Origin of the sequence: Collinsella sp. SGI.180 (assembly GCF_050313455.1) — a bacterium.
Classification (GTDB): domain Bacteria; phylum Actinomycetota; class Coriobacteriia; order Coriobacteriales; family Coriobacteriaceae; genus Collinsella.
Map to the genome: position 1 here is coordinate 56,996 of NZ_JBNPLL010000003.1, position 57,671 is coordinate 114,666.

General features: G+C 60.5%; 53 protein-coding genes (2 of these 53 running past the window's edge). 3 read left to right on the forward strand and 50 right to left on the reverse strand.

The window, feature by feature from the left end; genetic code table 11:
• From ACQRAP_RS02035 to pyrR, 27 genes are all read right to left on the reverse strand, one after another.
• Positions 1-199, reverse strand: the 5' end (the start) of a protein-coding gene (locus ACQRAP_RS02035) for a polyribonucleotide nucleotidyltransferase (protein WP_427794772.1). Its footprint begins 2,048 nt before the window's first position; the window shows 199 of its 2,247 coding nt (coding positions 1-199); its start codon is at positions 197-199; the stop codon falls past the left edge of the window.
• A 150-nt stretch (positions 200-349) separates the two neighbouring features.
• Complete coding sequence (rpsO, locus tag ACQRAP_RS02040) at positions 350-628, reverse strand: 30S ribosomal protein S15 (RefSeq protein ID WP_154516313.1); 279 nt, start codon at positions 626-628, stop codon at positions 350-352.
• A gap of 138 nt (positions 629-766) precedes the next feature.
• Positions 767-1,516, reverse strand: coding sequence for a DNA repair protein RecO (gene recO / locus ACQRAP_RS02045; RefSeq protein ID WP_427794773.1), 750 nt, complete (start codon positions 1,514-1,516; stop codon positions 767-769).
• A 15-nt stretch (positions 1,517-1,531) separates the two neighbouring features.
• Positions 1,532-2,605: a GTPase Era gene (era, locus tag ACQRAP_RS02050; RefSeq protein WP_427794774.1), complete on the reverse strand. Its 1,074-nt coding sequence runs from the start codon at positions 2,603-2,605 to the stop codon at positions 1,532-1,534.
• Positions 2,606-2,617: 12 nt separating this feature from the next.
• Positions 2,618-2,995 (reverse strand): diacylglycerol kinase family protein, encoded by a 378-nt coding sequence (locus tag ACQRAP_RS02055; RefSeq protein ID WP_427726826.1) that lies wholly within the window; start codon positions 2,993-2,995, stop codon positions 2,618-2,620.
• A 9-nt stretch (positions 2,996-3,004) separates the two neighbouring features.
• Positions 3,005-3,514, reverse strand: a complete 510-nt coding sequence (gene ybeY / locus ACQRAP_RS02060) for an rRNA maturation RNase YbeY (protein ID WP_427794775.1) — start codon at positions 3,512-3,514, stop codon at positions 3,005-3,007.
• Positions 3,511-4,497 carry a PhoH family protein gene (locus ACQRAP_RS02065; protein WP_427794776.1) on the reverse strand — a complete coding sequence of 329 codons (987 nt, stop codon included), beginning with the start codon at positions 4,495-4,497 and terminating at the stop codon, positions 3,511-3,513. The genes ybeY and ACQRAP_RS02065 overlap by 4 nt, the downstream gene beginning before the upstream one ends.
• Positions 4,478-5,770 (reverse strand): MiaB/RimO family radical SAM methylthiotransferase, encoded by a 1,293-nt coding sequence (locus ACQRAP_RS02070; RefSeq protein WP_427794777.1) that lies wholly within the window; start codon positions 5,768-5,770, stop codon positions 4,478-4,480. Before ACQRAP_RS02070 ends, ACQRAP_RS02065 begins: the two co-directional genes overlap by 20 nt.
• A gap of 9 nt (positions 5,771-5,779) precedes the next feature.
• Positions 5,780-6,928, reverse strand: a complete 1,149-nt coding sequence (dnaJ, locus tag ACQRAP_RS02075) for a molecular chaperone DnaJ (protein ID WP_427794778.1) — start codon at positions 6,926-6,928, stop codon at positions 5,780-5,782.
• Positions 6,929-7,009: 81 nt separating this feature from the next.
• A complete protein-coding gene (locus tag ACQRAP_RS02080) occupies positions 7,010-8,113 on the reverse strand; it encodes a DnaJ domain-containing protein (RefSeq protein WP_427793467.1) in 1,104 nt (367 codons plus the stop codon).
• Positions 8,114-8,171: 58 nt separating this feature from the next.
• Entirely contained in the window at positions 8,172-9,404 is a 1,233-nt protein-coding gene (gene hemW / locus ACQRAP_RS02085; protein WP_427794779.1) for a radical SAM family heme chaperone HemW, read from the reverse strand.
• A 2-nt stretch (positions 9,405-9,406) separates the two neighbouring features.
• The gene (dusB, locus tag ACQRAP_RS02090) at positions 9,407-10,450 is read right to left on the reverse strand and encodes a tRNA dihydrouridine synthase DusB (RefSeq protein ID WP_427717514.1); all 1,044 of its coding nucleotides are present in this window, start codon (positions 10,448-10,450) and stop codon (positions 9,407-9,409) included.
• Between the two features lie 4 nt (positions 10,451-10,454).
• Positions 10,455-12,266 carry a translation elongation factor 4 gene (gene lepA, locus ACQRAP_RS02095; RefSeq protein ID WP_154516289.1) on the reverse strand — a complete coding sequence of 604 codons (1,812 nt, stop codon included), beginning with the start codon at positions 12,264-12,266 and terminating at the stop codon, positions 10,455-10,457.
• Positions 12,267-12,362: 96 nt separating this feature from the next.
• A complete protein-coding gene (gene rpsT, locus ACQRAP_RS02100; RefSeq protein ID WP_022094714.1) occupies positions 12,363-12,629 on the reverse strand; it encodes a 30S ribosomal protein S20 in 267 nt (88 codons plus the stop codon).
• Between the two features lie 133 nt (positions 12,630-12,762).
• The gene (holA, locus tag ACQRAP_RS02105) at positions 12,763-13,725 is read right to left on the reverse strand and encodes a DNA polymerase III subunit delta (protein WP_427747932.1); all 963 of its coding nucleotides are present in this window, start codon (positions 13,723-13,725) and stop codon (positions 12,763-12,765) included.
• Positions 13,726-13,803: 78 nt separating this feature from the next.
• Entirely contained in the window at positions 13,804-16,107 is a 2,304-nt protein-coding gene (locus ACQRAP_RS02110) for a DNA internalization-related competence protein ComEC/Rec2 (RefSeq protein WP_427794780.1), read from the reverse strand.
• On the reverse strand, positions 16,104-16,814 hold the full coding sequence (locus ACQRAP_RS02115) for a helix-hairpin-helix domain-containing protein (protein ID WP_427794781.1): 711 nt from the start codon (positions 16,812-16,814) through the stop codon (positions 16,104-16,106). The genes ACQRAP_RS02110 and ACQRAP_RS02115 overlap by 4 nt, the downstream gene beginning before the upstream one ends.
• A 214-nt stretch (positions 16,815-17,028) precedes the next feature.
• Positions 17,029-18,273: a tRNA uracil 4-sulfurtransferase ThiI gene (gene thiI / locus ACQRAP_RS02120; protein WP_427794782.1), complete on the reverse strand. Its 1,245-nt coding sequence runs from the start codon at positions 18,271-18,273 to the stop codon at positions 17,029-17,031.
• Positions 18,274-18,555 carry a DNA-directed RNA polymerase subunit omega gene (locus tag ACQRAP_RS02125; RefSeq protein ID WP_370450597.1) on the reverse strand — a complete coding sequence of 94 codons (282 nt, stop codon included), beginning with the start codon at positions 18,553-18,555 and terminating at the stop codon, positions 18,274-18,276. It abuts the gene before it with no gap.
• A 5-nt stretch (positions 18,556-18,560) separates the two neighbouring features.
• Positions 18,561-19,130: a guanylate kinase gene (gmk, locus tag ACQRAP_RS02130; protein WP_427794783.1), complete on the reverse strand. Its 570-nt coding sequence runs from the start codon at positions 19,128-19,130 to the stop codon at positions 18,561-18,563.
• Complete coding sequence (mihF, locus tag ACQRAP_RS02135; RefSeq protein ID WP_006236130.1) at positions 19,131-19,439, reverse strand: integration host factor, actinobacterial type; 309 nt, start codon at positions 19,437-19,439, stop codon at positions 19,131-19,133.
• Positions 19,440-19,679: 240 nt separating this feature from the next.
• Entirely contained in the window at positions 19,680-20,396 is a 717-nt protein-coding gene (gene pyrF, locus ACQRAP_RS02140; RefSeq protein ID WP_427717532.1) for an orotidine-5'-phosphate decarboxylase, read from the reverse strand.
• Positions 20,390-21,298 carry a dihydroorotate dehydrogenase gene (locus tag ACQRAP_RS02145; protein WP_427717595.1) on the reverse strand — a complete coding sequence of 303 codons (909 nt, stop codon included), beginning with the start codon at positions 21,296-21,298 and terminating at the stop codon, positions 20,390-20,392. Before ACQRAP_RS02145 ends, pyrF begins: the two co-directional genes overlap by 7 nt.
• A 14-nt stretch (positions 21,299-21,312) precedes the next feature.
• On the reverse strand, positions 21,313-22,080 hold the full coding sequence (locus ACQRAP_RS02150) for a dihydroorotate dehydrogenase electron transfer subunit (RefSeq protein WP_154516544.1): 768 nt from the start codon (positions 22,078-22,080) through the stop codon (positions 21,313-21,315).
• A gap of 116 nt (positions 22,081-22,196) precedes the next feature.
• Entirely contained in the window at positions 22,197-23,486 is a 1,290-nt protein-coding gene (locus ACQRAP_RS02155) for a dihydroorotase (protein ID WP_154516264.1), read from the reverse strand.
• Positions 23,470-24,414 (reverse strand): aspartate carbamoyltransferase catalytic subunit, encoded by a 945-nt coding sequence (locus ACQRAP_RS02160; protein WP_035138537.1) that lies wholly within the window; start codon positions 24,412-24,414, stop codon positions 23,470-23,472. The genes ACQRAP_RS02155 and ACQRAP_RS02160 overlap by 17 nt, the downstream gene beginning before the upstream one ends.
• A gap of 4 nt (positions 24,415-24,418) precedes the next feature.
• Positions 24,419-25,003, reverse strand: coding sequence for a bifunctional pyr operon transcriptional regulator/uracil phosphoribosyltransferase PyrR (gene pyrR / locus ACQRAP_RS02165; RefSeq protein WP_427794784.1), 585 nt, complete (start codon positions 25,001-25,003; stop codon positions 24,419-24,421).
• 450 nt (positions 25,004-25,453) lie between these two features.
• Between pyrR and rpmB the strand changes: the two genes are divergently transcribed.
• The gene (gene rpmB, locus ACQRAP_RS02170) at positions 25,454-25,642 is read left to right on the forward strand and encodes a 50S ribosomal protein L28 (protein WP_022094725.1); all 189 of its coding nucleotides are present in this window, start codon (positions 25,454-25,456) and stop codon (positions 25,640-25,642) included.
• Between the two features lie 196 nt (positions 25,643-25,838).
• Here the strand turns inward: rpmB and ACQRAP_RS02175 are convergent, their stop codons facing one another.
• Positions 25,839-26,615 carry a transposase gene (locus ACQRAP_RS02175; protein WP_427793454.1) on the reverse strand — a complete coding sequence of 259 codons (777 nt, stop codon included), beginning with the start codon at positions 26,613-26,615 and terminating at the stop codon, positions 25,839-25,841.
• 330 nt (positions 26,616-26,945) lie between these two features.
• Here ACQRAP_RS02175 and adhE point away from each other — a divergent pair, with 330 nt between their 5' ends.
• Both adhE and ACQRAP_RS02185 read left to right on the forward strand, forming a co-directional pair.
• Positions 26,946-29,594 carry a bifunctional acetaldehyde-CoA/alcohol dehydrogenase gene (gene adhE / locus ACQRAP_RS02180; RefSeq protein WP_154516260.1) on the forward strand — a complete coding sequence of 883 codons (2,649 nt, stop codon included), beginning with the start codon at positions 26,946-26,948 and terminating at the stop codon, positions 29,592-29,594.
• Positions 29,595-29,681: 87 nt separating this feature from the next.
• Entirely contained in the window at positions 29,682-30,446 is a 765-nt protein-coding gene (locus ACQRAP_RS02185) for an aminoglycoside phosphotransferase family protein (RefSeq protein ID WP_154516259.1), read from the forward strand.
• A gap of 173 nt (positions 30,447-30,619) precedes the next feature.
• Here the strand turns inward: ACQRAP_RS02185 and ACQRAP_RS02190 are convergent, their stop codons facing one another.
• From ACQRAP_RS02190 to ACQRAP_RS02295, 22 genes are all read right to left on the reverse strand, one after another.
• Positions 30,620-32,329 (reverse strand): proline--tRNA ligase, encoded by a 1,710-nt coding sequence (locus ACQRAP_RS02190; protein ID WP_427794825.1) that lies wholly within the window; start codon positions 32,327-32,329, stop codon positions 30,620-30,622.
• A gap of 12 nt (positions 32,330-32,341) precedes the next feature.
• Complete coding sequence (gene ispG / locus ACQRAP_RS02195; RefSeq protein WP_427747925.1) at positions 32,342-33,424, reverse strand: flavodoxin-dependent (E)-4-hydroxy-3-methylbut-2-enyl-diphosphate synthase; 1,083 nt, start codon at positions 33,422-33,424, stop codon at positions 32,342-32,344.
• A 13-nt stretch (positions 33,425-33,437) separates the two neighbouring features.
• Positions 33,438-34,799 (reverse strand): M50 family metallopeptidase, encoded by a 1,362-nt coding sequence (locus tag ACQRAP_RS02200; protein ID WP_427747924.1) that lies wholly within the window; start codon positions 34,797-34,799, stop codon positions 33,438-33,440.
• 25 nt (positions 34,800-34,824) lie between these two features.
• Positions 34,825-36,012 (reverse strand): 1-deoxy-D-xylulose-5-phosphate reductoisomerase, encoded by a 1,188-nt coding sequence (gene dxr / locus ACQRAP_RS02205; RefSeq protein WP_427747923.1) that lies wholly within the window; start codon positions 36,010-36,012, stop codon positions 34,825-34,827.
• Positions 36,012-36,911, reverse strand: coding sequence for a phosphatidate cytidylyltransferase (locus ACQRAP_RS02210; RefSeq protein ID WP_427794785.1), 900 nt, complete (start codon positions 36,909-36,911; stop codon positions 36,012-36,014). Before ACQRAP_RS02210 ends, dxr begins: the two co-directional genes overlap by 1 nt.
• Positions 36,912-36,913: 2 nt before the next feature.
• Positions 36,914-37,708, reverse strand: a complete 795-nt coding sequence (locus ACQRAP_RS02215; RefSeq protein ID WP_427794786.1) for an isoprenyl transferase — start codon at positions 37,706-37,708, stop codon at positions 36,914-36,916.
• A gap of 1 nt (position 37,709) precedes the next feature.
• The gene (gene frr, locus ACQRAP_RS02220; RefSeq protein ID WP_006236112.1) at positions 37,710-38,246 is read right to left on the reverse strand and encodes a ribosome recycling factor; all 537 of its coding nucleotides are present in this window, start codon (positions 38,244-38,246) and stop codon (positions 37,710-37,712) included.
• A gap of 2 nt (positions 38,247-38,248) precedes the next feature.
• Entirely contained in the window at positions 38,249-38,971 is a 723-nt protein-coding gene (pyrH, locus tag ACQRAP_RS02225; protein ID WP_154516255.1) for a UMP kinase, read from the reverse strand.
• A 117-nt stretch (positions 38,972-39,088) separates the two neighbouring features.
• A complete protein-coding gene (gene tsf, locus ACQRAP_RS02230; RefSeq protein ID WP_022094736.1) occupies positions 39,089-39,958 on the reverse strand; it encodes a translation elongation factor Ts in 870 nt (289 codons plus the stop codon).
• 45 nt (positions 39,959-40,003) lie between these two features.
• The gene (rpsB, locus tag ACQRAP_RS02235; protein ID WP_055285135.1) at positions 40,004-40,732 is read right to left on the reverse strand and encodes a 30S ribosomal protein S2; all 729 of its coding nucleotides are present in this window, start codon (positions 40,730-40,732) and stop codon (positions 40,004-40,006) included.
• A 230-nt stretch (positions 40,733-40,962) separates the two neighbouring features.
• Positions 40,963-41,916, reverse strand: coding sequence for a tyrosine recombinase (locus ACQRAP_RS02240; protein WP_427794826.1), 954 nt, complete (start codon positions 41,914-41,916; stop codon positions 40,963-40,965).
• On the reverse strand, positions 41,880-43,217 hold the full coding sequence (trmFO, locus tag ACQRAP_RS02245; RefSeq protein WP_427717560.1) for a methylenetetrahydrofolate--tRNA-(uracil(54)-C(5))-methyltransferase (FADH(2)-oxidizing) TrmFO: 1,338 nt from the start codon (positions 43,215-43,217) through the stop codon (positions 41,880-41,882). Before trmFO ends, ACQRAP_RS02240 begins: the two co-directional genes overlap by 37 nt.
• A 14-nt stretch (positions 43,218-43,231) precedes the next feature.
• Positions 43,232-44,164, reverse strand: coding sequence for a DNA-processing protein DprA (locus ACQRAP_RS02250; protein ID WP_427747922.1), 933 nt, complete (start codon positions 44,162-44,164; stop codon positions 43,232-43,234).
• Positions 44,164-45,687, reverse strand: a complete 1,524-nt coding sequence (locus ACQRAP_RS02255; protein ID WP_427747921.1) for a YifB family Mg chelatase-like AAA ATPase — start codon at positions 45,685-45,687, stop codon at positions 44,164-44,166. Before ACQRAP_RS02255 ends, ACQRAP_RS02250 begins: the two co-directional genes overlap by 1 nt.
• Positions 45,687-46,172, reverse strand: a complete 486-nt coding sequence (locus ACQRAP_RS02260) for a YraN family protein (RefSeq protein ID WP_154516246.1) — start codon at positions 46,170-46,172, stop codon at positions 45,687-45,689. The genes ACQRAP_RS02255 and ACQRAP_RS02260 overlap by 1 nt, the downstream gene beginning before the upstream one ends.
• A 188-nt stretch (positions 46,173-46,360) precedes the next feature.
• The gene (locus ACQRAP_RS02265) at positions 46,361-47,149 is read right to left on the reverse strand and encodes a ribonuclease HII (protein ID WP_427794787.1); all 789 of its coding nucleotides are present in this window, start codon (positions 47,147-47,149) and stop codon (positions 46,361-46,363) included.
• Between the two features lie 93 nt (positions 47,150-47,242).
• Positions 47,243-47,584 (reverse strand): 50S ribosomal protein L19, encoded by a 342-nt coding sequence (gene rplS, locus ACQRAP_RS02270; protein WP_117583231.1) that lies wholly within the window; start codon positions 47,582-47,584, stop codon positions 47,243-47,245.
• 148 nt (positions 47,585-47,732) lie between these two features.
• Positions 47,733-50,492 (reverse strand): hypothetical protein, encoded by a 2,760-nt coding sequence (locus ACQRAP_RS02275; protein WP_427794788.1) that lies wholly within the window; start codon positions 50,490-50,492, stop codon positions 47,733-47,735.
• A 172-nt stretch (positions 50,493-50,664) separates the two neighbouring features.
• Complete coding sequence (ppdK, locus tag ACQRAP_RS02280; protein ID WP_427794789.1) at positions 50,665-53,415, reverse strand: pyruvate, phosphate dikinase; 2,751 nt, start codon at positions 53,413-53,415, stop codon at positions 50,665-50,667.
• Between the two features lie 341 nt (positions 53,416-53,756).
• Positions 53,757-54,632, reverse strand: coding sequence for a pyruvate, water dikinase regulatory protein (locus ACQRAP_RS02285; protein ID WP_154516238.1), 876 nt, complete (start codon positions 54,630-54,632; stop codon positions 53,757-53,759).
• Between the two features lie 34 nt (positions 54,633-54,666).
• Positions 54,667-56,763, reverse strand: coding sequence for a glycine--tRNA ligase subunit beta (gene glyS, locus ACQRAP_RS02290; protein WP_427747917.1), 2,097 nt, complete (start codon positions 56,761-56,763; stop codon positions 54,667-54,669).
• A gap of 3 nt (positions 56,764-56,766) precedes the next feature.
• Positions 56,767-57,671, reverse strand: the 3' portion of a protein-coding gene (locus ACQRAP_RS02295) for a glycine--tRNA ligase subunit alpha (protein WP_006236091.1). It continues 7 nt past the right edge of the window; 905 of the gene's 912 nt are visible here — the last part of the coding sequence; the start codon falls outside the window, past its right edge; the stop codon is at positions 56,767-56,769.

Below are 57,671 nucleotides of genomic sequence, written 5' to 3' on the forward strand. Positions count from 1 at the left end.
CGTACATCTTCTCGTTGAAGTCGACGGTCAGCGGAAAGAAGTCGTAGTTCTTGCGCTCCTTGGAGACGACCACGGTGTCGAGCATCGTGGTGTCGCCCTGCTTGACCAGACAGGCGCCGGTGGCCTGCTTGGCAAGCTCGCCCGACTCAAAGGTGTAGGTCTTGCCGTACAGCTCAAAGGTCTTGGATACGAGTGTCATTGTTCTCCTTTACCCCGCAGGCCCCTTGCCTGCGGGCTTCTCATGTGACGCGGGCCCCCTGCCCCCGCCACGCTTCAGAGCGTGATTATTCACGCCCTTACACAAAAAGAGCGCCCCGCTGCGCAGGACGCTCTTAGCATGTACAAATCCTTACTGGATGTTGTCGCGGATGCCCAGAGCCTTGATGAGCTCACGATACTCGACGACGTCGTTCTTCTTGATGTAGGAGAGAAGACGACGACGGCGACCGACGAGCATGAGCAGACCACGACGGGTGTGGAAGTCCTTCTGGTGGGACTTCATGTGCTCGGTCAGCTCCTTGATGCGCTCGGTCAGGATGGCGACCTGAACCTTGGGGTTGCCGGTGTCGACCGGGGTGTTACCGAACTGGGCAGTCAGCTCCGCCTTGCGCTCTTTGGAAACAGTCATTGTTTCACCTTTCGTTTCGCGTCGCCCGCGGGCGACTCTATTCGCCTCGGACTGGGAAGCCGCCGGTGGAGCGAGCATCCAAGGTCGAGGTACCAACAGGTCGGTATGTTACCACAAGCGGACCGCGTCTGCCCATCATCACCGACCCAACATGAATTCCATCGCGCGAAGACGCTGATCGGCGTGCGTCGCAGCCCAAACATGCGAAAGCCCCAGCAAAAAGGCGGCAGTATGGGGATCGACCCTCTCGGCCATGAGCGCATCGAAGGTCATGGACATGAGGGCGCGCAGCCATGCGACCTCGCCGGTCGACACCAGCTCGGCACCCGGAACGCTCGACGCGCACGACCCGCACATGAGCCCGCCCGCCTGGGGCGAAAAATACGACAGCATGGGGTCTCCGCACAGTACGCAGGCCGAAAAATCGGGTCGATAGCCAACGTGCGACAACAGCTTAAAGACATATGCCGCCACAAGCAGGTCCATATGTGCCGTGTCGAGCCTGCTGCCCACCAGGGCAAGTGCTCGCTGCGTAATGGCAAAGGTAAACGGGTCCTCGGCGTCCTCGAACGAGCACACGCGCGCGACCTCGGCGATCGCGCTTGCGGCGCAGGTCGTCTCGTAATCGGGCGCGGCGCCGAGCGGCGCCTCCATAAGCTCGGCCTGGGAAACCACGTCGAGTGACCGTCCGTGCGCGAGCAGCATATCGACGGTACAGAACAGCTCGCAGCGCGCCGCCAGGCGCCCGCCGGGTTTGCGCGCGCCCTTTGCCACGGCACGGACCTGCCGACCCCGCTCATCAAGCATCGTCAAGATCAGATCGGTCTCCTTGAGCTTGGTCTTATCGAGGACGAGTACCTTTGTGCGATATGTCCGTGAGCCTGCCATGAGCGCCGCGCGCCCTTAGTCCTCGGCGTTGTAGCCAAAACGGCGAATCTGGGCCTCGTCGTCACGCCAGCCGGCCTTTACCTTCACATCCAGCTCCAAAAAGACCTGCGTGCCAAAGATGCGCTCAAGATCGCGACGGGCGTCGATGCCGATATGCTTGATCATCTCGCCGCCCTTACCGATGATGATGCCCTTTTGGCCCTCGCGCTCGACGTAAATGGTGGCATGCACGCGCAGCACCTTCTTGGTCTGCTCGAGCGCATCGCAGATTACGCCAACGGAGTGCGGAATCTCATCACGGGTGCGGCGCAAGACCTTCTCGCGCACAAACTCGGCAACGAGCGTCTCGTCGGAAGCGTCGGTACCCATGTCCTCGGGGAACCAACGCGGGCCCTCGGGCAAAAAGTGCGCAACGGTCTCGATGAAGGCATCGACGTTAAAGTTCTTGACCGACGACGTCACGATCTCATCGTCATATTCCATAAGCTCGTGGGCGGCCTTAAGCTGCTCCATGACCTGTGCGGGATCGGCCTCATCGGCCTTGGTGAGCACCAGAACCTTCTTGGAACGGGCGCATCTGACGCGCTCGGCAACCCAGGCGTCTCCCCTGCCGATCGGTTTGGTGGCATCAATTAAAAACGCGACGACATCGACATCGTTTAGCTCGAACAACGCGCTCTTGTTGAGCTCGGACCCCAGACCGTCCTTGGGTTTGTGAATACCCGGGGTATCGACAAAAACCAGCTGGTAGCCAGGGCGATTGACGACGGCGCGCATGCGACGGCGGGTCGTCTGGGCCACCGGCGAGGTGATGGCGACCTTTTTGCCATAGCAGGCGTTGAGCAGCGTGGACTTACCGGCGTTGGGGCGGCCGACCAGGGCCACGAAGCCGCTGCGGAAACCGGGCTCAACGTCGCAAAAGCCCGCGAGGCTGTCGTCCTCGTCGCACAGGGCGTCGAGCTCCTCGTCACTCATGCCCTCAAACGGGTCGAACTCCTCGACCTCGCAAGCCTCAGTCGCTTCGGCATCCACAGCATCCAGGGACTCGTCGTCCAGCGTTTCATCGATAGGCTGCATATTGTCGGACATGAAGATCCCTTTCTAAATAAAGCCGAGCGCGTGGGCAAATACCAACAAGCCCACAATCGCGGCGGTGATGGAAAGAACGTATACGGAGGCGGCGGCGATATCCTTTGCACGCTTTGCCAGCGGATGGAACTCCTGGGTCGCCAAATCGACAATCGCCTCCATGGCGGTGTTGCACAGCTCGCCGTGAATCACCAGGCCGCAGCAAATGATAATCGTAGCCCACTCGGCAATGTCGAGCCCCACGATGCAGCCGGCAATGACAGTGCACACACCCGCCACGAGCATGACCTTAATGTTACGCTCGGTCTTGACGGCGGTAACGAAACCCTCCATGGCGTAGGAGAACGACTTTAAAAAGGACGGATGGTCCTTGTTCGATCCGGGAATCATAGACGGCTCCTAGTCGTGGGCATGGTTGGTGATGGGGCCGACGTGAACCAGCTTGGGGTCCTCGCCGCGCTCGAGCGCCAGATCGCGCAGGATGGCGTCCTCGCGGGCCTCCATGACCTCGGCCTCGTCGTCCACGATATGATCGTAGCCCAGTAAATGCAACATGCCATGCACGAGCATCAGGCGGCACTCATCGGCAGGGCTATTGCCAAAGCCGGGGGCCTGACGGGCAATGACCTGCGGGGCCAAGATGATATCGCCGAGCTCGAGCGTCTCGTCGGCTGGGATATCCTCGTCAAAGGCCGAGTCGCATTCAAACGAGAGGACATCGGTGGTACGGTCGATACCGCGCCACTCGTGGTTGAGCTCGCGCATCTCATCCTCATCGACATACGAAAGGGAAATCTCGACTTTTCGCTCAACGCCCTCGGCAGCAAGCACGACCTCGCAGATATGCCCTACCTCCTGCGCGTCAAGCAGCGTATCGAGCTCGGCATCGTTGCTGATCAATACACTCAACGGGACTCCTTTCGGTCGCGCACGCGTTTCTCGCGCACGTCATCATAAGCATCATATGCCTCGACGATTCGCCCCACCAAGGCTTGACGCACCACGTCGGCACGCTCGAGGTGCGAAAACGCGACATCGTCGACACGACCCAAAATCTGCTCAACGTCGGCAAGACCGCCGCGACGACCTACCAAGTCACGCTGGCTCAGGTCACCGGTAATCACAAACCTGGAGTTAAAGCCCAAGCGCGTCAGGAACATCTTCATCTGCTCGGGCGTGGTATTTTGAGCCTCGTCGAGCACCACGAAGGCATCGCTCAGCGTACGACCGCGCATGTAGGCAAGCGGGGCGATCTCGATCACGCCACGCTCCATAAGCTCATCGGTGCGCTCGCGATCCATCATGTCAAAAAGGGCGTCGTAGAGCGGACGCATGTAGGGATCGATCTTTTCCTCGAGGGTACCGGGCAAAAAGCCCAAGTTCTCCCCCGCCTCGACAACCGGACGCGTCAAGATCAGACGGCCCACCTCGTGACGCTTGAGCGCGGCAACGGCAAGCGCCATGGCCAGATAGGTCTTACCGGTACCGGCAGGACCCAAGCCAAACGTGATGGTATGCGAGCGAATGGCATCCACATAGCGCTTTTGACCGAGCGTCTTGGGGCGAATGGCACGACCGCGATACGAAAGCAGTACATCATCGCGAAGCGACGTAGCCCCGTACTCACCGTCGCGCAAGACGGCCAGGCAGCGAGAGACATCGTCGACAGACAGCGTCCGTCCGGCGGCAACCTCGCGAAAAGCATGCTCGAAAAAGCGCGCCACAAGCTCGACCTCGTCCGGGTCACCGCACACGGCGATACTGTCGCCACGGGCGACCACGTGGGCGCGAACCAAGCTCTCGAGCGCACGAAGGACGCCGTCGCCGGCACCCAAAACGCGCGAGGGATCAATTCCATCGGGAACGGTAAGTCTAATCTTCGAGGCTTCCATGAACCTCCCTGCGTGCATGGACCAAGCCGGAATCATCGACTCCGATGATAGCAACATCGAGCAGGCACGGGGCTGTGAGTCCGCAGGTATCGTCAAGACGGGCATGATGGAACGAACCGAGCGTCAGGTTGTCGCCATACTCGAGCACGGCACGCTCGACGGTGCCCACGCGACGGCGGGCGTCGGCAATGGCGAGTTCCTGCGCCGCGGCTCGCATACGACGGCTGCGCTCAGCCATAACCTCGGGCGGCACCTGGTCGGGCATGTCGGCAGCAAGGGTACCGGGACGCTTGCTATAGCGGAAGACATGCATGCGCGAAAAGCCCACGCGACGGCACAACGCCAGCGACTCCTCAAATTCCTCGTCCGTCTCGCCGGGAAAACCGACAATGACGTCGCACGAAAGGGACGCCTGAGGCAAGTTGGCGCGGATCATACGCACCGTCTCCTCAAATGCCTCGGCGCTATAGGGACGGCCCATGCGATGCAGGGTCGCCGTACAGCCAGACTGCACGGGCAGGTGCAAAAACGGGGCGATGCGCTGCGGATAGCGCGCCATGACCTTAAGCAGGGGCTCGGAGATATCCATGGGCTCGACCGAGGAAATGCGCACATGCGGAATAGACGTACGCTCCATGATGGCCTCGAGCAGCTCGTCGATCTCGACGTGTTCGTCGGTCGCACTCTTGCCATCGTAGGCGCCCAGGTTCACGCCCGTCAGCACCACCTCGGGCACGCCGGCCTCCTGAGCCTCACGAACTTGTTCGAGCACAGACTCGACAGGCACGGAGCGCTCGGGGCCGCGGGCCTTCCACACAATGCAATAGGTGCAACGATGGTTGCAGCCGTCCTGGATCTTCACACCCAGACGCGAGCGACCGAGCGCGTCGACCACGTCGCCGTCGCTACAGGCAGCCACGCTATCGGACTCAACGCCCAGCACCTCGCAGACGCGTTCGGCGACATCGATCTTAGACGGCTCCGCGATCACGCGGTCCGAAAGCTCCAGAAGCTCCTCGGGGTGCAAATTGACAACGCACCCGGTCACGACCACATAGGGCTCTTTTGGATGAGCCAGCGCATGGCGGACGGCCTTACGGGTCTTGGCCTCGGCCTCGCCCGTAACGGCACAGGTGTTAATGACGATCAGCTCCGCATCCTGAGGCTCCACCATTGCAAAACCCAGGCGCATAAGATCGGCAGTGATACGGTCGGACTCAACCCGGTTGACACGGCAGCCGAGGTTAATAACAGAGATATGAGGTGCGAGCACGCGGGCTCCTTAATCGAGGATGTCGTCGAGAGCGCTCTTAATGCGATCGGTCACCGATTTCTTGCCGGAAGCGACATCGTCGCCCGACTCGGCGGCGAAAGCCTCGAGCAGCTCGCGCTGCTTGGCGGAAAGGTTCGTGGGGACGAGCACGCGCAGCTGAACGATCAAGCGTCCACGCGAGCCGCCACCGCCGATACGGGGCATACCGTAGTTGTTGACACTCACGGTGTCGCCGTACTGCGTACCGGCGGGGACGCACACCTTGACGACCTCGTCGGGCAAAATGCCCTCAACCTTAATCTCGCAGCCGAGCGCAGCCTGCGCAATCGAGATATCGCTCACGAGGTACAGGTCGTCGCCGTTGCGTTTAAAACGCTCGTGATCGGCGACGCGCACGTTGACGATCAGGTCGCCCGAGGGCTCACCACGAAGGCCTGCCTCGCCAAAGCCGCTCACGCGCAGCTGGCGACCGGTCGAGACGCCGGCAGGGATATCGATGTCGATCTTTTCGTGCGAAGGCGTGCGGCCCTGACCGTCGCAGGTCTCGCAGGGATGGTCGATGACCGTGCCTTCGCCATGGCAGTCGGGGCAGGGCGAAGAGGACTGAACCTGACCCAGGAACGAGCGCTGGACCGTCGTGACATAGCCCGTGCCGTGGCAACGGCTGCACTGCTTTTCGGCCGCACCCTCGGCCCTACCGGTGCCATTGCAATCATCACAGGGGGCAAGGCGGTCATAGCTGATCGTCTTTTTGCAACCGAGCGCCGCCTCCTCAAGGGTCACCGAAAGGGAGATGGCCATATCGCGGCCGCGACGACGCTCGCGGCGATTTCGGGCGCCACCGCCGGCGCCGCCGCCAAAGAACGACGAAAAGAGGTCGTCCATGCCCATGCCGCCAAAGATATCGTTAATGTCGACATAGCCGGAGCCACCGGGGCCGTCGGGCGAACCGTAGCGATCGTAGTTTGCACGCTTCTGATCGTCGGAAAGAACGGAATATGCCTCGTTGAGCTCTTTGAACTTGGCCTCGGCATCGGGGTCGTCCGAAACGTCCGGGTGTACGATACGGGCCTTCTTTAGAAACGCGCGCTTAATCGTCCGCGCGTCGGCATCCTTGTCGACGCCAAGTACCTCGTAGTAATCCCTATTTTCCGACACGACCGAATCCTTCCGACTTTCATTATTGTCACAGTGCGTCCTATACCCAAGCTGGGCCGACCGCAAACAAAGGGTTTGATGTTATTGCATTGCGTAGGGCGAAAGCATGGCACGTTGCGAGCAGCTCGCAAACCAAACCGACACGAGAGCAAACATAAATCCGTTGGCAAAACCGTTGGCAAACTGCATCGCGCCGCGCTTCCACCACAGCAGGCTGCGGTGAAGCACGCCGTCCGAGAGCACCATGAACAAGCCCATGGCAAACGGAACAAAGCACATCATGGCAAAGGCCGAGAACACGCCCGAGATGGCCGACAGCACCAAAAAAGGCGCCACGATGCCCATCAGGTAAAAACCGGTACGAGCCTTGCCCTCCAGGCGTTCGGCCTCGACATGGGCGCGCCCGACCAAATCGCCGCCCGAGGCACCGTTGGTGCCGGCGTGACCCATGCCGTCAATATGGACCTCGTCGCCATCATGCGTGCCGGCAGGAAACTCAATCGTCTGCTCGGAGGTCACACGGGTCCGCCCGCTGCCACCGCAATAGGGGCAGGGGTCGGCGACGACCTTACCGGAACCGCCGCACTCGGGGCAGACCGACTGGAACGTGCCGGCACCAAACAGGAAGGACAGGTCGACGTCGATGTGGCCGCGACCGCCGCAGCTCGGACAGGTATGTGCATGCTCGGACGAGACAGAGCCCGAGCCTCCGCAATGACCACAGGTATCGAAGCGCGTATAGCGGACGGTCTTGCGGGCACCGCCCTTGGCCTCCTTGGCGTCGAGCTTAATATCGACGACCACGTTGGCGCCGTTCTCGGGATTATAGGCAGCCTGGCTGCGACGCTGCTGGCCCCAGGCGCCACCAAAGGGAAAGCCGCCCTCAAAGGGATTGCCATAGCCTGCGCTGCCGGCGTAGCCGCCGCCATAGGGCGAAGCAGAAGGAGCGCCGGCGAAGGGATTGCCCGAGCGCATGGCATCATAGCGCGCACGCTTCTGCTCGTCCGAAAGCACGGCATAGGCCTCGGAAACCTCTTTAAACTTTTCCTCGGCATCCGGCTCTTTGTTGACGTCCGGATGGAGCTTGCGGGCCTTTTGCTGAAAGGCCTTCTGTATATCACGCGAGGTGGCGTCCTTGGAGACACCCAAGATCTCGTAGTAATCTTTTTCGTTCATCGTCGCCATGCGCGGCAACCTCCTGCTCACAGCAGCGTATATATTGCGGTAATTCTACCCGAGCGGCCTAAGCTAGACCCCAAAACAGCTCGAACAGCATATTTCCATCGAGCCAGCCCAAGTGGGTGGGCACTAAACGGGCGCGGGCGCGACCTGCTACAACATCTTTTGAGGTGATGCGCCCCGCATGCCCCTCGACATCATCGGGTACCCAGGTGGCAAGGCCCAACTCGAGCGCACGGTCGCAGGACGCCGCCAGCTCGCCTGCAGGAATCACGCTTGCCGAGCGAACCAACAGGTCGGGCCCAATGCCACGCGTCATGCGGCAGGCAAGCATCAAATCCTCCGCCGCCGCCTCACGCTGCGACAGATACTCGGCATCAAACGTCATCGCGGCATCGTCGCGTTGCACCAGACGCACGCGATACGCATCGCCGCGAGCGGGCACGTCGGGATAAAGCCCGGCCAAGCGATCGAAATCCTCGGCGTCGAGCATACCGGCGGCAGAGCGACCCAGGCCCAGGTAACCCCGTCCGGTCCAGTAGGCAATGTTGTGGGCGCACTCATGTCCGTCGAGTGCATAGCTTGCCACCTCATACGGGTGATAGCCGGCCGCGCCCAGACGCTCGCGCGCCGCTTCCATGCACGCAGCCTGAAAATCCTCGTCGGGCTCGAGCGACTCGTCGCAGAACGCCATGCGGTAGAGCGGCGTGCCTTGCTCGAGCGTGAGCGGGTACACCGACACATGTTGCGGCGCCGCTGCCAACACGCCATCGAGCGTGCGCTTCCAACTCGCTGCGGTCTGCCCGGGAAGGCCGCACATAAGGTCGCACGACACATCGAGCCCAGCGTCATTAACCGTCGTGATGGCAGCGAGCGCCCGATCGGCATCGTGAATACGGCCGATGGCGGTAAGTTCGGCATTATCGAGCGTTTGCACGCCCAGAGAGACGCGTGTGACACCAACCTTGGCAAGCGCAGCGGCAAGCTCGGCGGTCAGCGACTCAGGATTAGCCTCGCAGGTAAACTCAACGGGCTTGCACCACATGCAAATACGCCGGGCAAGCTCCACCAGACGCTCTCCCGCCAGCGACGGTGTTCCGCCGCCAACATAGACGGTGCGGACCTGTGCAAGCGCCCCGGTGTCTCCAAAGGCATCAAGGCGCGCATACAGCTGCTCAAAATAGGCATCGAGCGCAGCGCTCAGGTCGCACGGAGCAAAACTGCGTGAGTCAAAGTCGCAGTACCGACACTTTTGAGCGCAAAACGGCACATGCACGTACAGCGCGGTAACGGCCACCGTTAGGCCTCCAGCGGATGAGCGGGCACCGACTCGCCAGCGGCAAGTGCGGCCTCGCAGGCCACCACATCGCGCTCGATATCATCGACCAATGCCATGAACTCCTCATATGTGGAGCAACGCACCACCTGGGCACGCCAGGCGGCAGCATGGGGCATGCCCTTTAGATACCAGCTTGCATACGTACGGGCACGAGACATGAGCGGCAGAAGCTCATGCGTCAGCGTGAGATGCTCGCGCAGGGCGTCCAGGCGCTCGACAGAGCTGCGCACCGGCACCGGTACGCCATTGAGCGCAAGGGCGCGAGCATCACCAAAGACCCAGGGATTACCGTAGATGCCGCGTGCGATAAACACCGCGCTGGCACCCGAGTTGCGCAGATGCTCCGCGGCATCCTCGGCCGAGAACACGTCGCCCGAACCGATGACGGGAATCTCGACGGCATCGGCCACCTCATCGACGACCGACCAATCGGCCTGACCCGTATAGAGCTGCGTGGCACAGCGACCATGCACCGCCACAGCAGCGGCGCCCGCCCCCTCGAGCATCTGGGCAAACGTCGCGGCATTGCGATCTTCGGCGTAAAAGCCTTTGCGGATCTTAACGGTCACGGGCACGTGCGCTGCGCCCACCGCCGCCTCGACGATCTTCTCGGCCAGCTCGGGCGTGCGCATGAGCGCCGAGCCCTCCCCTTTGGTGACGACCTTGCGAGCCGGGCAGGCCATGTTGATATCGATCAGCGACAGGCGATCGCCCACACGCTCCTCGACGGCAGCGACGGCGCTCGCAAATTGATCGGGCTTGGAGCCAAAGAGCTGCACGCAGATCTGCCGCTCCTCGTCGGCCGGCAGCACCAGGCGCCACGTCTTATTGCTGGCATAGGCAAGGCCCGCCACGCTCACCATCTCGCTATAGGCAAGATTGGCGCCGCGGCGGCGGCACATGATGCGATAGGCGGGATCGGTCACGCCGGCCATGGGAGCCATAAGGAACGGCTGCTCGGCATAGGCACCCAGCAGCCGCGTACTGTATTCAGAAAGCGCCATGGAACTACTCGTCCACCTTGAGGATCGCCATAAAGGCCTCTTGCGGGACCTCGACCGAACCGATGGCCTTCATGCGCTTCTTGCCCTCTTTCTGCTTCTCGAGCAGCTTGCGCTTACGCGAGATATCGCCGCCATAGCACTTGGCCAAAACGTCCTTGCGGCGCGCCTTGACGGTCGAGCGGGCAATGATCTTGTTGCCGATGGCACCCTGAATGGGCACCTCGAACAGCTGGCGCGGAATAATTTCCTTAAGCTTGTCGCACAACCCGCGGGCCAGCCCATAGGCCTTGTCCTTGTGCACGATAAACGAAAGCGCGTCCACCTCGTCGCCCGAAAGCAGGATATCGAGCTTGACGAGCTCGGAGGGACGATACTCGTTGAACTCATAGTCGAGCGACGCATAGCCCTTGGTGCGGCTCTTGAGCTGGTCAAAGAAGTCCAGGATGAGTTCGGCGAGCGGCATGTCGAAGCGCATCTCGACCGATTTGCTCGTGAGGTGGATCATGTCGGTCGTAATGCCGCGGTGCTCGATAGCGAGCTGCATGACGGCTCCCGTATACTCGGGCGGGCAGATAATCTTGGCCTTGAGGTAGGGCTCCTCAATGCGCTCGATGCGCGTAGCCTCGGGCAGATCCTGCGGGCTGCGGACATCAATCATCTCGCCGTCGGTCTTGTAGACGTGGTAGTCCACCGAAGGGCTCGTGGCGATGAGGTCCAGGTTGAACTCGCGCTCCAGACGCTCCTTGACGACCTCCATATGCAGCAGGCCCAAGAAGCCAACGCGGAAGCCAAAGCCGAGCGCCACCGAGGTCTCGGGCTCCCACACCAACGACGGGTCGTTGACATGCAGCTTATCGAGAGCGTCACGCAGGTTCTCATAATCCTTGTTGTCGATCGGGAACAAGCCCGTATAGACCATGGGCTTGGCCTCACGGTAACCGGGAAGCGGCTCAGGGCAGGGATTCGACGCCCACGTGAGGGTATCGCCCACGCGAACGGCCTCAGGGTCCTTCAGGCCCGTGACCACGTAGCCCACCTCGCCGACCGTCAGCGCGTCGACCGGAGTCTCGGCGGGACGCTTGACGCCCACGCCATCGACCAAAAAGTCGCCCTCGGCCTGCATCATGCGCAGGGTATCGCCCTTCTTGATGGAGCCGTCAAAGACGCGGACCGTGGCGACGACGCCGCGGTACTCGTCAAAGTACGAATCCAGGATGAGCGCCTTGAGCGGAGCCGTCGCATCGCCCTTGGGCGGTGAGATCAAAAAGACGATGGACTCCAGCAGATCATGGATGCCCTCGCCGGTCTTGCCCGATACGCATACGGCATCGTCGGCAGGAATCGCCAGGTCATCCTCGATCTCGGTCTTAACCTCGTCGGGGTGTGCCGACGGCAGGTCGATCTTGTTGATAGCGGGCACGATATCCAGGTTGGCGTTCATGGCGAGCGTCGCGTTGGAGACGGTCTGCGCCTCGACGCCCTGCGTGGCGTCGACGACGAGCACCGCACCCTCGCAGGCGGCAAGCGAACGCGAGACCTCATAGGTAAAGTCCACGTGGCCCGGCGTATCGATCAGGTTGAACTGATACGTCTCGCCATCGTCGGCGTCATAGGAAACGCGAACGGCATTGGACTTGATCGTGATGCCGCGCTCGCGCTCGATATCCATGGTGTCGAGCAGCTGCGATTCCATGTCGCGCTCGTCGACGGTATGGGTGAGCTCGAGGATGCGATCACTGATCGTGGACTTGCCATGGTCGATGTGCGCAACGATCGAGAAGTTGCGGATGTGGGAAATGTCAATTGAAGTATTCATGCGGACTATCTTACCCGAGCGGTACAAAAAATGGAGCCTGTTCCATAAAACAGGCTCCATTTATGCGCGTAATCTGTGTGGTGTGAAATTTACAACTTAGGCGTTGATGCTGTTCACGAGCTTGGCAAGACCGGACTTGCGGTTGGAAGCCTGGTTCTTGTGGATAACATGCTTGGCGGCAGCCATGTCGAGACGCTTGGTGACGGTCTTGAGGGCAGCCTGGGCCTTCTCGGCGTCGCCCTCGGCGACGGCGGACTGGACGTGCTTGGTCAGCGTCTTGAGCTCGGACTTGACAGCCTTGTTACGCATGCGAGCTGCCTCATTGGTGCGGATACGCTTCTTCTGAGACTTGATGTTTGCCACTTCTGGAGTTCCTTTCGAGTTCCTTGCAAAAAATGTATGACACCTCTGAGACACGGTGAGGTCATGCAAGCGCCTACTATAGCACGCTCCCCCTCAAAGGGATAGAACGAATTTGTCAAATAGACAGGTATCATCACGATTTTCTCAAGATGTTCGTAATCCAGAGCAAAAGCGCGTTCTGAGAATCGGCCGAACCCTTAAGAGCGAGCTCAACATCGACCGCGCCCTCGAGCGCCGCGACGAGCTCCGCCATCGAAAAGCGGCGTGCCCAGGTCAGGTGATTCTTAACCTGCCAGGGTTGAAGCTTGAGCGTCGCGGCAAGCTCGCGACCCTGCCCACGCGCATCGAGCGCCTTGGCGACGATAAGCTCGCGAATGCGTCCGCACAGCAGCGTGTAGGTCCACACATAGCTCTTGGCGGGTAGCAGCCCAAAGAGCTCAAGCGAGCGGCGCATATCACGAGCCGAGACCGCGTTGAGAAAATCCCAGGGCTGAACTTCGGCCGTGCGCACGATCCAGCGTTCCACATCGGCAAGCTCAATTTGCGGCGCATCGACCATCTGGGCAAGCTTGGCCAAGTCGTTATCGAGCATGCGAGTGTTTTCACCCGAACGCGAGACGAGTTCCTCGGCGGCCGCCGTCGAGATCGACTTGCCGTGCTGCGTCGCCATCTGCTGCACGCGGCGCGGTAGCTCCCAGCGCTTGGTGCCGGAGCAATCGATCACGGCCTTCTTGTCGATCTTGGCGATCGCCTTATACAGGCGCGTGTTCTTGGCAAGCGAGTCGGCGATGATGAGACAGACCGTTGTGGGGCTTGGACTCGCTAAATACTCGACAAGCGGCTCCGAGACCGCCTTGGCGAGCTTTGAGCAGCCGTCAAGGATTACCAAGCGAAACTCGCTGCCCATGGGAAAAGTGTTGAGCGATCCGATAATGGACTCGATATCGGGGTCCTTGGTCATGTCGCGCTCGTCGAGGTTGAACTCGACCATACCCGACTTTTCCAGACGTGCTTTCATACGCGAGACGGCGTGGTCGCGCTTGACTCCGTCGGTACCGACGATCAGATATGCCGGCAGCAGACCGGTTTCAGACATCGCGCTCCCCTCCCGCAGGCTCTCCTGTTCGTACCGTGCCATTCTATCCCACGGGTTGGTCCCGCGCCAACGGCAGCATCACGGTCGCTGACATCGCATGGCAAAACCGGCCGCAGTCGGCGAGACGGTAATGTCGCCTCTCTCGATAGTGCATGCGAACGCGCCGCCCGCATCGCTAACGGCATCGATGCAGGCATCGGATGGATGGCCGTAGCGGTTGCCCTCGCCCGCGCTCGCAATAGAGAGCTCGGGCTTAAGGGTTTCCAGCAGGTCTGTATCGACAGAATCTTTTGAGCCGTGATGGCCCAGCTTGAGCACATCGATATCACCCACCTCCTGTACAAACTCGCGCTCCTGATCGAGCTCGGCATCACCAGTGAGGAGCATACGCAGGCTTTTGCCTTCCTGAGCATAGGAGAGCAGCAAGACAAGCGAGTCCTCATTGCCCTCACCGTCAACCGTATCAAACGGCCACATCACACGAGCCCGAAATGCGCCGATATCGACTGTGTCTCCGCGAGCCACCTGCCGATACGTGACGCCTGGGCGATTCAGAACCTCAGCAGGCGCGCTGCCCAGCGCATCCGCCGCAACCGCAATGGTTCCCACCGAAAACCGATCGAGTACGTCGGGAAGACCGCCCCAATGGTCTTCATCCCAATGCGTCACGAAGACGGCGTCGATATGGTGGACGTTATTGCGAACCAACGCCGACACCACGCGCGCGTCGAGCCCACAGTCGACGAGCGCCACGGCGCCACCCTGACGAACCAGAATCGCATCGGCCTGGCCAACATCAAGGACTGTCACCGAAGGCGGCGCACATCGATCCCAATAGACATACGGAACGCCCGCCGCAAGCATCAAACACAGCAGCCCCACTGCCATGGGCCGCACGCTGGGGCGTGGCCACAAGACCAAGAGGACCACCAGCGAAAAAGGCACCACGTATACCAAGGGCGTATCGGGCGGCACGCTTACGGATGCGCCCGGAACGGCAGCAAAGAGCTGCTCAAAGAACAGGGCACAGCGAGCGATAGCCATGGGCACCACAAGCGCCCCGTGGCGCAAGAGCGGCACAAGCGAGCAAGGCACCAGCACAACCGAAGATGCGAGAAGAACGCTTATCACCGGACCGATCACGGCATTTGCAAGCGGGGCAATGAGCGAAAACATCCCAAATGCGGGAATGGTTACGGGAAGTGTCGCGATCTGTGAGCACAGCGTGACGGACAAAATACTGGCAACCCCCGATGGCACGCCCAGCTCGCCCAAGGCGTAGGTAGCGTAGGGGCAAAAACAAAGGATGGCAAAAACACTGGCGCACGATAGCTGAAAACCCATCTCGAACAATACTGTCGGCCGCAGCAACATAAAGATTGTCATGGTTAAAAATAGAGCCGAAAGGCCATGCCGACGACGTCCGGCGCCGTTGACGACAAGCGTCACCGCCACCATACAGCACGCGCGCACGGCCGAGGGCGAAGCGCCCGTAAAGACGGCATAGGCAGCGAGGGCCAGCACCAACAGCCCTCTCTGCAGCCCACGAGAGAGGCGAGTCTTTTGCAAGGCGCTCTCAATCACAAACCCAACGATGGCAAGATGGCTGCCCGAGACGGCGATAAGATGTGCGGTGCCCGTTACCGAAAACAAATCGCCCGCCGGCTGAGCACGCAGCTCGGAGGAGCGTCCGCAGACAACGCCGGCAATGAGCGAGCGCGCCGGATCGGTCTCGGGCGCGATAGTGGCAAGGAGCTCGTTTCGCAGCCAAGGCAACGGCCCCGGAAAGCCCTCGTCAACCGATACCAGCCGGATGACCTTAACTTTTCGAAGCTCGCCCCGAAGCACGCGTGAGCGCCCATACGCATCATTCTCAAACCGCGACATTCGACCGATAGCATGCACATGCGAACCGGCACCGAGCTCACGATCACACGACAGCCGTATCTCGCCCAAGCGCTTTCCACCCGCATATGAATCACAGGTATAGGAGTACGTCCCGTCTTTGATGGATGGGTCACCCTGTACAACAAACTCGAGACTGCTCGCAGCTCGATTATCCAGTGCCGTCGAAGCACGCAGCGCCCCTATCGCCCAACCCGCGGACACGACCGCTCCCGCCAGGAGGCCGAGGGCCGCGGCATACAGCCATCGCCTCCACCGCACAAGACGCATGCAAAACCGAGCCGATACGATGCACGCGGCAGCCGCAACGGGAATGGCCATAAGCAATGTGACGGGCGCTGCCCGCTCTCCCAGCAGCAAATCGGCTGCCACGTTAAGTACCAGGCCGCAGCTCGCACACAAGCCAGAACAAAGGGCCATCGTCCACGGCATCAGGGGCCGCGGCGGCATCACATGCTCGCACTCGGACACACTCATACGCAGATGCAATCTTTAATTTTGGCGAGCCTTTTCTCACCGATCCCCGATACGCGCATGAGGTCATCGACCGAGGCAAAGGCCCCGTTTTGAGTCCGCTCATCGATAATCGACTGGGCCGTAGAAGGCCCGATGCCCGAAAGCGTCTGCAGTTCCGCCGCACTTGCCGTATTGATATTCACAAGCCCCGACGAAGACCCCGCACCAGCAGTCATGGCAGCACCGCTATCGACCCCGCCGACCGCCGCAGCTGCTTGTTGCTCCCCCACCATCGGAACATAGATCTTTTGACCATCTGTGATCTTGGACGCACGGTTAAGCCCCGTCACATCCGCCTCAGCCGTGAGCCCTCCGGCGGCATCTATCGCTTGGGACACCCGCGCTCCGTCTTTGAGCCGGTACACGCCAGGCCTCGCAACGGCGCCATCGACATCGACGTACACCTCAGCAGCAGAAGAACTCTTGGCAGACGACTCATCGGCATCACCAGGTAACCCATCCCCGGCCCCGCGCACATCCGAGGCGCCCGCCTCATCACCACGCTCAAACGACACGCCGCTGGAGCGGCTACCAAAACTTGCCATCGCCAAGCCGCTCGCGGCGGCAATGACAATCAGAATCGCCACGACCATCGCCTTATGGCCGAGCAGCTTTTCTGCCCAGCGGTCCATCCGTTTAACCCGTTCGTGTTGCTCGCGTTGCGCCATAGCAAACACCTCCCAACACCATCGTGTCAGGAAACGAGCGCCGTAGCCTCCGCACGCCCACACCGGTTATCGAAGTCAAACCAAAAGCTGACCAAAACCTTGCAGGATAGTGTCCATTTATTCAGATACACGTCGACAAATGAACCGTTTATCGCCTAATGCCCAGATAGATTAAGACCGACGATGCAAATGCACCGCCGGTCTATACACAACATTATTCGTGATCTTGGTAAATCTCACGTGGAGCAAGCTGAGGATGTTTACGTTTTAAGGTCTTAGGAGCCTTGTACGTGTTGCTCTCGAAGTCGATGTACTCGGTCTGTTTGAGCAAGCGCTCAATCATCTCCTCGTGATCGAACAGCTCCCACGCCTCATGCACGGCATCGAGTTTTGCGTGCGTCTCGGGGCGGCGCGGCATAAAGAGCGTGCAGCAATCGGGAGCAGCCTCGGTCGAGATATCGAAGGTACCGATTTCCTCGGCACGCGCGATAATCTCCTGCTTGTCCGAACCGATCAGCGGGCGGAACACGGGGATCTTGACGGCCTCGTTGACGGCCATAATGTTCTCGAGCGTCTGGGAGGCAACCTGACCGAGCGATTCACCGGTCACGATAGCCTTGGCGCCCTCGATATGCGCAATGCGCTCGGCAACCGAATACATAATGCGGCGATACATGATCACACGCAGGTTACTGGGGCAGGTGACGGAAATCTCACGCTGGCAATCGCCAAACGGCACCACGTACAGGCGGCCGATCTGGACGCCCGGCGCAAGAGCACGGATAATGTCCTGCACCAAATACTCGCTCGTATCGGGTGTCTGCGGACGACCGGAGAAATGTACCGGCACGCACACCGCGCCGCGACGCGCGAGCATCCAGGTCGCCACCGGAGAATCGATGCCCGACGACAGAAGCGTCACAACCTTGCCGGCGGAACCCACCGGCAGACCGCCCACGCCGCGCTCGGAGCGCGCATACACGTAAACGCTACCCTGGACCACCAGTACGTGCACCATCGCGTCGGGGTCGTGCATCTGGACCTTTTTATCGGGGAAGGCCTCGCACAGTACCTCGCCAACCTGACGATTGATATCAATCGAGGTGAGCTCGTAGTCGGTGTTAGAGCGTTTGGCATGCACCTTAAACGAATCGAAGGGACCAAACTCACGCAGCGCCTTCACGGCGGCGGCGCAGTACTCCTGCGGGTCGCGGTTGGTGTGATATGCCAGGGACACGCGGGCAACGCCGGGGACGGTGCGAATGACACGCGCCGCCTCGTCGGCCTGATGCTCGTTAAAGGTCACGAGGATATAACCGGAAATTCGAGACACGGCATTCACGGAAAAGGCGGCCAAGGCCGCCTTGATGTTATCCATGAGGATATGCTCGAAATGTGCGCGGTTCTTGCCCTTCAGTCCAACCTCGTGATAGTGGACCAGGCAGACGCGAGCTGCCATTTAGGCTTCAGCAACCTTGTGGCCGAGCGCCTTCTTGTAACGAGCCTCGTCGTAGGAGATATCGCCGTCGACAATCTCGTCCATAGCCATCGAGATGGTATCGGCGCCGGAGAGGCCAATGGTAATGTCATCGACATCCTGAACGGCAAGCACGCGGTTGTGCTGGCCGCGCAGCATGCTGTTAATGTCGCAGGCGCGCTTGGAGGCAAGCGAGGCGAGCAGGAAGCGGTTGTGATCGGTCTTCTCCAGAAGATCGTCAATACAAGGCTTTACAACGGACACGGACCTCAGATCCTTTCATGCATATCGAGAACGCGAACGAGCTCATCGGTCGCGCGGTCGAGATCGTCATTCACCACGACGTCGTCGTAGCGGTCGGCAAGGGCAAGTTCATCGGCGGCGTTTGCCATGCGCAGCTCGATCGTCTCGGGCGTCTCGGTGCCGCGACCGACCAGGCGATCGCGTAACACCTCAAGCGAAGGCGGCTTGATAAAGATCAACACGGCCTCGGGGAAACGCTCCTTGACCTGCAGGGCACCCTGGACATCGATCTCCAAAATCAGAGACGAGCCAGAGGCGAGCTTGGATGCGACCTCGCTCACCAACGTGCCGTAGCAGTTACCGTGGACCTCGGCCCACTCAACAAACTCACCGTTTGCCACGCGGCGGTCGAACTCCTCGCGCGTCAGGAAAAAGTAGTTGACGCCGTCGACCTCACCTTTACGTGGCGCTCGCGTGGTAGCCGAAACCGTCAGGCCCAGGTTCGAGCGGCGCTCGCGCACACGACTGACGAGCGTGCCCTTGCCTGCACCTGACGGTCCAGAAATCACAAAGAGCTTTGAATCCTGAGCGCTCACTTATTTGGTCAGCTGCTCGAGGAGCTGCTCGCGCTGACGGACGCCGAGGCCCTGGACGCGACGGGTAGCGGAGATGCCGAGCTCCTCCATGATCTTGGCGGCCTTGGCCTTGCCATAACCGGGCAGAGACTCGATGAGGGTGGAAACCTTCATGCGGGAAGCGATGGGATCATCGGAGTTGAGCACGGACTCGAGAGACTTCTCGCCCTTCTTGATCTGCTCGCGAAGCTCAGCGCGGGCGTGACGTGCGGCGGCAGCCTTCTCAAGAGCCTGCTTACGCTGCTCGTCGGTAAGCTGAGGGAGTGCCATTCGAACCTCCAAATAGTTGGGTTATATCTGATGCAATAATTGGCATTTTAGCACGTCAAACGCACTAAATGCCCAATCGACGGCTCCATAGGTTAGACGATACCTGCGAAAAGTGCAATATACGGAGGTCAAAGTTGAGCCCCTGACCTGTGATTCCACACAAAGGATGGGAAAGTTTTCGCAGGCACAAGGGCTAATTTGTGCTAATAAGACCCAAAAGTGGTGACTTGAGGGAATCTTTTACGCGACGTTTTCGACCAGCTCGGCGACGATGGCGTCAAAGGCCGCAACCGGATCGTCGGAGCCGGTAATAGGACGGCCCACCACGATGTGGCTCGCACCGCGCTCGATAGCCTGGGAAGGTGTCGCCACACGGGATTGATCGCCCAGGGCGGTACCCACCGGACGCACACCCGGAGTCACGATCAGCGCGTCGGGGCCGAGCAGCTCACGCATGTCGTGAGCCTCCATCGGCGAGCACACGATACCGTCGATGCCGTTGGCCTGAGCGAGCTTTGCCAGGCGAGCGGCCTCCTCGGCCACGGGCGACTCGACGCCGATCTCCGCCAGCGCATCCTGATTCATGCTCGTAAGTACGGTGATGGCGACGAGCTTGGCGCGGTCCTCGCGCGCCTCCTCGGCACCCTCGCGGCAGGCAGCGAGCATGGCGCCCGAACCCAAGCCGTGGACCGAGAGCAGGTCGGCACCGGCAAGCGAGGCCGAGCGAGCGGCACCGCGCACCTGATGCGGAATGTCATGGAACTTGAGGTCGAGGAAGACCTTAAAGCCCAAATCCTTGAACGTCTTGACGATCTCGGGACCCTCGGCGTAATAGAGCGTCATGCCCACCTTGAGCCAGGCGGCATGGCCCGAAAGCTCGTGGGCGAGCTCGAGTGCGCGCTCACGGTCGCAGTCGAGGGCGACGATAACACGGTCGCGGGCATCGGTCTCTAGCATTCGAACGCACCTACCAGCTCGTTGATGTCCTTTACGCCCTGGGACTCCGCCCAGGCCTCGAGCTCGTGCGCGATCTTAAGCGAAGCACACGGGTCGACGAAGTTGGCCATGCCGACCGATACGCAGGTGGCGCCGGCCAGGATAAACTCGGCCGCATCCTCGCCGGTCATGACACCGCCGACACCGTTGATGGGGATATCGACGGCCTGGGCGACCTCCCAGACCATGCGCACGGCGATGTGGTGGCACAGCGGGCCCGAAAGGCCGCCCTTGGGCTTGGCCACACGGGACTTGCGGGTGTGCACGTCAATGGCCATGCCCTGGATGGAGTTGATGACCGAAAGGCCATCGGCGCCGGCAGCCTCGAGGGCGCGGGCGATCTCGGCGACGTTGACCGGAGCCATCTTAACGAACAGCGGCTTATCGGTCACCTTGCGGCAGGCAGCCATAACGGAAGAGGCGCCCTCGGGCGTGGAGCCCATGGCGGCACCGCCGGCGGCAATGTTGGGGCAGCTCACGTTGATCTCATAGCCGGCAGCCCAGGGGCACAGCTCGACATACATCTCGAGCGCGCGCACGAACTCATCAACGGAGTGACCGGCAACCTGGCAGATGACCTGGCAACCGTCCTTGGAGAGCTGCTCGAGCCACGGACCGGACTCGCGGGCGAAAGCGGCCACACCGGGGTTCTGCAGGCCCACGGAATTGATCATGCCACCGGGGATCTCGGCCATGCGGGGTGCAGGATTGCCGGGCCAGGGCTCGGCAGCGCAACCCTTGGTGGTGATGGCACCCAGCTGGGAGACATCAAAGAAGTTCTGGAACTGCCAACCGTAGCCAAAGGTACCGGCTGCGGTGTTGATGGGGTTCTGCATCTTGACGCCGCCGAAATCGACGGACATGTTCACGGTACCCACTAGAAGACCACCACCTTGGAAGCATCAAACACGGGGCCGCACATGCAGGCGCCCTTCATACCGTCGACCGTCTCGACATTGCAGGTGTTGCAGGCGCCAAAGCCGCAGCTCATCATGCGCTCGAGCGACACCTCGCAGTACGCGCCGGCCTCGGCGGCAGCGGCGGCGACTTTCTTCATCATAACGGCGGGCCCACAGCTGGCGACATAGTCGTAACCGCCCTTGCCGAGCAGCTCAGCGGCAGGGTCGGTGCATAAGCCGTGCGTACCCAACGAGCCGTCGTCGGTGCACACGTTGACCGTGGCCCCCAGCGCGCGGAACTCATCGACGCCCACGACCTTGGACGCGGTGCCAAAACCCAGGCACACGTCAACGGCCACGCCCTGCTCGGCAAGCATGCCAGCGAGGCACAGCACGGGCGGAACACCGATGCCGCCCGCCACGAGCAGCGCCTTCCTGGTGCCCTCGGGTACCAGCCAGCCGCGGCCGCCAGGGCCCAACAGGTTGGACTTGGAGCCGGGGCCCATCTGCGACAGACGACGGGTGTCGTCGCCCACGACGGCGTACCACAGCTCGACGGTACCGGCCTCGGCGTCAGAGCGATAGAAGCTCAAGGGCACGCGAAGCAGCGAAGAGGCATCGCCGGGCACGGCGATGTTCACAAACTGACCGGGCTTGAGCGCACTTGCAAGCTTGGGGGCCGAAATAACGAGCGAGAAGATGCCGTCGGCGATCTCCTGGTTCGAGACGACCTCGAAGTCGTGCATGCGTGCAGTGGAAGGTGTGGGCATAGACGCTCCAATCCCCCATGCAGTTGCATGGACCAAACGAACAGAAAGCGCGGCACCGCAAGGGCACCGCGCACAAAAGCGATAAGGCTATGCTAGCAGATGCAGCCGTCGGCAAGCGTCTGTTTACCGCCGACAAACACATCGGTGGCACGACCGGTGAGCGTGCGGCCGGCAAAACCGGAGTTCTCGGCGCGCGACTCGTAACCGTCCTCGCCGACCGTCCAGGTGACAGACGCGTCGAAGACGGTCAGGTCGGCAACAGAGCCCGCCTTGACCTGAACCTGGTCGAGGCCCAGGATCTCACGCGGCTTAATAGCCATGAGCTCGACCATGCGGCCCATACCCATCTTGCCCGTGTTGACCAGCTCGGTGAGCACGAGCGACAGCGAGGTCTCGAGGCCGATCATGCCAAAGGGCGCGAGCTCGAACTCACGGGCTTTCTCCCACGGCGTGTGGGGAGCGTGATCGGTGACGATGACGTCGACGGTGCCGTCGATGACACCCTGGCGGATGGCCTCGGCATCCTCGTCGGTACGCAGCGGCGGGTTAACCTTGAGCGAGGTGTTGTAGGTCTCGTCCAGGTCGTTCTCGGTCAGGAACATGTGATGCGGAGTGGCCTCGCAGGTAACCTGAACGCCAGCGGCCTTGCCGGCACGCACGAGCTCCAGGCCATGGGCGGTGGAGATGTGCTGGATGTGCAGCTTGGCACCGGTCAGTTTTGCGATCTCGATGTCGCGGGCGATCTGGAGCTCCTCGCCGGCAGCCGGCCAGCCCTCGAGGGCCAGACGAGTCGAAACCTTGCCCTCGTTGATCTGGCCGTGGCCGACCAGGTCCTCGTCCTGGCAATGGCTCATGAAGACCTTGCCGAACATCTTGCCGTAGTCCATGCAGCGACGGAGCATGCCAGCACCCTGCACGCCGCGACCGTCGTCGGTGAAGGCGACGGCGCCGTGGGCGACCATATCGCCCATCTCGGACATAGCCTCGCCCTTAAGACCGCGGGTCATGGCGCCGGAAGGATAGACGCGGCAGTGGCCGACCTCGGCAGCGCGGGACTTGACGAACTCAACAACGGTACCGTTATCGGTAACGGGGTCGGTGTTGGGCATGGCGCACACGCCAGTGAAGCCGCCCTTGGCAGCTGCGCGGGTGCCGCTCTCGATGTCCTCTTTGACCTCGTAGCCGGGCTCGCGCAGGTGGACGTGCATGTCCACCAGGCCAGGGACAAGGTACTTACCGGAAAGGTCGCGGACCTCGGCTCCCTCGGCGGCGAGGTTCTCGCCGACCTCGGCGATCTTGTCGCCGTCGATCAGGACGTCAACGACCCCGTCAAGCTCGACGGACGGATCGACGACGTGGGCATTCTTAAGAAGCAAGGCCATTATCGGCACCTCCAAGCAGCAGATACAGGATAGCCATACGCACGCAGATACCGGCGTAGACCTGCTCCAGGATGACGGAGCGTTGCGGGTGGTCGGCCATATAGGAGTCGAACTCGACGCCGCGGTTGATGGGGCCCGGGTGGCAAATGATTGCGTCGGGCTTCATGAGCTTCTCACGGTCCTTGGTCAGGCCGAAGAGCTTGTGGTACTCGCGAATGGTCGGGAACGGGGCACCCTCGAGGCGCTCCTGCTGTACGCGCAGCATGTAGACGACGTCCAGCTCGGGCAGGACGGAATCGAGGTCGCTCGTCACGTGGTCGCAGCCCAGAACCTCGGGCGCCGGCGGCAGCAGCGTGCCGGGGGCGACGGCGTAGGTCTCGCAGCCCATGATCTTCAACGCGGGGATCAGCGAGCCGCAGACGCGGGAGTGGGCGATGTCGCCGACGACGGCGACTTTCAGACCGTGGAAGTCACCCTTGTGCTCCCAGATGGTGTACAGGTCGAGCAGAGCCTGCGTGGGGTGGTTGTGCTTACCGTCACCGGCGCAGATAACACTCGCGGGCGAATTCTGCGTGACGATGTAGGGAGCACCGGCATGTTTGTCGCGCACGACGATGCAGTCGATCTTGTAGGCGTTGAGCGTCTCGACGGTATCGACGAGGCTCTCGCCCTTGACCGTGGAGGTCGAGGAGCCGCCAAAGTTGAGGCTGTCGGCCGAAAGACGCTTCTCGGCGAGCTCGAAGGAGCTGCGGGTACGCGTCGAGGGCTCGTTGAACATATTGACGATGGTCTTGCCCTTAAGCGTGGGGACCTTCTTGATGGCACGCTCGTTGACCTCGGAGAACGCCTTGGCGGTCTCGAGGATGAGCTTGATGTCCTCTTCGGAGTACTCGGTAATGTCGATCAGGTGCTTATGATTGAACGCCACGGTACTACTCACCTCCCAGCGGCGCGGAGCCCACGTGGGAACCCGGCGCGACGTCGTTGATCTCGACAGCGGTACGGCCGTCGACTTCCTTCATATATAGGTGCACGCTCTCCTCGTGCGACGAGGGAACGTTCTTGCCGACAAAGTCCGGCGAGATAGGGAGCTCGCGGTGACCGCGGTCAACGAGAACTGCCAGCTCGATGCGGCTCGGACGGCCCAGGTCCATAACGGCGTCCAGAGCGGCGCGGATGGTGCGGCCCGTGTACAGGATGTCGTCCACCAAAACGACGCGCTTGCCGTCGACGCTGAAGGCAATGTTGGTAGCGTGGATCGCGGGAGCGAAGTTAGTCGCATAGTCATCGCGATAGAAGCTGATGTCCAGGCTGCCGAGCGGAACGTCAACACCCTCGATCTCCTTGATCGCCTCGGCGAGCTTCTTTGCCAGAAGGTCGCCGCGCGTGACGATGCCGACCAGAGCGAGGTCTTCACAGCCCTCGTTGCGCTCGAGAATCTCGTGCGCGATGCGGGTCATCGCTCGGTTGACGGCGGTCTCGTCCATGATGACCGCCTTGGGGGAAGTCGTGCCCATCGATCTCCTTCCTCACATGTCTTGACTGCTGATACAGTCAAAAAAATAGATGCCCGACCGCTCAAAGCGGACCAGACACCCACAGGAAGGACTGCTCTATGGCAGCAATATAAATCCATGTGGGTATCTCGTACCCCTTTAATGGTCAAGGGATAGTGTAGCCAACCCCGAGCTTAATTGCGAGCATTAATACGGAGCAATCCGCAAACGGACTCAACGCTCCATAAACCTATATATATTTGCGGGACAAGCTTGAAAACGTCGATGCGAGCTGGCATAATCCCCTCTGCTACACGCAAAACGGATCTACGTCCAGGGCCGTAGCGTGGGCACTATCGCCATAAGAGAAATATCTCTGTGTAGATTACGCACAGGGAGCTGCTTCTGTGCTATAGTTCAGGCTTGTTTGTTAACGCGACATGTTCGTTTGTCGCCCAAGGAGGGTCAGTTATGTCCAAAGTTTGCGAAGTTTGCGGTAAGCACCCCGTTGCCGGTCGCTCCATCAGCCACTCTCACCGCGTCACCAACCGTAAGTTCCGCCCCAACATCCAGCGCGTCTACGTCGTCGTCGATGGTCACCGTCGCAAGATGAACGTTTGCTCCACCTGCCTTAAGTCTGGCAAGGTTGCGCGCTCCTAAATAAGGTCTTACCAACAAGTACCTCGGACTCTCCGGGTCAAAGACCTCGCGTTCACATAGAACTTACCAAAGGCGTCCTCTCTTGTGGAGGGCGCCTTTTTGCACTCATTGGGGACAGACTTACATGGGTGTTTTCACTCATTGGGGACAGACATGATGCGTGTCTGCGGCGCCCCGACTAGCTCCGGCCCCTGCCTCACGCAGCTTCCTTCCAGCCCGCGGTGGCCTTGGTCACACTTGTAGCGCCGATACCGGTGATACGGGCAATTTGCTTGACCGTGAGATGTGCCTGCCTGAGCCTCAGCAGGCAGGCATCGCGTTCGGGGCGTGGCAGGGCCTTAAGCAGCGTAGGATCTATGCTCGGCAGGACTTCGCGCGCAACGGAAAGGACCTCCTCATCGGGGATCCGACGGCGTGGAAGAACCTCCACCGACCAGATGCGCCCGGCAGCTTCCTTGAGATGTTCGCAATAGCAACGGGAGCCTCCGACAATATCGAGCATAGGGGCCGCATCACAAATGTCAAAGGGATCGTAGCCCAGCTGATATGCCTTGAAGCTTGACCATCGGTACGCCTCGAGTGAGTCGAGCGAACCTTTCACAGGATTGAGATGGATATAATCGAGCAACTGCACCGCCTGAGTGTCCGACTCAACCGCGACCCGCGAATAGCGATTGTCAAATAGATGACCCGTTCTTCCCGTTTTCCCATTGAAATACTTAGCATACGCCGTCAATGCGCACTGCATCGCCTTTGAAAGGTTGTCATAAGGGTCATCAACCATCAAATGGAAGTGGTTGTCCATAAGGCACCAAGCTAACACCGCCACTTTATGGCGTGCAAACCTGTCCGAGATATCCGACAAGAAACGATAGCGGTCGGAGTCATCTTCAAAAATAATCTGCTTGGAATTGCCGCGGTCATAAACATGGTAATAGCCGGTGATCGAAACGGCGCGGGCACATCGGGGCATAATCTCTCCTTTCAAAACTGTACAGGCAACACCTAAAAGGAGAGAAGCAACGCGAAATGCTGAGCCTGTGATCTATTTATATCCAATAAGCGGCAATAACAGGTCCAGAACAGCGAAATGGCAAAACGATGTCTGTCCCAAATGAGTGAAAGCACTCATATAAGTCTGTCCCCAATGAGCGGGCCGATGCCAGGCTGATATTTTTAATTAAAACGTTTCAGTAGATTGAAGCGTTTTAGTGTGCCTTTTACGGGAATCTTACCGTTCGCCGAATAATTTCTTGCTATCATGCAACACGTAGGGTAAATCTCCGATCGCAAGGAGACACAAATGGTGAAAAAGTCACCGGAAAACACTACTCCCGCAATTGTGGACAACGTAGAGGCGCTTGAGGCTAAGCTCGCTCAGATGCGAGAGGCCCAGGCGCTTTTTGCTACGTACACGCAGGAGCAGGTCGACAAGATCTTCTACGAGGCCGCCATGGCCGCCAACAAGGCTCGTATCCCGCTGGCGAAGATGGCCATCGAGGAGACCGGTCGCGGCGTTCTTGAGGACAAGGTCATCAAGAACCACTACGCCGCAGAGTACATCTACAACGCTTACAAGAACACCAAGACCTGTGGTGTCATTGAGCGCGACGAGGCCTACGGCATCACCAAGATCGCTGAGCCCATCGGCATCGTGGGCGCCGTCATCCCGACGACCAACCCCACCTCCACCGCGATCTTCAAGACGCTGATCAGCCTGAAGACCCGCAACGCCATCATCATCTCCCCGCACCCGGCTGCCGCCAAGTGCACCATCGCCGCCGCCAAGCTCGTGCTTGACGCCGCCGTCAAGGCCGGCGCCCCCGAGGGCATCATCGGCTGGGTCGATGTCCCCTCCATCGAGCTGACCAACATGGTCATGCGCGATGTCGACATCATCCTCGCCACCGGTGGCCCGGGCATGGTCAAGGCCGCCTACTCCTCGGGCAAGCCCGCCCTGGGCGTTGGCGCCGGTAACACCCCGGTCGTCATCGACGACACCGCCGACGTGCTGCTCGCCGTCAACTCCATCATCCACTCCAAGACCTTCGACAACGGCATGATCTGCGCCTCCGAGCAGTCCGTGACCGTCATCGACACCATCTATGACCAGGTTAAGGCCGAATTCCAGAAGCGCGGCTGCTACTTCGTCAAGCAGGGTGCCGAGATGGAGGCCCTGCGCGGCGCCATGTTCAAGAACGGCGCTCTCGATCACCGCATCCCCGGCATGGCTGCCGCCAAGATCGCCGAGCTCGCCGGTATCGAGGTTCCCGCCAAGACCAAGATCCTGATCGCCGAGGTCACCTCCACCGACCCCGCCAAGGAGGAGTTCTCCCACGAGAAGCTCTCCCCTGTCCTGGCCATGTATCACGCCAAGGACTTCCAGGAGGCCGTCGACAAGGCCGAGCACCTGGTACTCGCCGGTGGCCCGGGCCACACCGCCTCTCTGTACGTGCATCCCGCCCAGGCCGAGAAGATCAGCCTGTTCGAGCATGTCATGAAGGCCTGCCGTATCGTCATCAACACCCCGTCCTCGCACGGCGGCATCGGTGACCTGTACAACTTTGGCATGAAGCCGTCTCTGACCCTGGGCTGCGGCTCCTGGGGCGGCAACTCCGTCTCCGAGAACGTTGGGGTGAAGCACTTGATCAACGTTAAGACTGTGGCCGAGCGCCGTGAAAACATGCTGTGGTTCCGCGCTCCCGAGAAGGTCTACTTCAAGAAGGGTTCCACGCCCGTCGCTCTCGACGAGCTGGGCAGCGTCATGGGCAAGAAGCGCGCCTTTATCGTCACCGACCAGTTCCTCTTCAAGAATGGCAACACCCGCGCCATCGAGGCCAAGCTCGACGAGATGGGCATCGCCCACGACTGCTTCTACGACGTCGAGCCCGATCCGTCGCTGCAGTGCGCACGTCGCGGCGCCAAGCAGATGGCTCTCTTTGAGCCGGACGTCATCATCGCCGTCGGCGGTGGCTCCGCTATGGACGCCGGCAAGATCATGTGGATGATGTACGAGCACCCCGAGTGCAAGTTTGAGGACATGGCCATGGACTTCATGGACATCCGCAAGCGTATCTTCACCTTCCCCGAGATGGGCAAGAAGGCCTACTTCGTCGCCGTCCCGACCTCTTCGGGCACCGGTTCCGAGTGCACGCCGTTCGCCATCATCACCGACAAGGAGACCGGCATCAAGTGGCCGCTCGCCGACTACGCGCTGCTCCCCAACATGGCTATCGTTGACGCCGACAACTGCATGACCGCCCCGCGCGGCCTGACCGCCGCCTCCGGCATCGACGTCATGACCCACGCCATCGAGTCCTATGTCTCCATCATGGCCTCCGACTACACCAAGGGCCTCTCCGAGCGCGCTGCCAAGCTCGTCTTCGAGAACCTGCCCTCCAGCTTCGAAAACGGCGCCAAGGACCCGCATGCCCGCGAGGAGATGCACAACGCCTCCTGCATGGCCGGTATGGCCTTCGCCAACGCCTTCCTGGGCCTCAACCACTCCATGGCCCACAAGCTCGGTGCCTTCCATCACCTGCCCCACGGCATCGCCAACGCCATCATCCTGACTCGCGTCATGCGCTACAACGCCGCCGAGGCCCCCGTCAAGATGGGCACGTTCTCCCAGTATCCTTACCCCAACGCGCTGCACAACTACGCCGAGATGGCCAAGTACTGCGGCATCGAGGGCAAGGACGACAAGGAGGTCTTCGAGAACTTCATCACGAAGCTCGAGGAGCTCAAGGACTTCATCGGTGTCAAGAAGACCATCGCCGACTACGGTGTTGACGAGCAGTACTTCCTCGACACCCTCGACGAGATGACCGAGCAGGCATTCAACGACCAGTGCACCGGCGCTAACCCGCGCTACCCGCTCATGAGCGAGATCAAGGAGCTCTACCTGGACGCCTACTATGGCCGCGAGCCCCAGGACTACGCCGTCTGCTAGTTTTTAGCACGGTTATTTCGGCGGGGGTGAACGGGCGCACGCACGCCCCCGCCGCTGCTTCTATCGCATCGTTGAAAGGATGCAATCATGCTGCTCCCCGAATCCAAGACCGAGCTCGTCCGTCGCGGCAACAAAGTCGTTTACGACCTGGGCGACAAGATCGTCAAGGTCTTTAACGAGACCAAGCCCGTCTCCGACGTGTTCAACGAGGCTTTGAATCTTGCCCGCATCAATGAGTGCGGCATCCGCAGCCCCAAGGCTCTCGAGGTTTCTCAGCTCGAGAACGCCAACGGCTGGGCGCTCGTGACCGAGAAGGTTCCGGGCACCACCCTTGCCGAGAAGATGACTGCCGAGCCCCAGCGCTTTGGTGAGTACCTCGAGATGTTCGTCGACCTCCAGATCGAGATCCACGGCTACACCTCCCCGCTGCTCAACCGTCAGCGCGACAAGTTCGCCCGCATGATCGACAGCCTCGATCAGCTCAATGCCACCACGCGCTACAACCTTCAGGAGCGTCTGGACGGCATGACCAAGGAGTTCAAGGTCTGCCACGGTGACTTCAACCCCTCCAACGTCATCGTTGGCGACGACGGCCAGCTGTACGTCTGCGACTGGGCACACGCCACCCAGGGCTCTCCTGCTGCCGACGTTGCCACCACCTACCTGCTCTTTGCCCTCAACAGCAAGGACCAGGCCGAGGCCTACCTGGAGCTCTACTGCGATCGCGCCGACATGCCCATGCAGGTCGTGCGTCAGTGGACGAGCATCGTCGCCGCTTCCGAGCTCGCTCGTAAGCGCAACGTGAACGATGAGTTCCTTAAGAACTGGATCGACGTCGTCGATTATCAGTAATATCTGAGCGATTTATTTCGCATCGGAGGCACAAAGGAAAACCCCACAGCTCGCATGGGCTGCGGGGTTTTCCTTTTAGCAACAAATGTCCCTTAGACGCAAAAGCGGCCCTGCATCTCTACCTCGAGAGACGCAGGGCCGCTTAACAAGTGCACTAAACGCAGCGGGCTCGATTAACGGCGTGCTGCTTTCACAAGCTCAGCGACCTTGGCGACAATCTCATCGATCGCCACATCCTCGCGCTCGCCCGTGGCACGATCCTTGAGCTCGACGGTGCCGTTCTTAAGGCCGCGCTTGCCGAGCACCACCTGATAAGGGAAGCCCATAAGGTCGTTGTCGGCAAACTTAAAGCCGGGACGCTCGTCACGGTCGTCTACGACAACCTCGATACCCTCGGCGCACAGACCCTCGACGATTTGATCGCAAACAGAAGCGCACTCCTCCTTCTTGGGGTCGAGCGGAATCACCGTAACCTCGTACGGGGCAACGGAGACCGGCCAAACGATACCGTGCTCGTCGTTGTGCTGCTCCACGACGGCAGCGAGCGAGCGGGACACGCCCACGCCGTAGCAACCCATGATAAGCGGCTTCTCCTTGCCGTCCTCGTCCATAAAGGTGGCACCCATGGCCTCGGAGTACTTGGTGCCCAGCTGGAAGACCTGGGAAACCTCGATGCCGCGAGCAGCGGAGAGCGGCTTGCCGCAGTGCGGGCAAGGGTCGCCGGCAACGACGGTAACCAGGTCGGCCCACTCGTCGACGGTAAAGTCGCGCTCGGGGCAGGCACCGGTAAAGTGATAGTCGACTTCGTTGGCACCGCAGGCCCACTGCTTGGACTCGCGCAGGCTCTCGTCGCAGACCAGACGAATGCCCTCGGGCAGGTTAACCGGTCCGATAAAGCCCTTATGCAGACCGTAGGTCTGGAGCTCCTCGTCGGTCATCATGCGATAGCCCTTGCCAAAGACATGCTCGGCCTTGCAGTCGTTGAGCTCATGATCGCCCGGAACGATGGCCACAACCGGCTTGCCCTCGGCGTCGATGAGAGCCAGCGACTTGCGCGTACCGTTCTCGGGGAAGCCGAAGAACTTGGCGACGGCCTCGATGGTGCCCATACCCGGAGTCTCGACCTTGGTGAGTGTGCCGTCGCCGGGGCCCTCGGTCACAACGACCTTGGTGCTTGCCGCCTCGTCATCGGCAGCAAAGCCACAATCGTCGCAGTAGACCAGTGAAGCCTCGCCGGCATCTGCCAGCGCCATGAACTCGACGGAGGTGTCGCCACCGATCTCGCCGGAATCGGCGACGACGGGCAGGGCCTTGATGTAGCAGCGCTCGCAGATATTGGCGTAGGCCTGCTTCATCTTGTCGTACTCCTCCTGCAGGCTCTCCTGCGTGGCAGAAAAGCTGTAGGCGTCTTTCATGATGAACTCGCGACCGCGCATCAGGCCAAAGCGGGGACGGAACTCGTCGCGGAACTTGTCCTGGATGTGATAGAGATTCACCGGCAGTTGCTTGTATGAACGCAGCTCGTTGCGCACCAGGGCAGTCACGGTCTCCTCGTGCGTGGGGCCGAGCACGAACTCGCGGCCGTGGCGGTCATCAAAGCGCACGAGCTCCTTGCCATAGGCATCGATACGGCCGGACTCACGCCACAGCTCGGCATCGACCATGATGGGCATCATGAGCTCCTGAGCGCCGGCGGCGTCCATCTCGTCGCGCACGATGTTCTCAATCTTGCGAATCGAGCGCCACGCGAGCGGCAGATAGGAATAGAGACCGGCAGCCTCCTTGCGGATCATACCGGCACGGAGCAGCAGGCGATGGCTCGCAAGCTCAGCGTCGGCTGGATCCTCTTTGAGCGTCGGAGCATACAGCTTAGACATATACATTGCTCGGGTCATTTATTTCTCCTCAATAAGCTTGTCGACCTCGGCCATAAGCGCGTCGACAATTTGGTCCTCCGCTACTTTACCAATGATCTGGCCGTGCGAAAAGAGCAGGCCCTGACCACGTCCGCAAGCAACGCCCAGGTCGGCATCAGAAGCCTCACCGGGGCCATTGACGGCGCATCCCATGACGGCAATCGAAAGCGGCGCGGCATAGTTCTTAAGCCGCTCGGTTACTTCCTCGGCGATTGCGATCAGGTTAACCTGACAGCGGGCGCACGTTGGGCACGAGACAATCTCGGGGCCGCGGCGACGCAGGCCCAGCGACTGCAAAACTCCCCAGGCGACCGGCGGCTCCTCAACCGGATCGGCCGTGAGCGAAACGCGCATGGTGTCACCGATTCCCTCGGACAGCAGGATGCCAAGGCCCACCGAGCTCTTGATGGTGCCCTGCAGCTTGGTACCCGCCTCGGTTACGCCCAGGTGGAGCGGAACGTGGGGAATCTCACGCGACAGGGCACGATAGGTGTCGAGCGTCGTTTGCACGCTATGGGCCTTGGCCGAAAGCACAATGTTCGTAAAGCCGCGGTCTTCAAAATGCTTGACGAAACGTTCGCTCGACATCACGAGCTTTTCGGGCTGCGTGAGGTCGTCGCGCTCAGCGATATCCTGCTCAAGAGAACCAGCATTGACGCCGATACGAATCGCACAGCCCGCGGCACCCGCAGCATCGATCACCGCGTCAACCTTGGCCCAATCGCCGATATTGCCGGGATTGATGCGCAGCTTGGCAGCACCGGCCTCAACGGCACCAATGGCGAGCTTATGGTTAAAGTGGATATCGGCAACGATCGGCACCGGAGACTCGGCACAGATGGCGCGGAAACCCTCAAGCGCGGCCTCGGTGGGCACGCTCACGCGCACGATATCGCAGCCAGCCTGCGCCAACGCGCGCACTTGCGCAAGCGTTGCCTGGGCATCAGCGGTATCAGTGCAGGTCATGGATTGGACCGCCACCGGCGCGCCTCCACCGATCTGCACGCCGCCCACATGCACGGGGCGCGTCAACTCGCGAGGCAAAGGATGGGATGAAGACAATCCAAACACTCCCCTACAGAATAAATCGAAGGATGTCGGAACGAAGCATATAGACAAACAGCAGCGCAAAGAGCGCGATGCCCACATAGCTCACAATCGTCTGGACCTTAAGCGGAAGCTCGCGGCCCGCAATCTTTTGAATGATCTCGATGACCAACTTGCCGCCATCGAGTGGCGGGATGGGCAGCAGGTTCATAAAGCCAAGCGAGAACGAAATGAGGGCGGCAAACGAAAGGAACGTGGCAGGGCCGGCAGCAGCAGCTTGTGAGGACATAACGCTAATACCCACGATCGAAGAGGACTGATCGAGAATCTCCATCGTATGCTGAGGCTGGAGCAGGCGCATCACGCCCTCCGCTGTCCGCACGACATAGGAGAACGACAGGCGAGCCGACGTGATGGGGTCTAAACGGACCACCTGCGTAGAGACATACACACCTAGGCGTTCGTCCTCTTTGAGCGCGACCGTGGTCGAATGCTTCTTGCCGTCACGCTCGTACTCAATGGCTATATCGTCCTTACCGGCAGCCTTGCCAATGGCATCGTAAACGTCCATCCAGGTAGAGCACGATACTCCGTCGACCGAAAGAATCGCGTCGCCATCCTCGATTCCCGCCGCGGAGGCAATCGAGCCTTCGTCAACCTGGCCGATCACATTGGTGTCCACCGGCACCGTGACACCCGCGATGGAATAGATGCTCATAAGGAGCAAAAAGCCCGTCAGGATATTGACGATAATGCCCGCAAGCAGCATAAAGGCACGCTTGACAAAGACCTGACCCAAATAGGTGTGCGAGCGCTCGCGTGCAAGGAATTCGGCCTCGCCGCACGGCAGTTCCCATACATCACCCTCGGCAGTCGCGTGCTCGCGATCGAACCGACGGCCGTCAAAGGTGGTATAACCCGCCGCATCACGCGGCAGGGTCTGGTACTTGGTGGGATAGTAACCAGGCGAAGGCTTTTCTCCTTCTTCATACCAAGGAGCTATGGAGCCCCAACCCAGCAGCAAAGCACAGGCCTCGAGCACATCCTCCTCGGACAGCTCAAGCTCGACGGCAAGATCGGCCACCGTCACACGGCCGTGGCGATAGATGGCGGCAAGCACGCGATCGGCATACGAGACATCGGTCGGATCCATGCCACAGATGGCAGCATACCCACCCAGCAACAGCGGGGTCACGCCAAACTTGGTGCCGATCCGACGAGACGTATGGTGAATATCAAAGCGACACGGCAGGCCCAAAAAGAACTCAGTCACCCGGACGCCGCAGGCACGCGCCGCCAAAAAGTGGCCGCCCTCGTGCAAAAACACGAGGACGGAAAGCATCAGCAGGCCCCAAAAGACCGATGAGAGAACGCTCAGAACAGTTTCCATAAAACGAAAAAGCAATCCTTATGGGTTAAAAACGGGTTGCGGCGAGCACTTGCGCGGCCTTTTCACGCGCCCACGCATCGATACCGCGAAGCTGTTCAAACGAATCGACCGTCTGCGCATCATGCGCATCCATACAGGATTCCACAATGCGATCGATATCGGTAAAACTGCAGCCATCATGCAGGAAGGCATCGACGGCGACCTCGTTGGCGGCATTGAGCACGCACGGCATGGTGCCGCCCGTCTTGCCCGCACGCTCGGCCAGCGCCAGGCAGCGGAACGTATCCATGTCGGCCGCAGCAAAGGTAAGCTGACCCAACTCGCGGAAATCGATGCGCGGAGCCGGAGTATCCCAGCGCTCGGGATACGAGAAGGCAAACTGGATGGGAATGCGCATGTCAGATGCCCCGAGATGCGCCATCACGGAGCCGTCGGCAAACTCGACCATCGAATGGATCTTTGACTGGCGCTGCACGACCACGTTGATAACGTCGAGGCCGCAACCGAACAGGCGCATCGCCTCGATACGCTCCAGGCCCTTGTTCATGAGGGTAGCCGAGTCGATCGTGGTCTTGGCACCCATAGCCCAAGTGGGATGCGCCAAGGCGTCATTACGGGTCACACGGTCGAGCTCCTCGCGCGAACGGCCAAAGAACGGACCGCCCGAGCAGGTAAGCCAAATACAGTGGGCCTCGCGCGGATTCTCACCCAGATAGCACTGGTAAATTGCAGAATGCTCGGAATCGACCGGGATAAGCTGACCGGGCTGTGCCAACGGCATCAGCAGGTCACCGCCAACAACGAGCGACTCCTTATTGGCAAGGGCAAGGCGCTTATTCGAGATCAAGGCAGCATGGCTTGCCTCGAGACCAGCCGCGCCAACAATGGCAACGAGCACGCAATCGACATCATCACGGCACGCGAGATCACAGACCGCCTGCGCACCAACGCCGACGTTCGTGCCCTGAGGCAGCTCCTGCAGCACGGCATCAGACCCGTGAGCGGTATCTGCGATGGCAACAGCCGGAACCGAAAACTCACGGGCAAACGCAACGAGCTCAGTGGTACTGGAATTAACGGAAAGAGCCGTCACCTGCAGACGATCGGCATGCTGACGGCAAACATCGAGCGCCTGGGTACCGATAGAGCCCGTACAGCCCAGGATGGCAACACGGAGACGTCCATCGGAGCCATAGGTCGTCTGGAAGGACATTACAGCACGCCTCCGATCATCAGCATCAGCTGCGCGGTGATGCAGCCGAAGATAAGCGAATCGCTACGATCGAGCATGCCGCCGTGGCCCGGGATAAGGTTGCCGGAATCCTTGACGCCCACACCGCGCTTGATGCGCGACTCGATAAGGTCGCCGATAACGCCCAGGATGGACACAACCACGCCGCAAAGCAGCGCATAGGGCAAGCTCAGCTTATAGAGATGCGTCACCCACAAAATGAGCCAGATGAGAACCGAGCCCAGAATGCCGCCGACAAACCCCTCCCAGCTCTTTTTGGGAGAGATCTTGGGAACCATCTTGTGTTTGCCGATACGGCTGCCCACGATGTAGGCAAACGAATCGGAGACCCAAAGGGACGCGCAAACACCCACTGAAAGCAGGGCGCCGGCAAAACCGGGCACGGCATCGCGCAGCAGCACAATAGCCGACAGCATAAAGCCTGTGTAGATGGGACCCATGAGCGTCACGGCCACATCAGAGATGCGGGTACGCGGCGACCAAACATACCAAATGCCCACCGCGAGCATCAGTGCAAAAAGCAGGGCGTTCAGCAAAAGCGAATCGCCAAGCGCCGATAACGGAAAGAGCGCGGCGGCAATAATGCCCAGATGCTCGTTGGCGACCTTGCCGTCGAGCCTCGTCATACGGAAAAACTCAAAGCAGCAAAGCCCGCTCATGACAGAGACAAAAATGGCGGTGGGCACGATACCCAAAACCAGGCACAGGATAAAGACGACGGCGTAGACGATACCGGCGGCGGCACGGGTAATAAAGCCCGCAAGCCACGAACCGGTGCCGCTCTTCGCTGCAGGCGCTCCCGCAGTGGCAGCTTTGCGCGCAGGCGTCTTGGGAGCAGATGCCTTGGGACGATCGGACACGATTAAGCCTCCTCGGTCTTGCTCAGTCCACCAAACCTACGGTCACGGCCCTGATAGGCCAAAATGGCGTCAACAAGGCCCCAACGATCAAAGTCAGGCCAATAGGTATCGGTGACATAGAACTCGGAATAAGCCACCTGCCACAGCAGATAGTTCGAAAGGCGAAGCTCACCAGAGGTGCGAATGACCAGCTCGGGATCGGGAAGACCGGCGGTGTACAGGTGCGAAGCAACCATATCATCATCGATAGCAGCAGGGTCGATATTGCCGGCGGCAGCATCGAGCGCAAGCTGACGGGCAGCACGCGTAATCTCGGCACGCGCGCCGTAGTTGACGGCAAGCGCCAGCGTCATACCGGTGTGATCAGCGCACTCGGCAAGACCGCATTCAAAAACGTCGCGGGTCTTCTTGGGCAGCGCGGAAATATCACCCAAAAAGACAACACGCACGTTTTCGCGCTTCAGAAGCGGCAGCTCATCGATAAACGTCTTGGCAAACAGATGCATCAAGACGTTAACCTCATGCAGCGGGCGGTTCCAGTTTTCGGTTGAAAACGCATAGGCGGAAAGCACGTCGACGCCCAGACGCACGCAGGCGGTAATGATCTCGCGAAGGGAGACGATACCCGCCTTGTGGCCCTCGGTACGGGCAAGACCTCGCGCCGTAGCCCAGCGACCGTTGCCGTCCATGATGCAAGAGATATGGCGCGGAATGTTATTGAGGTCAAGGTCGGAAAAACCGACGCCCGCAGGGGCGTCGGCAAAGTACTCGACCAGTTTGTTCTCGTCGTATTGCACCTTAGATCTCCATGACCTCGGCTTCTTTTTCCTTCAGAAGCTCCTCGACCTTGGCGACATACTCGTCGGTATGCTTCTGCACCTTGGCCTGTTCGCGACGGACATCGTCCTCGGTGAGCTCCTCATCGCGTTCGAGCTTGTTGTTAAAGTCGCGACGGATGTTACGGATAGACACCTTGGCCTGCTCGGCGTACTCGCGGCACTCCTTGACGAGCTCGCGACGGCGCTCCTCGGTGGGAGCCGGGAACGGAAGACGAACAACGGTGCCATCGGAGTTGGGGGTAATACCCAGATCGGAAGCGCCGATGGCCTTGACGATGGCGTTGATAAGCGCCTTATCCCACGGCTCGATGAGCAGCATGTGGGCCTCGGGGGTCTTTACGGCGGCAACCTGCGTGACCGGCGTGGGAACACCGTAATAATCGACGGTGATGTCGGACAGAATGTTAGCGTTGGCTCGGCCGGTACGGACCTTGGAGAAGTTATGCTTGAGGGACTCGAGCGACTTGTCCATGTGGGCGGTGATGTTCTCTGCCATGCTTAATCCTCCTGATAGACGAGCGTGCCGACGGGCTCACCCGAAAGCGCGCGCTTGACGTTGTCCTCGCCATCGATGTTGAGGACCAAAATGGGCATACGGTTATCCTGGCACAGGGCCGTAGCCGTGGAATCCATAACCTGCAGGCCGCGGACGAGCACCTCGTGATAGGTGATCTTGTCAAAGCGGACGGCATCGGCGCACTTGACGGGATCTTTGTCGTAGATACCGTCGACCTTGGTGGCCTTAATCAGAATCTCCGCACCGATCTCGCAGGCGCGAAGGGCCGCGGCGGTGTCAGTCGTAAAGTACGGATTGCCCGAGCCGGCCGCGAAGATAACGACATTGCCCTTGGACAGGTGATTGATGGCGCGACGACGAATATAGGGCTCGCAAATCTCGTTCATCTGGATGGCACTCATAACGCGGCAGGGAACATCGTTATGCTCGAAGGCATCCTGCAGGGCGAGCGCGTTCATAACGGTTGCAAGCATGCCCATGTAATCGGCCTGAGCACGCTCCATACCGCCGGCAGCTCCAGCCATGCCGCGGAAAATATTGCCGCCGCCGACAACGATGCCGACCTCATGGCCAACGGCAAGCAGCTCCTTGACCTGCTTGGCAAGATGGTCGGTAATCTTGGGGTCGATGCCATAGTGGCCATCGCCCATCAGTGCTTCGCCGGAAAGCTTCAAAAGCACGCGTTTATATCGGATGTCGGACAAAGCGATCCTCCTTTAATTAGACTCTCAATATGATATCAAAGGCTCTGCTTAGAGCCATGAAAAAGCAGGCTGTGAGTAAAACCCACAGCCTGCTCATTACCAGCTACAAGAGCTTATTTACTCGCCACGGACCAGACGGTCGAAGGCAACGACGGTAATGGTATCGCCGAGCTCCTTGGAGACCTGCTCAGCGTACTTCTTGATGGTGAGGGAGCTGTCCTTGATGAACTCCTGCTCGGTGAGCACGGACTGCTTGTAGAACTTCTCCAGACGGCCAACAGCCATCTTCTCCTGGATGGCCTCGGGCTTGCCGGACTCGGCAGCCTGAGCCATGTAAATCTGCTTCTCATGCTCGACGGTCTCGGCCGGAACCTGATCGCGGGTAGCGCAGATCGGAGCGACAGCGGCAACCTGAAGGGCAACGTCGTGGGCAAAGGTCTTGAAGGACTCAGCCTGAGCGGTCTCAGCCTTCTCGAAAGCAAACTCGACGAGAACGCCGATCTTACCACCCATGTGGATGTAAGAAGCGAGAGCGCCGTTCTCGGCCTTGCGGGCGGCGAAGCGAGAGATCTTCATGTTCTCGCCCATGATGTGAATCATCTCGGTGAGCTCGGAGGAAACGGTCTCCTCGCCCATCGGCTTCTCGAGCAGAGCGTCGACATCGGCCGGCTCGGTGGTGGCGACAACCTCGGCGACCTTGGAAGCAAAGCCGGTGAACTTGGCGTTGGAGCCGACGAAGTCGGTCTCGCAGGAGAGCTCGAGCAGAGCGCCGGTCTTGCCATCCTCGGAGACGAACGCGGCGACAGCGCCCTCGTTGGTCTCGCGGCCAGCCTTCTTGGCAGCCTTAGCGAGGCCGTTCTTACGCAGAACGTCAACAGCGGCGTCCATGTCACCGTCAGCCTCGACGAGAGCCTTCTTGCACTCCATCATCGGGGAGTCGGTCATCTCGCGGAGCTGCTTGACCATAGCGGCGGTAATCTGGGCCATTGTGGTTCCTTTCAAAGAGATGAAAAAGACTTAATTAGGACTGATTTACTCGGCCTTGGGCTCAGCGGCCATCTCGGCCTCGGAGACCTGCTCCTTGCCGGAGCCAGCGAGGCAAGCGTCGGCCATGAGCTCGCACATAAGGGTGACAGCGGAGATGGCGTCATCGTTGCAGGGGATGCCGTACTCGACCTCGTCGGGATCGGAGTTGGTATCGATCAGAGCGACGACGGGGATGTTCAGGCGCTGGGCCTCCTTGATGGCGTTCTCCTCGCGCTTGGTGTCGATGACGAAGAGAGCCTGGGGCAGACCCTTCATGTCGCGGGCGCCACCGAGGTTGGTCTGGAGCTTAGCGAGCTCCTTACCCAGAACAGCCTGCTCCTTCTTGGGAAGAACAGCCATGCGGCCGTCCTCGACCATGGCCTCGAGCTCCTCCATGCGGTTGATGCGGGAGCGGATGGTGACGAAGTTGGTCAGCATGCCGCCGAGCCAACGCTGGTTGATGTAAGGCATGTTGGCGCGCTCAGCGGCGTTCTTGACGGCCTCCTGAGCCTGCTTCTTGGTGCCGACGAACAGCACGTTGCCACCCTTGGCAACGTTCTTGACGAAGGTGTAAGCCTGGTCGGCGTCAAGAATGGTCTGCTTGAGGTCGAGGATGTAGATGCCGTTGCGCTCACCGAAGATGAACGGCTTCATCTTGGGGTTCCAGCGACGGGTCTGGTGACCGAAGTGGCAGCCGGCCTCGAGCAGGGTGCGGATATTAATCTTGGTAGCCATGTTAAACCTCCTGTGGTTTGCCTCCGCGCGGGGTCATCCTCCAAAACCAACCCGGACATGTGCTACCAAAGCCCGGGCACCACGGTATGAAGTAGCCGCGCGTGCGTGATAAAAACCTGTTGCCGTGAAGCAACCCGATGAATGATAGCAGGATTACATCTTTCTGCCAACCCGAAATCAAAACCACACACACGGACGCGCGATCGATTGGATAGAACCCATCTCCTGCCTTATTCGCCGCGCGGAAGAGCTTGGGTAACGGCGCGTTTGAGCCGATCGGGCGTGAGATGCGTATAAATCTGCGTGGTGGACAAGCTTGCATGCCCCAGCAACTCCTGGACAGAGCGCAAGTCCGCTCCGCCCTCGAGCAAATCGGTCGCAAAAGTATGGCGCATCGCATGCGGGGCGATATCGGAAGGGATACCCGCAAGCGTCGCCAACATATGAAACCGTCGCCTAAGCATGGCGGCGCTCATACGGTTGCCGCGTGCCGAGATAAACAGCGGATGCACACCGTTCGTACCGTCGCCACGCTTTGCCTGAGCAAGAAGCAACGGTCTTCCTTCCTCAATATAGCGGCGGGTCACATCGAGAGCACGCCGATACAGGGGCACGATACGCTCCTTGCTCCCCTTACCCCAAAGCCGCAGCGTTCGCTCGGACCAAGCAATGGACTCAACATTGAGTGCCGCAAGCTCAGAGATGCGAGCCCCAGATGCATAGAGCAATTCGAGCATCGCCGCATCGCGCAGTCCCGCAGGCGTTGAAACGTCTGGCGCTGCAAGCAGTGCCTTAACCTGCTGGGTGGTCAGCACTCCGGGCAAATCGCGTGGAAGCTTGGGCGAGGCAATCGCAGAGACAGCGTCTCCATCGATAAGACCCTCGGCAGCCATCCATCGATAGAACGAACGAATGGCAGACAGGTGCGCCGCAATCGTCCTGGGCGCCAGCTGCTCGCGCGACAGCTCCGCCAGATACATGCGAACGGTACGCACGTCCGCCGTGCGTGCATCGATATCCCCACGCTCGCACCAAGCGGCAAAACGCTCCAGACGAGAGCCGTAAGCAATAACAGTGTTAGAAGAAAGCCCCTCGACGCGTGCAATATAGGCTATGAACGAGTCGACGGCACCGTACAGGTCAAAGGCTATGGCCGGTCGCCCCCAAACAGGTCGGAGCGCGATTCCAGATAGGAATCCAGGGCCTTAAGGGCGCGATCCGCATAGGCCTGATAGCGCTCACGTTTGCTGCGGCGTTTACCGTCCTCGAGGGGAGGCACCAGGCCAAAATTAACATGCATGGGCTGATATCCGACCGTAGCAGGATCGGTCGCATAGCCCACGAGCGCGCCGAGAGCGCCCACGCGCGGCAGCTCGACAGGAGCAACCTCGATAGCCTCGGCATAGGTATTGAGCGCAGCGAGGAGACCCGTCGCGACCGCTTCCATGTAACCCTCCGTACCGGTAATCTGTCCGGCAAGGCGCACGCCCGTGCCGGGTACGGCGAAGGTCCCATCGAGCACATGGGGAGCATCGACAAAGGTATTGCGATGCATGACGCCATAGCGGAAGAACTCGGCATTCTCCAGACCGGGAACCATATGAAAAACGCGCTTCTGCTCGCCGAAGGTCAGGTTGGTCTGAAAACCAACCAGGTTATAGGCGGTCTTCTCCTTGTTCTCGGCGCGCAGCTGAATCGCCGCCCAGGGACGGCGACCGGTGCGCGGGTCGGTGAGCCCGACGGGCTTCATAGCGCCAAAGCGGATGGCATCCTTGCCCGTGCGCGCAACCTCCTCGGCTGGCTGACAGGCCTGGAAGAGGTCCCCGCCCTCAAAGTCCTTGAGCACCACGCGATCGGCCGTGGTAAGCGCCTCGATAAAGGCCTCGTACTCCTCCTTGTTGAGCGGGGCATTGAGATAGTCGCCACTCCCCTGCTCCTCGTAGCGCGACTGCGAGAACAGCACATCCATATCGAGCGTCGAGGCATCGACAATCGGGGCCGCGGCGTCAAAAAACGCCAGGGAATCACCACCGACGAGCTTCATGACCTCCCCGCTCAACGCCGGCGAGCACAAGGGACCCGCGGCGATAACCACATGGCCCTCGGGAATCTGGGTGACCTCGCCGTGAACGACCTCGATATTGGGACGGGCGGCAACCTCGGCCTCGACGAGCTCGGAGAATTTAACACGGTCGACCGCCAAGGCGCCACCAGCGGGAACGGCAGCGCGATGAGCGCAGTCGAGCAGCACCGAACCCATACGCTCGAGTTCGGCCTTCAACAGGCCGGCGGCGGAATCGGGTCGGGTCGACTTAAACGAATTGGAGCAGACGAGCTCCGCCAAGTGATCGGTATGGTGGGCAGGAGAGGTCACCAGCGGCCGCATCTCGCACAGCTTTACGGCAAACCCGCGATCTGCCAGCTGAATCGCGCATTCCGATCCCGCCAGACCGCCACCGATAACCGTCACTTGATCAAACAGCATCTGCAAACACCTTTCTAATTGACACGCTTTCCATTGTGACCGAAGGGCGTCTGAGCGTGAAGCGCAAACTTTGAGGGCGCATACCTTCCATCCATCATGCGCTCGATGAGTCCCTCGAGCTCGAGTGAGCCCAGGAGTTTGAGCACGCCGACGGCATCGAGGGAGACGAGCGCGGCAATGTCATCGACCTTAAGCGGCGAGGCAATGAGCGCGTGCATCACGGCCTGCTGCGTGGGGTCCAGATCGGCGATACCGGGCGCATCGGGACGCGAATAGCGCAGGGTGCCGTATATTCGCGAGATGGCCATCTCAATAGACTCCTCGTCAACAATGCAGCATGCCCCGTTGGCGATGAGGTAGTTGGTCCCACGCGACTCTGGTGACAAAATGGAGCCCGGTACCGCGAGCAGTTCGCGCCCCAGGTCCATGGCGGCCTCCGCTGTCGAGAACGTGCCCGAGGGCATGCCGGCCTCCGACACGAACAGCGCCTGCGAAAGCGCGGCAATCACCCGGTTACGCCGCGGAAAGGCAAACTTGCGTGGCCCCATACCCCAAGGCGAGATGGACACGACCGCGCCGCCCGTATCGATCGTGCGCGCGATGAGCCCTGCACTCGAACGCGGGTAAACCACGTCGGCGCCCGTACCCAACACCACGACGTGCCTGCCACCAGCGTTGACCGCGGCCCAACCCGAGGCCTGGTCGCAGCCGACCGCACCGCCCGAGACCACCGTCACCCCCGCCTCGACCGCAACTTTCGCGGCCAGCTCTGCCACGGCAAGGCCGTACGGCGAGGCCTTGCGAGCGCCGATGATGGAGAGCGCGGGCGTCGACAGTGCGGCGGGATCGCCACGCACATAAAGCGTCTGGGGTACATCGGAGAGCTCCAAAACGGTAGCTGGATACAACGCATCACCGGGATGCAGCTCAAAAGTCTCCTCGGGCATTACTGGTCCCTCCTCCCCTGGTACATCGCCGCCTCGAGCACGTGGTCTTGGGTTACCCGCTCACTTTCGGCGACATCGGCAATCGTGCGCGCGATACGCACCAAGCGCACGATGCCGCGCCCTGTGAGATGTGTGCGCCTCGACAGGCCGAGCACGCACTTTTCCGCTGCCCCATCGAGCGCAAAGGTCGAAACGACGCCGTCGATGGAACGTGACTCATCGTCCTCGGCCTCGGCATCTGCATCGTCCATACGGGACTCGCGCCAGGCGCGAAATGCCCGACCCCGCACAACATAGTCACGTAGTTCAGCTGACGACATACCCTCGGCGCCCTCGATAATTACCTGCGGGTCGGGTCGGGTCACGTCAATCATAAGGTCAATACGATCGGCCAAGGGACCACGTAGCTTAGACCGATAGCGCTCAACCATCGAAGCCGAGCAGCGGCACGGTACCTCGCGATCGCCCAAAAAGCCGCAGGGACAGGGATTGCTCGCGGCAAGCAGCTGGAACCGCGAGGGAAACGTGAAAGTCCCATCGACGCGTACGATCTTGACGTAGCCGCGCTCGATGGGCTGGCGAAGCGTCTGCAGCACGCTGTTGGGAAACTCGGCAAGCTCGTCTAAAAAGAGCACGCCGCCGTGCGCTAGGCTAATCTCGCCCGGGTGCACCGGCCGACCGCCGCCAATAAGGCCCGCAGTCGAAATGCTGTGGTGGGGGCTACGGAACGGCCGGTGTCCCGCCAGCAAACCATCGATGTTCTCGCCCAAGACGGAATGGATGCACAGCGCCTCTTGCTGATCCTCGAGAGAAAGCTCGGGCAAGATGCCCGTCATGCGGCGTGCAAGCATGGTCTTGCCCGAACCCGGCGAGCCAATCATAAGCAGGCCGAGCTCCCCCGCCGCCGCGAGCGCAATGCCGCGCTTGGCAACCTCCTGCCCCAGCACATCGGCATAATCAAGTTCTGGTTCAAACGACGCCTCGACACCCTCGGAATCCAGATAATGCCGAGCCACCTGGCCCATACCGCGGGCGAGCTGAGACAGATGGTCGATAAAGCCACAGTCCACACCGGCAAGCGGTACATGTTGATCCGACCTTCCTGCGATAAAGGACAGACCCATATCACGCGCCAACAACTGAAACGCAACCTCGCCTTTTACGGGCAGCACGCTACCATCCAGCCCGAGCTCACCGGCAATAAGGCAATGGTCTAGATGGTCGCGGGGAATCTGCCCATCGGCCGCCAGTACCGCGATGGCAATCGGCAGGTCAAAACCACTGCCCGTTTTACGGATGTCGCCCGGAGCCAAGTTGACGGTAATGCCCGCTCGTGGAATCTCAAATCCCGCCGAGCGCATTGCGCAGCGTATGCGGCCACGCGACTCCATCACCTCCATACTTGGAATGCCAAGCATTTGGATACCCGGAATACCGCCGGCAAGCGAGACCTCGACCGTGACGGGAATCGCCTCGACGCCACGAATACATGCAGCGTGGACGGCAAAGGTGTCAAACGCCATCACGATACCTGCCAATCGAATGCGTTGTATTGATGCTCAATCTCCGCAATATGACCGCCGCGGATAGTAACGCCCACCGCGTCGAAGCGAATCGCCTTAAGGGGATAGTGATCCATAAGGTAACAACTCGCGATACGGCGGTAGCGACGCTGCTTTTGGGCGTCCACCGCCTCCTCGGGAAAGACCCGCGTGTTGCAATCTAGGGCGACGCGCCTTGTCTTGATCTCAGCCATCACCACGACATCATCAAGTTCATCAAGCAGTACCAGATCGGCCTCGCCCTCGGGACACCGGTAGCCCTGTTCCAAGAGGGCATAACCGCGCTCACGAAAGTAATCGATTGCAATAAGCTCGCCCAGCATGCCCAGTTCTCGAGGACTGAGGCCCTTAATGAACCCAGGCGTAATCGACGCGCAATCAATCTCCCCGCTCTCCCAAAGCTCTTTGAGCTGTTGCGTCTTGCTCTTTGCACTTGCGGCGCACATGGGGTCTCCTTTCCCGCGCACGATATTGACCCGATCATGGGGCCGCCTTTCTTGCGGGTAAGTACCAAAAGAAAACCAAAGTCCAACAAAAAACAAACAAAAAAGGGACCGCATGCAACAATTGCGTTGCATGCGGTCCCCACCAGCTGGTTTATAAAATCCCAGAAGTCCCTGTCTCCATATTTGCCTTAAAAAAGACGCTCCGTCTGCAAAAAATTTCCGCAGAAGCTCACACGATGCAACGGAGAAAGGCCATGTTTACGAATAGCCTCAATGTGCTCGGGGCTCGCATAGCCCTTTGACTCAGCAAGATGATATTCGGGATACTCGGCATCGTACTCGACCATCATCTCGTCACGCGCGACCTTGGCCAGAATGGAAGCAGCGGCGATGCAGGCGATTTTGGCATCTCCCTTGACCACATCGCGCTCGTTGGGGACGGCGCCCAAAGGGTTGCCGTCCATAAGCACGCAATCGGGCTCGAGCCCCGTATCGGCCACCGCACCCGCGACGGCAGCGCGGATGGCGCGGGCCATGCCCATCTCATCGATGTCCGCAGGCGCGATATGGCAAAAACCAATGGCCGTAGCCACCTCGGCAATCTGCACCGAGAGCAGCTCACGACGGGCAGGCGTGAGCTTTTTGGAATCGTTAATGCCCCAAACGCGCGGCTCCATGGGAAGGCAGACAGCGCAGACCGTCAACGGGCCGGCGACAGAGCCGCGCCCCACCTCGTCAACACCAACGACCACGCCATCGCCGCCGAGCTCATGCATAAGCTCGTACATGCCGTTGACGCGCTCGCGCTCGGAAAGTTCCTTGGCATGGCGCTTAAGTGCGCGTTCGCAAGCCTTGATCACCTGCTGGCGCGGATCCTCGCGATAGTGCTCCACGAGGGCGGGAATCTCCTCGAACGTGGCACTCGCCAGCTCGCCGGCAACCTGCGATGCCGAAATCGAGCTCGTCATATTGGCCATACCAGGCCCTCCTTGCATGGAAATCAGATAAAAAGAAGGGCCACCCGAAGGTGACCCTTGTGTCCAAACGAGTGGACCGACGCTGCGATCTTCTTAGCGCTTCTCGGGGATGCGAGCAGCCTTGCCCACCTTGTCGCGGAGGTAGTACAGCTTGGCGCGACGGACGCGACCATGACGGACGACCTCGAGCTTGGCGATCTTGGGGCTGTGAAGCGGGAAGGTACGCTCAACACCGACACCGAAGGAAATCTTGCGGACGGTGAAGGTCTCACGGGCACCGGCGCCGGCCATGCGGATAACGTCACCCTGGAAAACCTGGATACGCTCGCGGTCGCCTTCCTTAATGCGGTAGTGAACCTTGACGTTGTCGGCGACGCGAACCTGAGGAATGTCCTCGCGGATCTGCTGACGCTCGATTGCGCGGATGTAATCCATGTGCAATTCCTTACTCTTCTAGAGGTGCCGTACCACCTTGGCCGGCACGTAGTTGAACAAACGTATTCGAGTATACACGCCACGACCTTGGCTGCAAGAACTATTTTGCCCGTGCGCAAAAAGACAAAAACACGCACTCTTTCTGCACTTATGCGCCGTCCACAGCATCAGTCGTCGGCGTCGTCACGGTCGTTCCGGGCGCGATATAACCGTATTCGAGCAGCACCGAAAGCGCATGCTGCTTCCAGGTGGCAAGCTCTTCGTCATTATAGTTGTCATGAGCCCATTCATTCATCGCATCCTCGGCGGCTTGGGGCACCAGATCCTGGCTGTCTGCCATCAGGTACAGGATGCCTAAGATGTCGAAGTCCTGCTTGGTCATCTCTTCCTTGTTTGATGTGCCGATGAGGCCGTGATCGATGCCGTAGCGGCAGATATCGGTCAAAACGGTAACGAGGCCCGTAGGAATCGGCGAGGCATCTTTTGCGGCAGCGGGCGCGGTGTCGTCAGTCACTGCAGTGGCATCGTCGCTCGCCGGAGCAGGCTCGGCCGCGTTCGCATCGGAAGCCGCCTGCTCTCCCTGGGCAGGAGCCGCGCTATCCGTCGTTGCCGAAGAATCCCCCGAAGAAACGGACGTAACGCTCACCGGTGTCTCGACCACGGTCGTCATCGGGTCGACCGGTGCGGGTGCGGCGATGACCTCGGCCCAATCGGAATACACGCCGTCAATAAAGGCGCGAACATGGAAGGTGCCCGGTTGCGAGATGGTCATCGTGCCGTCCGTCGCGACCGAAATGCCCTTGCTCTCGAGCTCCTGGGCCTCCCAGCTGCAGACCCTATCGACTTCCTTGCCCGTCGTGTCATAGACCGTAGCCGTTAGGCCGTCGATGCCGTTGAGATTCTCCTCGACTCCGACGACGGTCTGTGCCGAGCCCTCGAGTTTGATGCTGCCGTTAAACGACTCGGGCGCCACGTCGCTTACCTTATATTTGTAGGCCGCGGCGTCGATCTCGTCATTGGTCGAAACATGCCCGTTAACGTCCACATAGGTGTCCTCGGGGATAAAGTACTTTACGTAGGCGGTGCCGGCCTTTTTACCCACCACGACTTGCTCGTGGGTGACAGGATCGGTCTGGATCTCGATGACGTCGGACTTGCATTTCTTGCCGTTTTTATCGACCACGCGCCAGTCGCCCGACGACTTCACAAAGCCGTAATAGTCAACATCGTCCTCGTCCCTTGCACGCACGCGATAGGAAGAGATGGGGTCTTCGTCTCCCACCGTAAGCCTTCGGGTCTTATCGGTCTGCAGCGATACGAGAATCTTGGAAATGGGCTTAATGGGCTGCGGCGTACCCAACTGCGTATCGACCGTCACCGACTCAAACGACAGATTGGAACCCGTAATGGACATGGGGTAGGTGGCTGCCATGTCGTTGAGCACATTGCACGTGCGCGGGGCGCCGCCGTTGCGCGAAGGCACCTCGCGATCGGCCAGGACAGAATTCCAATCGATGGCGCGCACCATGTGGTTGTTGGTGCGATGCGACCAGCTCGTAACGTTTCCGGCGGTGGTATCGTAGCCGTCGTCGCCACGATGGGCGATTGAGCGCAGGAACAGGTTCTGCACGGCGTCGGTCGACTGATCGCCAAAGGTGGTGTAGAACGAGCGCTGGTCATAACCGGCGGTATGGAACTCCTGCACGGCGGCGTTGTCGTCGTAGCACTCGCCGTTCATGTTAAAGATAATCACGTCGAACGTCACGCCCACCGGCTGGTCATAGTCCTCGGACAGCGTCGTGGTAGAACTCGTCTGCTTGCTATTGACCTGCGTGTGCGCAGGGATCGTCATATCGACGGTGACCGACTGATTGTCCGTTGTGGTGATCGACTGTTCCTCGGTCTTGCTCGCCTCCCACAACTGGGACATCGTGGTTTCGGCCGAAAACGAAGTCTCGATCTCCTCGCTCGCTGTTGCGGGCACGCCCAGCGACTCCTTGAGGCTCACCGATGCGCCCCACGAGCCGCCTTTGGAATACGATGAGGATTCAGAAGTGCTCGTGCCGACCGTCTCCTCGGTACCGCGGGCGAGCGTGATGCTCTGCGAGGCGTCCTCATAGCCGACGTTAAGTGCCGAGGTAACGAGCTCCTGCTCAGTCTTAGAATCGACAAAGGAATAGCCCGGCGCGTCCTCGGGCGCGCAGTTAAGCTTGTTCATGCTGTTGAGCTGCTGAACTCTAAAGTTATAGAACGCGATGCCAAAGCCATTGAAATCATACTGATAGGTGCCGCCGAGCTTGTCGACACAAGCAATGGTGGCATAGATGACGTCCTGCTCAGTCGTGTCTTTCGACAGTCCGTCGAGCGGCACGTTTTCACGGAAATCGGAGCCCGTCAGCTTGTGACCGATACAGCCGGCGATATCGTCGGTCAAGCGATCGTAGACAGCTTTGAGGCTTTTTGCCGATGTCAGACCACTCTGTTTCGATTTGTCGGCGCCGTCGGAATGCTCACCGTTGCCGCCCGAAAGCGCATCATACAGATAGATGTAGTGACCCTTACCGAAGTCCTTCTCAAAGCCCTTGCCGGCGTGGTCCCAGTACAAAAAGTCCCCGGAGTCGTCGCCTCCACCATAGCCAAGGATGTTATAGGCAAGCGATGCCCAGTTGGGCAACACCTTTTTGACGGCGGCCGTATAGAACGAGACGTTGTCGTACATCGAGGTACGGCCCTCGAGCTTGCCGTCATCGATATCTACAAACGTGCAGTCGCGATCATTGACCGTAATGGTGAGCGGGTTGACCACGTCGCCATAAAGCTTGTCGCGCGATTCATCCTGAAGGGCAAAACCGGCCGTCGGCATCCCGCAAAGCGCCGTGACCGCAACGACCACCCAGCACAGGGTCATCTGTGCTCCCCGACGCGCTCGTTGCAAATACCTGGTGAGGTTTTTCATCGCAGTCCTCCCGTCAGTTGCCAATGTATTGAACCAATAGAATCAATATAAAACGCCGCCGCGTCCACAGGGGGTGCGGCGGCGCGAAGGGGGGCGTAAGAGGCGCAAACGGAACGCGACTCAGTTAAGCGGAACGCTTGGCCTCGAGCTTGGCCTGGGCGGCAGCCAGTCGTGCGAGGGGTACGCGATAGGGCGAGCAGGACACGTAGTCCACATCGGCCACGTTGAACAGGCCCTTGATGGACTTGGGGTCGCCACCGTGCTCGCCGCACACGCCAAAGTGCATATCGGGGTTGGCGGCGCGACCCTTCTCGACGGCCATACGCACCAGCTCGAGCACCGCCGCGTCGATGGTCTCGAAGGGATTATCCTTCAGGATCTTCTTGTGCATATACAGCGGGATGAACTTGGCCTCGGCGTCGTCGCGCGAGAAGCCGAAGGTTGTCTGGGTGAGGTCGTTGGTGCCAAAGCAGAAGAAGTCGGCATGGTGGGCGATCTCGTCGGCGACCATGCAGGCGCGCGGCAGCTCGAGCATCGTGCCCACGGGAATATTGAGCTCGACGCCCTCCTCGGCGGATACCTCGGCGATCACGCGCTCGATGACCTCGCGGGTCTGGACATGCTCGGCTGTGATGGAAACGAGCGGGACCATAATCTCGGGGCGCGGGTCGACGCCCTCCTTGATAAGGCGGGCGGCAGCCGTGGCGACGGCGCGAACCTGCATGAGCGGCAGATCGCCAAAGACAACGGACAGGCGCACACCGCGCAAGCCGAGCATCGGGTTGGACTCAACCATGCCGTCGATTCGACGCAGGCGGGCACGCAGGGTGGCAAGCTCTTCCTCGCTGGCGCCGGCGGCTTCCTTCTTGGTGATGGCGACCTCGAGCTCGCGAGGATTATCCAGGAACTCATGCAGCGGCGGATCGAGCAGGCGAACGACCACATCGCGACCGGACATGGTCTTAAACATCGCCAGAAAGTCCTCGGTCTGAACCTTGAGCAGGTCGGCCAGGGCCTGCTGCTTCACGGCCTCGTCGTCGGACAGGATAAAACTCTGGATGATGTTCTTGCGGTCGCCCAGGAACATGTGCTCGGTGCGGCACAGGCCGATGGCCTCGGCGCCAAACTCGAGTGCGAGCGCGGCATCCTCGGGGTTGTCGGCGTTGACGCGCACGTGGTTGGCGTGACCGTCGGTCTCGTCCAGGCGAATCTCGTCTGCCCAGGACAGAATGGTGTCCAGGTCGCCGGTGAGCTCGGCGGAGACCAGATCGACGGCGCCATCGACGACGATACCCTGGGTGCCGTCGATGGAGATGATGTCGCCCTCGTGCAGCACACGATCGCTGCCCTCGATGCGCACGACCTTCTCGGCGGCGTCAATATGGAAGCGCTCAACGCCGCAGACACAGGGCGTACCCATACCGCGGGCGATAACGGCGGCATGGCTCGTCTTGCCGCCGTGGCTGGTAAGGATGCCCTCGGCAGCGACCATGCCCTTCAAGTCATCGGGGTTGGTCTCCCAGCGAACCAGAATGACCTTGTGGCCCTCGTTGGCGCGCGCGACGGCATCGTCGCTCGAGAACACGACCTCGCCCACGGCGGCGCCGGGGCTGGCGTTAAGGCCGCAGGCCAGGGCCTCGTACTTCTTGGAGGAGTCGAACTGCGGATGCAGAAGCTGGTCGAGCTGCGCGGGATCGATGCGACTCACGGCCTCCTCGCGGGTGATGAGGCCCTCCTCGACCATCTCGATAGCGATGCGCAGCGCGGCGGTAGCGGTGCGCTTGCCCACGCGGGTCTGAAGCATCCAAAGTTTACCCTGCTCGATGGTGAATTCGATATCGCACATATCGCGGTAATGATCCTCGAGCGTCAGGAAAACGCGCTCGAGCTCCTCACCAGCGGACTCGAGGCCCGGGGTGGTCTTGAGGTCGGCGATGGGCTCAGTGTTGCGGATGCCGGCGACGACGTCCTCACCCTGGGCGTTAACCAAAAAGTCACCGTAGAACTCCTTGGTGCCATCGGCCGGATTGCGCGTAAAGGCGACGCCGGTCGCAGAGGTCTCGCCTTTGTTGCCAAAAGCCATGGCCTGAACGTTGACGGCGGTACCGAGCTCGTCGGAAATGCCATGTTGTTTGCGGTAGATGCAGGCGCGCTCGTTCATCCAGCTGCCAAAGACGGCCTGGATGGCAAGGCGCAGCTGGAGCTCCGGATCGCGCGGGAAGACGGGCTTGCCGTCGACAACCTCGAGCTCGGGATACAGGGCAGCCTCGACGTTCTCGGAGAAGATGCCCTTGAAGGTCTCGACGAGCTCCTGCAGGTCCTCGGCCGAAAGCTCGGAATCGACGCGAACGCCGGCGACCAAGCGAGCCTGGGTCAGGGCGTTCTCAAACAAGTCGGCATCGACACCCATAACGACGTTGGAGAACATCTGGATAAAGCGGCGGTAGCTATCCCAGGCAAAACGCGGGTTTTGCGTCTGGGCAATGAGGCCCAGAACGGAGTCGTCGTTAAGGCCCAAGTTGAGGACCGTGTCCATCATGCCGGGCATGGAGAACGGAGCACCCGAGCGAACCGACACGAGCAGCGGGTCGGATGCGTCACCAAGCTTCTTGCCGCAGCGGGCCTCGAGATCGGCCTCGGCGGCAACGATCTCATCGAGTGCGCCTTCGGGCCACACGTTGCCGGCGCCGGAGTACTCGACACAGGTTTGGCAGGTAATGGTAAAGCCACCGGGAACCGGCAGGCCGATGCGGCTCATCTCGGCAAGATTTGCACCCTTGCCGCCAAGCACGAAGTTCATGGACTTGTTGCCCTCAGTGACACAGGTGCCCTGGGCGTCGGTTCCAAAACGGTAAACCCTCTTGCAATCGCTCACGATACTCCCCTTCCATGCGCTGTCGCGCACGACCGTGTTAACGAATCGACCCACCGGATGCGAGCCGTGAGGGTACTATACGGCGGGTATTGGAAGTGCTTGCGTAGAGGGTGCGAGGTTTGGTAAACGTGGTAAAACTGACGGTAAACGGTAGATAAAGGTGGTTACCTTATGAAGATACCAGTGTACGAGACTTGCAGGTTAACTAAAAGAACTTTGCTAAATCGCTTTACCATAAGTAGCTAATTTGGGACGGGGCTTTTTTAGCTACCCCGTCGGCAATCGGCCAAAAAGCTCGCGGCCTCAGCCGGGGTAGCTAAAAAAGCCCCGTCCCAAATTAGCTACTTTTGTTGGGCTCGGCGAGCGGCACGACGGGCTCGAGCTTCTTGGATTTCCTCCAAATGACCGATGATCTCGGATGCACTCTCCTCAATCGCCTTACCGTCGGTACGCACCACAAAGCAGCCTAGGCGCTTCATGAGGGCACGGGCTTCCTCAAGCTCGCTGCGCACACTCTCGGGCTCGGCATAGGAGCCGGCGACGGCGCGGGCGTAGTCATCGCCCAAGCGGCTGTCGCGAATCTCAGAAATTACGTCAACGGTCGAAATCAGGCCGAACAGGCGCATCGGGTCGACCTCGTAAATCGACTTCGGCGGCTCCATGCCGTGCGCCAGCGGAACGTTTGCGACCTTGTAACCCTGATAGGCCAAATACATCGACAGCGGCGTTTTGGACGTACGCGACACGCCCAGCAGCACGATATCGGCCCCCGAAAGGTCGTCGCAACCGCGCCCGTCATCGTGCTCAACGAAATACTCCATAGCCTCAATGCGGTGGAAATAGCGGTCATCCGTTTTGTGAATAACGCCCGCAACGCCCTTGGGCGGCACACCGATGAGCGACGACAGCACGGCAAGGGTCGGACCGATCAGGTCGACAGAGCGAATATGCAGCATACCCAGGTAATCGAGCACGCGGGCGCGAAGCGCCGGATCGACGATAGTGTGGAACACGGCGATATCACGATGGTCCGCATCGACGCGCGGGCCCACAAACGACTTGACCTGCTCCACCGAGTTCACTTTGGGCAAGCGCAAGAGACGAAAAGCCCCTTCATCAAATTGCCCGGACGCCGCAAGCACCACCTCACAAGCGGTATCACCGAGCGAGTCGGAGATAACGATAACGGTGGGACGTGCGGTGACCGGGCAATCCATGCGGGGCTCCTTTTGCGCTTATGCGCAGGCTGGCTTACTTTTTGCGGGCAAGCTCACCGATGTTGGCGATGCCAGAGAAAACGGCCTCGAAGCGGTTGAGCAGCTTAAGGCGATTATCGCGGAGCTGCTCGTCCTTGTCCATGACCATAACCTCGTCGAAGAAGCGGTCGATGGGGGCACGCAGGGCGGCAAGGGCGGCAAATGCGGCCGGGTAATCCTCGGCAGCAAGGGCGCCATCGACAGCGGTCTGAGCAGCCTCGGAGGCATCGGCGAGCGCGAGCTCGGCCTCACCCATCAGGCTGCGATCGTACTCCATACCCAGCTTGGGCTTGGAGATGTGCGCGGCGCGGGCATAGGCAGTAGCCAGGTTGTCGAAGGTCTCGGCATCGTTCTTACGAGCCTCGTCGAGCGCGGCGCAGCGGGCGAAGAAGACGGACGGAGCGATGATGTGCACCGCGGAGACGGCGGCGACGGTATCCGCCGGAATCTTCTCGTCGCGGGCCATGCTCACCAGACGGCCGTGGAAGAAGTCACGGACCTGCTGGGCGACCTCGGCGGCGTCGAACTCGATGCCCTGCTCGCTATAGAGCTCAAGGGCAAAGTCGATGAGCGTCGTGGGGTCGATCGGCAGACGATCGCGCAGGATGTTGATAATGCCGATAGCGGCGCGACGCAGCGCGTAGGGGTCGGAAGAGCCGGTCGGGGGCTCACCGATGGCAAAGATACCGGCAATGGTATCGAGCTTGTCGGCACAGGCCACGATGCAGCCAGCGGTGCCCTCGGGCAGCTCATCGCCGGCAAAGCGGGGACGATAGTGATCGCGAATGGCGTGGGCGACCTCGTCGTTCTCCCCCATCGCAGTCGCGTAATAGCCACCCATCACGCCCTGCTGGCTCGTAAACTCGACGACGGCGTTGGAAACCAGGTCGGCCTTGCACAGGTGCGCGGCACGAGCGGCATCGGCAGCGAGGTGGGCGCCCAGATGGGCCTCGCGGGCAATAGCGAGCGCGAGCTGCTCAATGCGCTCGGACTTGGCGAGCACGCTGCCGAGCTTCTCCTGGAAGGCAACCTTGGCCAGACGCTCACGGAACTCGTCGAGGGAGATCTTCAGGTCCTCCTCGTAGAAGAACTTGGCATCGTCCAGACGGGCGCGCACGACGCGCTCGTTGCCGTCGATCACACGATCGGCATTCTCGGGCTTGCTGTTGGAGACGACCACGAACTCACGCGTGAGCTTGCCCTCGCCGTCATAGATCGGGAAGTAGCGCTGGTTGGTGAGCATGGACTCGCAGATGATCTCGTGCGGGACCTTGAGGAACTCCTCGTCGAAGGTACCGACGAGCACCGTCGGCCACTCGCAGAGGTTAATGACCTCCTCGAAAACCTTCTTGGGCGTGTCGACATGGCAGCCAGGGCGAGCGGCCTCGACCTCGGCAATACCGGCAAGGATGGCCTCACGACGACGCTCGGCAGAGAGCACGCCGGCGTCCTCGAGCACCTGCTCGTAGACGGCGGGGCTGGCGACAACATGGTCACCGGCGCCCAGCACGCGATGTCCGCGCGTGGTGTTGCCGCTCGTCACATCGGCAAACGTCACGGGCACAACGTCCTCGCCCAGAAGGCAGCAGATCCAACGGACTGGACGCACAAACGTGGCGTGCTCGTGGCCCCAGCGCTGGCTGCGGTAGTTGGGCCACTGCAGGCCTGCGATCGTCTTCTCGCACAGGGCCGTCAGGATAGGGGTAGCCGGCACGGAGGGAATGTTCTTCTCGGCGAATACGTACTCGCGACCGTCGGTATCCTCACGACGGATCAGGTCCTCGGCAGCCACACCGCACTTGCGGGCGAAGCCCTGGGCGGCCTTGGTGGCGTTGCCGTCGGCATCGAAGGCAATGTTTGCCGCAGGGCCGCGCTTGACCTCGTGGACCTCATCGGTAGCGGTGGCGACGTTGGTCACGAGCGCAGCCAGACGACGCGGGCTCGAGATCACGCGGACCTCGCCATGGGCCAGACCGGCCTCGTCGAGGCCCTTGGCGATCATATCGCCAAGCTGCTTGACGGCATTGTTCAGCGGTGCGGAGGGCATTTCCTCCGTACCGATCTCAAACAGGAAATCCTTAGCGTCTGCCATGGCTTACGCCACCTCGCCTTCCTGGTCGGCATTCTCGTTAACTCCGGCGACCTCGGCCATATAGGCCTCGCAGCACGCCTTGGCGACGGCGCGGACGCGCAGGATGTAGTTGGCGCGCTCGACTGCGGACAGGGCGCCGCGGGCATCGAGCAGGTTGAAGGCATGGCTGCACTTCATGACGCAGTCGTATGCGGGCAGCGGCAGCTTGCGCTCCAGACAGGAGTGGCACTCGGCCTCGTAGTCGTCAAACTTCTGACGCATCATCTCGACGTTAGCGACCTCAAAATTGTAGGCGCTAAACTCGCGCTCGTTCTCCAGGAACACGTCACCGTAGGTCATGGGCGTGCCGTCGGGCAAATAGCTCCACACCAGGTCATAGACGGAGTTGACACCCTGGGCGTACATTGCGATGCGCTCCAGGCCGTAGGTGATCTCGACGGGCACGGGGTCGACCTCGATGCCGCCCACCTGCTGGAAGTACGTAAACTGCGTGACCTCCATGCCGTTGAGCCAGACCTCCCAGCCAAGGCCCCAGGCGCCGAGCGTCGGGCTCTCCCAGTCGTCCTCGACAAAACGAACGTCATGGTCGTTGGGGTCCAGGCCAATGGCGGCAAGAGACCCCAGGTAAAGCTCCTGGGCGTTGACCGGAGAAGGCTTGATGAGCACCTGGAACTGATAGTAGTGCTGCATGCGGTTGGGGTTCTCGCCGTAGCGGCCGTCGGCGGGACGGCGGCAGGGCTGCGCATAGCAGGTGCGCCACTCGGCAGGACCGAGCGAGCGCAGCGTGGTCGCGGTATGGAAGGTACCGGCACCGACCTCGGAGTCATAGGGCTGCATAATGACGCAGCCCTGCTCGCCCCAGTACTGCTGGAGGCGCAGGATGATGTCTTGGAAGGAAAGCGATGAAG

Coding starts and splice junctions, on each gene's coding strand:
- rpsO (WP_154516313.1), bottom strand. CDS start 628: ATGACTGTTTCCAAAGAGCGCAAGGCGGAGCTGACTGCCCAGTTCGGT.
- recO (WP_427794773.1), bottom strand. CDS start 1,516: ATGGCAGGCTCACGGACATATCGCACAAAGGTACTCGTCCTCGATAAG.
- era (WP_427794774.1), bottom strand. CDS start 2,605: ATGTCCGACAATATGCAGCCTATCGATGAAACGCTGGACGACGAGTCC.
- ACQRAP_RS02055 (WP_427726826.1), bottom strand. CDS start 2,995: ATGATTCCCGGATCGAACAAGGACCATCCGTCCTTTTTAAAGTCGTTC.
- ACQRAP_RS02065 (WP_427794776.1), bottom strand. CDS start 4,497: ATGGAAGCCTCGAAGATTAGACTTACCGTTCCCGATGGAATTGATCCC.
- ACQRAP_RS02080 (WP_427793467.1), bottom strand. CDS start 8,113: ATGGCGACGATGAACGAAAAAGATTACTACGAGATCTTGGGTGTCTCC.
- dusB (WP_427717514.1), bottom strand. CDS start 10,450: ATGGCGCTTTCTGAATACAGTACGCGGCTGCTGGGTGCCTATGCCGAG.
- lepA (WP_154516289.1), bottom strand. CDS start 12,266: ATGAATACTTCAATTGACATTTCCCACATCCGCAACTTCTCGATCGTT.
- holA (WP_427747932.1), bottom strand. CDS start 13,725: ATGTCTGAAACCGGTCTGCTGCCGGCATATCTGATCGTCGGTACCGAC.
- ACQRAP_RS02110 (WP_427794780.1), bottom strand. CDS start 16,107: ATGAGTGTGTCCGAGTGCGAGCATGTGATGCCGCCGCGGCCCCTGATG.
- ACQRAP_RS02115 (WP_427794781.1), bottom strand. CDS start 16,814: ATGGCGCAACGCGAGCAACACGAACGGGTTAAACGGATGGACCGCTGG.
- thiI (WP_427794782.1), bottom strand. CDS start 18,273: ATGGCAGCTCGCGTCTGCCTGGTCCACTATCACGAGGTTGGACTGAAG.
- mihF (WP_006236130.1), bottom strand. CDS start 19,439: ATGGCACTCCCTCAGCTTACCGACGAGCAGCGTAAGCAGGCTCTTGAG.
- pyrF (WP_427717532.1), bottom strand. CDS start 20,396: ATGCTAGAGACCGATGCCCGCGACCGTGTTATCGTCGCCCTCGACTGC.
- ACQRAP_RS02145 (WP_427717595.1), bottom strand. CDS start 21,298: ATGTCCGTCGATTTCGGCGGCGTCAAGATGCAGAACCCCATCAACACC.
- ACQRAP_RS02150 (WP_154516544.1), bottom strand. CDS start 22,080: ATGCACGACTTCGAGGTCGTCTCGAACCAGGAGATCGCCGACGGCATC.
- ACQRAP_RS02155 (WP_154516264.1), bottom strand. CDS start 23,486: ATGGCCTTGCTTCTTAAGAATGCCCACGTCGTCGATCCGTCCGTCGAG.
- pyrR (WP_427794784.1), bottom strand. CDS start 25,003: ATGGGCACGACTTCCCCCAAGGCGGTCATCATGGACGAGACCGCCGTC.
- rpmB (WP_022094725.1), top strand. CDS start 25,454: ATGTCCAAAGTTTGCGAAGTTTGCGGTAAGCACCCCGTTGCCGGTCGC.
- ACQRAP_RS02175 (WP_427793454.1), bottom strand. CDS start 26,615: ATGCCCCGATGTGCCCGCGCCGTTTCGATCACCGGCTATTACCATGTT.
- adhE (WP_154516260.1), top strand. CDS start 26,946: ATGGTGAAAAAGTCACCGGAAAACACTACTCCCGCAATTGTGGACAAC.
- ACQRAP_RS02185 (WP_154516259.1), top strand. CDS start 29,682: ATGCTGCTCCCCGAATCCAAGACCGAGCTCGTCCGTCGCGGCAACAAA.
- ACQRAP_RS02190 (WP_427794825.1), bottom strand. CDS start 32,329: ATGTATATGTCTAAGCTGTATGCTCCGACGCTCAAAGAGGATCCAGCC.
- ACQRAP_RS02200 (WP_427747924.1), bottom strand. CDS start 34,799: ATGGAAACTGTTCTGAGCGTTCTCTCATCGGTCTTTTGGGGCCTGCTG.
- dxr (WP_427747923.1), bottom strand. CDS start 36,012: ATGTCCTTCCAGACGACCTATGGCTCCGATGGACGTCTCCGTGTTGCC.
- frr (WP_006236112.1), bottom strand. CDS start 38,246: ATGGCAGAGAACATCACCGCCCACATGGACAAGTCGCTCGAGTCCCTC.
- tsf (WP_022094736.1), bottom strand. CDS start 39,958: ATGGCCCAGATTACCGCCGCTATGGTCAAGCAGCTCCGCGAGATGACC.
- rpsB (WP_055285135.1), bottom strand. CDS start 40,732: ATGGCTACCAAGATTAATATCCGCACCCTGCTCGAGGCCGGCTGCCAC.
- trmFO (WP_427717560.1), bottom strand. CDS start 43,217: ATGCTGTTTGATCAAGTGACGGTTATCGGTGGCGGTCTGGCGGGATCG.
- ACQRAP_RS02250 (WP_427747922.1), bottom strand. CDS start 44,164: ATGCCCGAGGAGACTTTTGAGCTGCATCCCGGTGATGCGTTGTATCCA.
- ACQRAP_RS02255 (WP_427747921.1), bottom strand. CDS start 45,687: ATGGCGTTTGACACCTTTGCCGTCCACGCTGCATGTATTCGTGGCGTC.
- ACQRAP_RS02260 (WP_154516246.1), bottom strand. CDS start 46,172: ATGTGCGCCGCAAGTGCAAAGAGCAAGACGCAACAGCTCAAAGAGCTT.
- ACQRAP_RS02265 (WP_427794787.1), bottom strand. CDS start 47,149: ATGGCCAATATGACGAGCTCGATTTCGGCATCGCAGGTTGCCGGCGAG.
- rplS (WP_117583231.1), bottom strand. CDS start 47,584: ATGGATTACATCCGCGCAATCGAGCGTCAGCAGATCCGCGAGGACATT.
- ACQRAP_RS02275 (WP_427794788.1), bottom strand. CDS start 50,492: ATGACCCTGTGCTGGGTGGTCGTTGCGGTCACGGCGCTTTGCGGGATG.
- ACQRAP_RS02285 (WP_154516238.1), bottom strand. CDS start 54,632: ATGGATTGCCCGGTCACCGCACGTCCCACCGTTATCGTTATCTCCGAC.
- glyS (WP_427747917.1), bottom strand. CDS start 56,763: ATGGCAGACGCTAAGGATTTCCTGTTTGAGATCGGTACGGAGGAAATG.